Genomic DNA, 57,312 nt, shown 5'->3' on the forward strand with positions numbered 1-57,312 from the left:
TGATCGGCAACTGCGTCGCGACCGTGGCCATTGCCCGCTGGGAAAAAGACATCGACCTGGAACGCGCCAACAACGTGCTCGCCGGCAAGCCAGGCTTTGCCATGAGTGCGCGCAAACCAGGCACCGCCCATCAATAGCAGTAGCCAATCGCCCGCCGGCCAACGTCGCCAGCGGGCAAGGAGCCAAGATGCATCCACTCCTCTGGAGTCAACCGTGATCAGCTCATCGACCGTGGTCAACTCTGTCGTGGACAAGCTGCGCCAGGCGCTGGCCCGAGGCCAGTGGCGCAGTGGTGAAATGCTGCCCGGCCAGCGCGAGCTGGCCGAGCAACTGGGCATCAGCCGGCCCAGCCTGCGCGAAGCCGTGACCGTGCTGGAAACCCTTGGCCTGCTGCGCTCGCTGCCAGGCAAAGGGGTGCTGGTGCTGGATGTCGACAGCGCCACGCTGGCGCAGGCAGGTGAAAGTGTTGCTGCCGCCAGCCTGGCCGACGTACTGCAACTGCGCTATACCCTCGAACCGTTCATCGTCGGCCTGGTGGCACAATCGGCCAACAGCCAGGACATCGGCCAACTGCGCCTGACCCTCATGGACATGCGTGAAGCGCTCGAGGCGAACGACGGCGAAGCCGGCGTCTCGGCCTACATCGCCTTCCACGAAGAACTGTTCGCCCTGACCACCAACCCGATCTTTCAGAGCGTGGTGCAACAGACCGGCAACGCGCTCAAGCAAAGCGCCGACATGCTGCGCAAATCGCCCGAACACCTGGCCGCACGTCTTGCGGAAAATGAAGCGGTGGTGCGCGCGATTCGCGAGAAGAACAGCGCCCAGGCCAGCGCCCAGATGCGTCGCCACATCCTTCAGGAGGGGCTGCGCATGGGCATCGAGATGAACATTCCGGACGACACCCCGGCCCCTTCCCCAGGAGAGCGACCATGACCGCCTGCGCCCACGCCGCCCCCCGCCTGCCGAAACTGCTGCTCGGAGGCGAGACCCGCCTGTCTGCCGAGCAAATCTATCCGCGCCTGTTCGATGCCATCCTCGAACAGCGCCTGCCCCCGGGCAGCCTGTTGCCCGAGCAGGCCCTGAGCAATGCCTTCGGCGTCAGCCGCACGGTGATTCGCCGGGTGCTGGGGCGTCTTAGCGACCAGCAAGTGGTGGTGCAGCGACCTAGCCACACCGCGCACTTGGCCGCCCCCGACCCGCAGCAGGCGCGCCAGGTGCTCAGCGCCCGGCGCCTGGCGGAAACCACCCTGATCGGCCTGGCGACCCAGCGCGCGCGCCCGGCGCAAATCCGCCAGTTGCGCCAGCTGGTGGAACGCGAGCGCCTGCACCATGAACGCGGCGAGCGCTGCACGGCCATTCGCCTGGGTGGCGAATTTCATCTCAAGCTTGCGCAGATGGCCAACAACGCGCCGCTGGCGCGCTTTCTCAACGGCCTGGTGCCGATGACCTCGCTGATCATCGCCCGCTATGAAGCGCCGTGCTGCGAGCACTGCGCGTGGCAGGAACACGCGGCGATCATCGATGCGGTAGAGCACGGTGATGCCGACACGGCGCTGGGGCTGATGCAGCAGCACCTCGATCGCCTCGAAGACAAGCTGGTGCTCGAAGTGCGCCACTGAAACGACTCGGCCCGCGTCAGCAGCAGTGCGCTGACGCGGGCCGTCGCAGCTCAGGCAGGTGGGCGCCGGCTCAGCGCGCGGGCGCCAGGCGACCCTTGGCATCGGAGAAGACGATCTCTACCCGGCGGTTCTGCGCCCGGCCACGCTCGGAAGCATTGGCCTCGACCGGGTACTGATCCCCATAGCCTTCGACCTCGATACGTTTTTCGTCCACCCCCAGATCGACCAGCATGTCGCCGACCGCCTGGGCGCGCTCGCGCGACAGGGTCAGGTTGTCTTCAGGGGTGCCGGTGCTGTCGGTGTAGCCCTCGATGCGCACCACCCGCGCCGGATTGAGCTGGAGGAACTGCACCAGCTTGAGCACGGTACGGCTGGCCGAGTTCTTCAGCTCGGCGCGACCGGTGTCGAACAGCACATCGCTCAAGGTCATCACCAGGCCGCGCTCACCCTGCTCGGACGCCAGCGCGGCAATTTGCGTTTCAAGCCACTTGCCTTGCTGCTGAACGCTGTCGAGCTTGGCTTCACGCAGCGCAAGCTGCAGGCGCTGACGCTCCAGATCGAGTTTGGCCAGGCGCTCCTGATTGGCCGCCAGGCGACTGTGCTCGCGGGCGATCTCGCTGTAACGCTGGCTGAGATACGCGTAATGGCGCACGTCCGCCCCGCTGCCGAAGTAGCCGGACAACCGTTCGGCACGGCCCAGCGATTCACCGGCACGAATCACGTCGCGCGGCGCACTGCGCAGCACGTCGGCATCGTCCTTGACCGCCTGAAACGCTGCCGCGGCATCCTCCAGGGCACTTTCACTGCGCTGGCTGGCGCAGCCTTGCACACCCAGCGCAGCGAGCACGGCGATCAGGGCCATCGAGCCCGAGCGCCTCATGGTTGCACCGCCAGCTGCTTGCGCAGGCGGTTGACGCGGGTTTGCAACACGTTCAGTTGCTCCTCGCTCTTGAGCGTCAGCACCCGGGCTTCGGCCAGGCGCGCGTCGAGTTCGGCTTGCTCGGCGCGCATGCGCGCGTCACGAAACTGTTGAGTCAGCAGGTTGCTTCTGGCGCGCTCGAGCTTGTCTTCGGCCAGCTTGAATTCGCCGACCTGATCGGTAGCACCGACGGCCTTGGCCTGTTCCAGCGCCTGCTCAGAGACGCGCAGTTGTTCGGTGGGGGCCGGGTCATTGGCGCAACCGGCAAGGCCCAGCACGGCAAGGGCGAGGGTCAGGGTGGGAATCTTCAAACGACGGTTCCTAGGGTTTTGGGGCATCCGGCAACGGCTGCACTTGCGCTTTCCAGCGCTCGACATTGCGCTGCAGCACCGCCTCGGGGGCAGCGGAAAGGGGCAATTCTGTCAGTTTTTTCGCCAATTGTCCGCGTAACCAGGCATCGTTGCAGGCCGAATTGTGCGACAGCGCCAGGTATAACCCAGGCCGATCGACCGCAGGCCCGCGGGTTTGCAGGTCGGCACTCAGCCCCAGACTCTGCGCCATGGCAAGCCCGGAATAACGTCCGGCCAGCACATAGTCGACCTGGCCGAGCACCAGCTTCTGCAAGGCCTGGGTGAGGTTCTGCGAAGGCACCAGCTTGAGGCTGCGCTTGGCGAATTCTTCGAAAGCCGGCGTCAGGCGCGCCTTGGCCGAAACGCTGCCCTGATAAGCGGCAAGGTCCGCCGGGCCTTCGAATGCCAGGGTCGAGTCGGGGCGAGTCCACACCACGTACTCGTTGAGCTGCAAGGCCGGGTGGATGTAGTCGAGGGCGGTCAACTGGGCGACCTGCATGGGCGTATCGAGCAGCAGGTCGAAGCGCCCGCTGCGCACCTCATCCAGCGCCTGCTCGCGCTTGCCGGCGTACAGCACCTGCACGCTGATGCCCAGCTCGCCGGCCACCTGGCGTAGCAAATCGACGCTGGCGCCGATCAACTGCTTCGGATTGCCTGGGTCCTGCCAGGAGTACGGCGGCGCATCGGGGCTACCGGTAACCACCAGGCGCTCGCACTTGCCCGCCGCCGATGCCAGCAGCGGCGCACACAGCGCCAGTGCCAATGCGCATCCCTTATGCCTTGCCCGAACCGCCATGCACCGCTCCTAGCCACGAAAAAAAACCCGACCCCCTGAACGGGGGTCGGGCTTCTTTATAAGTGAAGCGGCAGGATCAGACCAGCTTTTCCAGCTCGGGAATCGCTTCGAACAGATCAGCCACCAGGCCGTAGTCGGCGACCTGGAAGATCGGCGCTTCTTCGTCCTTGTTGATCGCGACGATCACCTTGGAGTCCTTCATGCCGGCCAAGTGCTGGATCGCACCGGAGATACCCACGGCGATGTACAGCTGCGGGGCGACGATCTTGCCGGTCTGGCCGACCTGCATGTCGTTGGGCACGAAGCCTGCGTCGACCGCGGCGCGGGAAGCGCCCACCGCTGCACCGAGCTTGTCGGCCAGGGTGTAGAGGTGCTTGAAGTTGTCGCCATTCTGCAGGCCGCGACCACCGGAGATGACGATCTTGGCAGCGGTCAGCTCAGGGCGGTCGGACTTGGCCAGCTCTTCACCGACGAACGAGGACTTGCCGGCGTCGTGGGCGGCAGAGACGCTCTCGACACTGGCCGAGCCGCCTTCGCTGGCCACGGCGTCGAAACCGGTGGCACGCACGGTGATGACCTTGACCGCAGCGCTCGACTGCACGGTGGCGATGGCGTTGCCGGCATAGATCGGGCGTTTGAAGGTGTCGGCGGACTCGACGGCGATGATCTCGGAGATCTGATCGACGTCCAGCAGCGCAGCGACACGCGGCAGGATGTTCTTGCCATTGGTGGAGGCCGGCGCCAGCACGTGGCTGTAGTTGCCGGCCAGCTCGACGATCAGCGGCGCGACGTTTTCCGGCAGCGCGTGCTCGTAGGCGGCGTTGTCGGCGACCAGCACCTTGGCGACCCCAGCGATCTTCGCTGCAGCTTCGGCGATGGCGCCGACGCCTGCGCCGGCGACCAGCAGGTGCACGTCACCGCCGATCTTGGCGGCAGCTGCGACGGTGTTGAGGGTGGCCGGGGCGACGGCACCGGCTTCATGTTCAGCGATAACCAGGATAGTCATTAGATTACCTTCGCCTCGTTCTTCAGTTTCTCGACCAGTTCAGCCACCGACTTGACCTTGATGCCCGCGCTGCGAGCGGCAGGCGCTTCGACCTTGAGGGTCTTGGTGGTGGAAGTCAGGGCGACACCCAGCGCTTCGGCGGTGAGGGTTTCCAGCGGCTTTTTCTTGGCCTTCATGATGTTGGGCAGCGAAGCGTAGCGCGGCTCGTTCAGGCGCAGGTCGGTGGTGACCACGGCCGGCAGCTTGAGCGCGACGGTTTGCAGGCCGCCGTCGATTTCGCGGGTGACGTTCAGCGTGTCGCCGGCCACTTCGACCTTGGAGGCGAAGGTGCCCTGGGCGAAGCCGGTGAGCGCGGCAAGCATCTGGCCGGTCTGGTTGTTGTCGCTGTCGATGGCCTGCTTGCCGAGAATGACCAGCTGTGGCTGCTCCTTGTCGACGATGGCCTTGAGCGCCTTGGCCACGGCCAGGGAGTTAAGCTCGTCGGCATGCTCGACCAGGATGGCGCGGTCGGCGCCCAGGGCCAGGGCGGTACGCAGTTGCTCCTGGGCGGCGGTCGGGCCGACGGCAACGGCGATGATTTCGCTGGCCACGCCCTTCTCTTTCAGGCGCACGGCTTCTTCCACGGCGATTTCGCAGAAGGGGTTCATGGACATCTTGACGTTTGCAAGGTCGACGCCGGAGTTGTCCGCCTTGACGCGAACCTTGACGTTGTAGTCGACCACTCGTTTGACAGCTACAAGAACCTTCATGGATTCCTCGTTACTCTCCGGTGAAAAGAATGTCGCTCGGGGTCGGCCCGGCGAATGCGCGTGGGTACAAGGGCACCTCTGAAAAACGTGGCGACGAGCAGGAAATTAACGGCGGATCGGCCAGCACTGCGGCGCCGACGAAAGAAAACCCGCGGGTCATTTTCTGTGGTGCCGTGTAGACTTCGCTACACAACCGGAAATGGCCGTGAAACCCTGCCTGGCACCGGGTTTTTAGAGGTGCACCTGCGCCCGTCGGACAGCCCGCGGCGAGCGTGAAAGCGCTCGTATCTTGACTGCAACACCCCCTTCGGTCAATACGCCAAATCGGCCAGTTTCCGGCCGCACCCCCGTGAATCTACAGGGTTTGAAGGAATTCAAACAAACGTTTGTATTGGACCCTGTGGGTGGTGTAGATATAATGCCGAGCACCCTAAAGCGGTGTAGTCGCTCGCGCACGAAGCTACAGCTCGACGCTAAAGCACAAGAAGCTGCGCACAAGCGCATGCCACCCGATACGCACCCGCGAAATGCCTTGATGAGTAGGAGAGAACCAGTGGAACGCGAGTACATGGAATTCGACGTCGTCATCGTCGGCGCTGGCCCGGCGGGGCTGTCAGCCGCCTGCCGCCTGAAGCAGAAGGCCGCCGAAGCCGGTAACGAAATCAGCGTCTGCGTGGTCGAGAAAGGCTCCGAGGTCGGCGCGCACATTCTCTCCGGCGCGGTCTTCGAGCCCCGCGCACTCAATGAACTGTTCCCCGACTGGCAAGCCTTGGGCGCGCCTTTGAACACCGCGGTAAAGCGCGATGACATCTATGTGCTCAAGGATGCCCAGACCTCGGCCAAGGTGCCTGACCTGTTCGTGCCCAAGACCATGCACAACGAAGGCAACTACATCATCTCGCTGGGCAACCTATGCCGCTGGCTGGCGCAGCAGGCCGAGAACCTCGGCGTCGAGGTGTACCCGGGCTTCGCCGCCCAGCAAGCGCTGATCGACGACGATGGCGTGGTGCGCGGGATCATCACCGGTGACCTGGGCGTCGACCGCGAAGGTCAGCCCAAGGACGGCCTGTACACCCCCGGCATGGAACTGCGCGCCAAGTACACGCTGTTCGCCGAAGGCTGCCGCGGGCACATCGGCAAGCAACTGATCAAGCGTTTCGACCTGGGCAGTGAAGCCGACGTGCAGCACTACGGCATCGGCCTCAAGGAAATCTGGGAAATCGACCCGAGCAAGCACGAACAGGGCCTGGTGGTGCACACCGCCGGCTGGCCGCTGGACGTGGTGGCACGGGACAACACCGGTGGCTCGTTCCTCTATCACCTGGAAAACAACCAGGTGGTGGTCGGTCTGATCGTCGATCTGTCCTACGCCAACCCGTACCTGTCGCCGTTCGACGAATTCCAGCGGCTCAAGCACCACCCGGTGATCAGCCAGTACCTCCAAGGCGGCAAGCGCATCAGCTATGGCGCCCGCGCCCTGGCCAAGGGGGGCCTGAACTCGCTGCCGAAAATGGTCTTCCCAGGTGGCGCGCTGATCGGCTGCGACTTGGGCACCATGAACGTGGCCAAGATCAAGGGCAGCCACACGGCGATGAAGTCCGGCATGCTCGCCGCCGACGCGGTGGCCGCGGCCCTGCTCGCCGGCAGCGAAGGTGGCGATGCGCTGAACAGCTACGTCGACGGGTTCAAGGCCAGCTGGCTCTACGAAGAGCTGTATGCCAGCCGCAACTTCGGCCCGGCCATGCACAAGTTCGGCCCGCTGTTCGGTGCGGCCTTCAACTATGTCGACCAGAACTGGTTCGCCGGCAAGCTGCCGTTCACCTTGCGCGACACCAAGCCCGACTACGCCTGCCTCAAGCTCGCCGCCGAGTCGAAGAAAATCGACTACCCGAAACCCGATGGCGTGCTCAGCTTCGACAAGCTCAGCTCGGTGTTCATCTCGGGCACCAACCACGAGGAAGAGCAGCCCTGCCACCTCAAGCTGACCGACCCGAACATTCCCATCGACAGCAACCTGCCGCTGTACGATGAGCCGGCGCAGCGTTATTGCCCGGCGGGGGTGTACGAAGTGGTCACCCAGGACGACGGCAGCAAGCGCTTCCAGATCAACGCGCAGAACTGCGTGCACTGCAAGACGTGCGACATCAAGGACCCGGCGCAGAACATCACCTGGGTCACCCCGGAAGGCGCTGGCGGCCCGACCTACCCGAACATGTAGGCCCGCCCTGCCCCACGAAAAAGCCCCCGCACCGCAAGGTCCGGGGGCTTTTCATTGCCTATGCCTCAGGCCGAGGCGCAGTCGTGGACGAAGCCGAGCGATTCGCGGCTGGCGTAGTACCAGGCGGTACACACACCGACTGCGCCCATGATCAGGCAGAAGCCCACGCATACCCACGGGCTCCATGGCATCAGCGCGATCAGCGCCAGCGGCGTGGTGCTGGCCCACAAGGCATAGGCCACGTTGTAGGTGAAGGAAATGCCGGACACGCGAATCTGCGCCGGGAACAGCCCGACCATCACCGACGGCACCACCCCAACCACACCGCAGCACAGTCCGGCCAGCGCATAGGCCGGCCAGATCGTGCCCCACTGCCCGACCAGGCTGGCGTACAGCACGCCGATGCCCAGTGGCAGCAGCAGGCTGTAGAAGGCCAGGGCGCGCCAGGCGCCGATACGGTCGACCAGCAGCCCCGCCAGCACGCAGCCGACATTGAGAAAGACGATACCGACACTGCTCAGGGCGAAGGTGTGCCCGGCACTGAGGGCGAAGCGCTGCTGCATTACGGTTGGGGTGATCACCACCAGCACCACCACCGCCGAGGTCAGCACGCAGGTCAGCAGCGCCGCGGGAATCAGCGCCTGACGGTGGTTACCCAGTACCTGGCGCAGTGGGAAAGCCACAGGTTCGGCGTTGCGCTCGCGCAGGGCGAGGAACACCGGGGTTTCACTCAGCCAGCGGCGCAGCCAGACGCCGACCACACCGAACACGCCGCCGAGCAGGAACGGGTAACGCCAGGCGTAATCGAGAATTTGCTCAGGGGTGAACACCTGCGCCAGCAGCGTCGCCGTCAGCGCCCCGAGCAGGTAGCCGAAGGTCAGCCCGGCCTGCAAGAAGCCCAGGGCATAACCACGGCGACCGGCCGGGGCGTGCTCGGCGACGAAGGTCCAGGCGCTGGGCACCTCTCCGCCCACCGCCGCGCCTTGCAGGATACGCAGCCCCAGCAGCAACAGCGGCGCGGCATAGCCGATGTCGGCGTAGGTCGGCATCACGCCGATCAGCAGGCACGGCAGGGCCATCATCAGGATGCTCAGGCTGAACACCCGCTTGCGCCCCAGGTGATCGGCGAAATGCGCCATCAGGATGCCGCCCAGCGGGCGCGCCAGGTAGCCGGTGACGAAAATGCCGAAGCTTTGCAGCAGGCGCAGCCACTCGGGCATGTCCGGCGGGAAGAACAGCTGGCTCAGGGTCAGGGCGAAGAACACGAAGATGATGAAGTCGTAGATTTCCAGCGCGCCACCCAGCGCCGCCAGGGCCAGGGTGCGGTGATCGCTGCGACTGAAAGCGCGCGCACGGGGTGTAGCGGTGGCAGGCATGGCACAGGTTCCGAGGGTCGACGAAGCGCAGGAGGATAGCAAAAGCCTCGCCGCAGGTGTCTGCCAACGCCCCGGCGCGCCTGCGCCCGGCCCTGCCGGACTCGACACCGATCACGCTAAATCCCCCGCTGGCTGCTTCGTTCAAAGGGGGACTTGCCTGCGCCTCGGCGCTGCGCGCCCTTCATTCCACGGCCGGACGCCTGCATGAAACGCTCACCGAACACCCGCCGCCTGCTGCTGGGCGCCGCCGGCCTGCTGGTCCTGGGCAGCCTGGCCGCCTGGGCCAGATTGCCCTTCTCAGGCGCTGCACCGAGCACCGTGGCAGTCACCCGCGGCGACATCGAAAGCAGCGTCACCGCCTTGGGCACCTTGCAGCCACGCCGCTACGTCGACGTCGGCGCGCAGGCCTCGGGGCAGATTCGCAACCTGCGGGTGGAAGTGGGCGATGTGGTCAGGCAAGGCCAGTTGCTGGTCGAACTCGACCCCTCGACCCAGCAGGCGCGGGTCGATGCCGGGCGCTTTTCCATCGACAACCTCAAGGCGCAGTTGGCCGAGCAGCAGGCCCAGGCGCAACTGGCCGAGCAGCAGTACCAGCGCCAGCGCGCCCTGGCCAAGACCGGCGCCACCCGCGAGGAAGACGTACAGAGCGCCGACGCCCAACTCAAGACCACCCGCGCGCGCATCGCCATGTTCCAGGCGCAGATTCGCCAGGCCCAGGCCAGCCTGCGCAGCGATGAAGCCGAGCTTGGCTACACACGCATCTACGCGCCGATGGACGGCACCGTGGTGGCGCTCGACGCCCGCCAGGGCCAGACCCTCAACGCCCAGCAGCAGACGCCGCTGATTCTGCGCATCGCCAGGCTGTCGCCGATGACCGTGTGGGCGCAGGTCTCGGAAGCCGACATCGGCCAGGTCAAGCCGGGCATGAGCGCCTACTTCACCACCCTGGCCGGCGGCAAGCGCCGCTGGAACAGCACGGTGCGGCAGATTCTGCCGATTCCCCCACGCCCGCTCGAGCAGACCAGCCAGGGCGGCGGCAGCCCGGCCAGCATCGGCAATGGCGCCGGCGGCAGCCAGGTGGTGCAGTACACCGTGCTGCTGGATGTCGACAACCCCGACGGCGCGCTGATGGCCGAGATGACCACCCAGGTGTTCTTCGTCGCCGGCCAGGCGCAACAGGTGCTGACCGCCCCGCTGGCAGCGCTGGAGGACGGCCCCGAGCCGGACCTGCGCGTGGCCCAGGTGCTCACCGATCAAGGCAAGGTCGAACAGCGCCAGGTGCGCACCGGCCTCAGCGATCGCCTGCGCACCCAGGTGCTCGACGGCCTGCGCGAAGGCGAGCGGGTGCTGATCGGCAGCGCCAGTGGAGGCTGAATGTCGCAACCGTTGATCGAGCTGCGCGACATCCGCAAGGTCTATGGCGGCGTCGATTCGCCGACTGTGGAAGTGCTGCGCGGCATCAGCCTGAGCATCCATCCGGGCGAGTTCGTCGCCATCGTCGGCAGCTCAGGTTCGGGCAAGTCGACCTTGATGAACCTGCTCGGCTGCCTGGACCGGCCAACCTCCGGCACCTACCACTTCGCCGGCAAGAATGTCGCCGAGCTGGATGTCGACGAACTGGCCTGGCTGCGCCGCGAAGCGTTCGGCTTCGTGTTCCAGGGCTATCACCTGATCCCCTCAGGCTCGGCCCAGGAAAACGTCGAGATGCCGGCCATCTACGCCGGCATCGCCGCCGAACAGCGCCACGCCCGCGCCGCCAGCCTGCTGCAGCGCCTGGGCCTGGCCGAGCGCACCGGCAACCGCCCGCATCAACTTTCCGGCGGCCAGCAGCAGCGGGTGTCGATCGCCCGCGCGCTGATGAACGGCGGGCATATCATCCTGGCCGACGAACCCACCGGCGCCCTCGACAGCCACAGCGGCGCCGAAGTCATGGCGCTGCTCGATGAGCTGGCCAGCCAGGGGCATGTGATCATCCTCATCACCCACGACCGCGAAGTGGCGGCGCGGGCGCAGCGGGTGATCGAGATTCGCGACGGGCAGATCGTCAGCGATTCGGGCGCCGAGCAGCCGCCCGCGGCCAGCGCCGAGCACCTGCAGGCCAACGAGCTGCGCCAGCGCCTGGACCGCGGCGCGACCCTGCGCGGGGCCTGGAAGGGCGAGTTGCTGGAATCGCTGCGCGCGGCCTGGCGGGTGATGTGGATCAACCGCTTCCGCACCGCGCTGACCTTGCTCGGCATCGTCATCGGCGTGGCTTCGGTGGTGGTCATGCTGGCGGTCGGCGAAGGCAGCAAGCGCCAGGTGATGGCGCAGATGGCAGCGTTCGGCTCGAACATTCTCTACCTCAACGGCAAGCATGCGACCCTGCGCGACACCGCCGGCATCGTCACCCTCGACGATGTCGAGGCGATCGGCCAACTGCCGCAGGTCAGGCGCATCATGCCGGTGATCGGCGGCGAGCTGAGCGTACGTCACGGCAACAATCACCAGCAGTTCTACGTCGGCGGCAACAACACCCAGTTCGCGCAGATCCTCAACTGGCCGGTGGTCGAAGGCAGCTTCTTCAGCGAGGCCGACGAGCGCCGCGGCGCCGCGGTGGCAGTGATCGGGCAGAAGGTCCGGGAAAAACTGCTGGCCCCAGGCAGCAGCGGCATCGGTGAGTACCTGCTGATCGGCAACGTGCCGTTCCAGGTGGTCGGCGTTCTCGCCGGCAAGGGCGCCAGCTCCGGCGACCAGGACAGCGACGAGCGTATCGTGGTGCCCTACTCCGCCGCAGCGATCCGTCTGTTCGCCAAGCACGACCCGGAATACGTGATCATCGCCGCCGCCGATTCCAGCCGGGTGGCCGAGACCGAAGCGGCCATCGATCACCTGATGCGCCAGCGCCACCAGGGCAAGAAAGATTTCGACCTGACCAACGACGCCGCGCTGATCCAGGCCGAGGCGCGCACCCAGAACAGCCTGTCGCTGATGCTTGGCGCGATTGCGGCAATTTCGCTGCTGGTGGGCGGCATCGGGGTGATGAACATCATGCTCATGACCGTGCGCGAACGCACCCGCGAGATTGGCATCCGCATGGCCACCGGCGCCCGTCAGCGCGACATCCTGCGCCAGTTCCTCAGCGAGGCGGTGATGCTTTCGATGGTCGGCGGCGTCACCGGCATCGTTCTGGCCCTGACCATCGGTGCCGGCCTGCTGCTCGCCGACATTGCCGTCGCCTTCGCCCTGCCGGCGATCCTCGGCGCCTTCGCCTGCGCGGTCGTCACCGGAGTGGTGTTCGGCTTCATGCCGGCACGCAAGGCCGCCCGCCTCGATCCGGTCAAAGCCCTTACCAGCGAATAATCCATGACCCTGCCCAGCCGTATCAGCCTGTTGACCCTGAGCCTGTGCCTGGCGGCCTGCAGCACGCCGCCCGCCCCCGATGCCGGCATCCAGGCGCCTGCCCAGTGGCAGAGCGGCGAACCCCAGGCCAGCCAGGCCTGGCCCGACGCACAGTGGTGGCAGGCCTTCGCCAGTCCGACCCTGGATGCGTTGATCGAACGCGCGCGGCGCAACAGCCACGACCTCGCCGCCGCCACCGCGCGGGTGCGCCAGGCCCAGGCGCAGGCGGTAATCGCAGGCGCCGCGCAGTTGCCCGACCTGCAAGGCCGGCTCGATGCCGGCCGCCAGCACCTGTTGCACGGGCGTGGTTACGATGGCCTGGATGTCGGCGAAAGCTACCGCACCAGCACGCGCTTCGACGCGGTGCTGAGCACCCGTTACGAAGTGGACTTCTGGGGTGGCGTACGGGCGGCGCGCGACAGCGCCCAGCGCAGCCTGCAAGCCAGCCGCTTCGAGCGCCAGACCGTCGAACTGACCTTGCTCGGCGCCGTGGCCGACAGCTATCTGCGCGACCTGAGCCTGGCTGAACAGCTACGCATCGCCAGGCTCAACCTGGACAACGCCGGCGACGTGCTGCGGGTGGTGCGCAGCCGCCAGGACTCAGGCGCCGCCAGCCGCCTCGAACTGGCTCAGCAGCAAGGCCTGCGCGCCGCCCAGCAGCGTCAGCTCGAGCTGCTCGAACAGCAGCGCCAGGACAACCGCGTGACCCTCGCCACCCTGCTCGGCGAACCGGTGCAGAGCCTGCCCGCCACGCAGGAAACCTTCGCTGCGCTGCGCTGGCCGAGCATCGCCCGCGGCGTGCCCAGTGAGCTGCTCAGCCGCCGTCCGGACATCGCTGCCGCCGAAGCGCGGCTGGCCGCAGCCCAGGCCGATGTGCAGGTGGCGCGGGCTGCGATGCTGCCCAAACTACTGCTCGGCGCCGACCTGGGCAGCGGCGCACGCACCTTGCCAGCGGTACTGAAGAGCCCGTTCTATACCCTCACTGCCGGCCTGGCGGCGCCGATCTTCGACCATGGCCGGCTGCGCGGCGAACGCGACAAGGCCCGCGCGCGTCAGCAGGAACTGCTGGAGGACTACCGCAAAGGCATCATCGATGGCTTCGGCGACGTCGAGAAAGCACTCAACGCGATTGCCGGGATCGACCGTCAACGGCAGTGGCAAGACCAGGAGGTGGCGCAGGCGCAACTGGCCTTCGACCTCGCCCAGCAACGCTACACGGCAGGCGCTGAAACCTTGCTGGTGGTGCTGGAGGCGCAGCGCACGCTGTTCGCCGCCCAGGACCAACAAGCGCGCCTGCGCCTCGAACGCCTGCAAGGCAGCGTGGCGTTGTACAAGGCCCTCGGCGGTGGTTGGCAGGTGGCGCAAGTTGGCGGCGAAACGCCCGAGGGCTGAGCGCCGTTAAAAGTCCATCCCCGCCACCGACAGATGCCGCGCATACCACGGCCGCTTGGGCACGCGCCGCACCAGCCCGGCGATGCCGTCATCTTCATTGGCGAAGATGATGCGCAGCGCAAGCTTCATGGTCTCGACGTCCATTTCCACCGACTTGCCCGGCCGCACCCCCGGCACGCTGCTGCAGCCGTGGGTGTCCGGGCCCAGCCATGGGTCAGCCACTTCGACCCAGCGGCCCGGGGCGAACCATGCCACGTCGTTGACCACCAGCCGCCGCACCTGACCGGGATGGAAGCGCTCGTGAGCGGCGAACCAGTCGTCGATCCGGTCGTCGATCCAGCCGTGGAAGCGCCAGAACACCGGGTGTACGTGGGAGGAAAACGGGTCGCCGAGAAAGTCGTTCTCGGCGCTGAACCAGCGCGGTGCGAAGTCATCCTGGCTGCGCCCATAGGGCACCGGCACGCCATTGGACGGATCGCGCGGCACGGCCGCCCAGCGCATGTGCAGCCAGTCGTGCAGCCCCAACTCCATCTCCGAGCCAAGCTGGCCCAGGGTCAGCCCGGCCAGATAGCGCGGGTCGCGGTATTGCGATTCCCACAGGGCGAAGTTGGCGTGGAAGGTTTCTTCGCGCTTGATGCCGCTGACCCACTCCGTGTAAGTCTCGTCCTCGTCGGCCAGCCAGGTCGGCGGCAGCGCGTTGCCATCCTGGTTGTCGAAGTAGCGGGCAAAGCCCAGGCGGTCGCGCTCGAGCGGCGGCTGCGGCAGGGGGAAATGCTGCCAGGCAGGCAACGGCTGCAAGGCGCGGGCGCTGGCCAGCATGTGCCGGTGCATGAAGAAGAAGTCCACGCCCGAGCCATTGCGGTCCTTGTGCCGGCCACGGGCGTCGCGTTCGCGGCTGCGCGGCCCTGGCTGCCAGCCCAGGCCGCGCAGGGCCTCGCGTTTGTCTTCAGGCAGCTTGTGCCACTGGTCGCGGCTGGCGTGCCAGAGCTGGTGGAACAGCCTGTGTTCAGGCGAAATCAGCCAGTCGAGCAACACTGGCTCCAGTCCGGTGCGCAGGCGTGCCTCGGGAAACAGCTGCTTGATGGCGACGAAGCGGTTGTCCTGCTCGGCCAGGGCCAGCGGGCGTTGCAGGTCGAGCAACTGGCCGCTGAAGGTGTCGCTGCCGGCGTTGCCGAACTGATCCCAGACCTCGTCGATCTTGATCGCCAGCTCCCAGCGCGGCGCGCTGGTGTTGGCCGGCACCAGGCGCCAGTACAGCAGGCCGGCATCGTCGCGGCGCAGGTCTCCGATCAGTTGGTAGGCCGGCGCCGGCTCGTCGCGCAGGCGCTCTGGGGTGTCGAGGCAGCCGCGGATGCCGCGGCCGCGGGCGGCGATGTCGATGAACAGTTGCAGCGGCTGCTCGGGCACGCCGGGCAAGCCGGCGTCCTGACCGAACAGGCGCAGGTCCCAGATACCGCGCAAACGGTTGGCCAGGTGTTGTTCGGCAACGTCAGTCAGATCCACGGTGGCTTCGCCGGGGGTCTCCGGTTCCTCGTCGTCCGGCCTGGTCAGTTCGCGGTGGCCGTAGTAGCTCGCCGGCACGGCAGCGCCCAGCAGCGCCGCAGCGGCCATGAAGCCGCGTCGAGAAATCGTCATTACCCCACCTGTGTTCGCCATGAAGCAGGCGCCATCCCAGCAAGAACGTACGCTGGGCCGGCAAATTTAGCGGGCCGGCCACCCGCCGCCCGGTAAATTTGCCCGCGCCATGCTCGTCCTCCCCTGATAGCCCAGGCCCCGCATCCGTGACCCGTATCGAGATGGCAATGACAAGATCGCGCAGCAACAAGACCCTGTATTTCGGCCTGCCCCTGGCGCTGTTGCTTGGGGTAGGTGGTTATGTCGCCTGGCGTTTGCTCGACCCGGCCCCGGCCTACCCGGCCAAAGTGGTGCGCCAGGCCAATGAACTGCAGGAGCGGCTGATTTCGTTCGACAGCCATATCACCTTGCCGCTGAGCTTCGGCACCGAGGAGCGTGAGGCGGATAAATCCGGACCCGGTCAGTTCGACCTGGCCAAGGCCGCGCAGGGCCGCTTGTCGGGCGCGGCGCTGACCATTTTCGGCTGGCCGGAAATCTGGAACGGCGCCGACGCACCGCATCGCCCCACCCCAGGCTTCGTCGAGGAAGCACGCAATCAGCAGGAAGTGCGCTACAAGGCCATCACCGGCATGGTCCGCGACTTCCCGCAGCAGGTCGGCATCGCCTATAGCCCCGACGACATGCGGCGCCTGCACGGTGAGGGCAAGTTCGCGATTTTCATCAGCATGCTCAACGCCTATCCCCTGGGCCACGACCTCGACCGCCTCGACCAGTGGGCGGCGCGCGGCATGCGCATGTTCGGCTTCAACTACATCGGCAACAACGACTGGTCCGATTCCTCACGCCCGCTGCCGTTTCTCAACGACTCGCCTGACGCCCTGGGCGGGCTCTCGGACCTGGGCAAGCACGCGGTAGCACGGCTCAACGATCTGGGGGTGATCATCGATGTGTCGCACATGTCGACGCCTGCGCTGGAGCAGGTTGCGGCCTTGAGCCGGGCGCCGATCGTCGCCTCGCACTCGGTGCCGCGGGCCTTCGTCGACATTCCGCGCAACCTCAGCGACAAGGAAATGCGCCTGATCCGCGACAGTGGCGGTGTGGTGCAGATCGTGGCGTTTTCCGCCTACCTCAAGCCGATGACGCAGAAGACCCAGGACAAACTCAATGCCCTGCGCAGCCAGTTCGACCTGCCGCCACTGCCCAACCAAGCCATGGCGCTGATGCCGGGCGACCCGGTGATCGCCGCCTGGAGCGAACAGAAATTCGGCAGCTACGCCAGCCAGTTCTACGCCCTGCTCGAAGAAGAACCCAAGGCCAGCCTCAAGGAGTTCGGCGACGCCATCGACTACGCCGTGCGCAAGATCGGTATCGACCACGTCGGCATCGCCTCGGACTTCAACGAAGGCGGCGGCATCGATGGCTGGAACGATGTCAGCGAGTCGCGCAACGTCACCGCCGAACTGCTGCAGCGCGGCTACTCCGAAGCCGATATCGGCAAGCTCTGGGGCGGCAATTTCCTGCGCACCTGGGCCCAGGTACAACACGCTGGTAAATCCCCCTCGCCCTCCGTGCAGTGACCCAACCATGAGCGACCGTCGTACCTTCCTCAAACAGGCGGGCCTGCTCGCCGTGGCGCTGCCGCTTGGCGCGAGCCTCGAAGGCTGCGCGCATGCAGCTCCCCTGGCCAGCAGCAGCGCGAGCAAATGGACGCAGTTGCAAGGGCTGTTCGACCTCGACCCGGACTACCTGCACTTCGCCAATTTCCTCATCACCTCGCACCCGCGCCCGGTGCGTGAGGCCATCGCCCGCCACCGCGCCTGGCTCGACCGCAACCCGGCGCTGGCGATGGACTGGGACCGCCAGGAAACCTGGCGGCACGAGGCGCAGGTGCGCGAGTGGGCCGGGCGCTACCTCAACGCCCGGCCGGGGCAGATCGCCCTGACCGGCAGCACCACCGAGGGTCTGGCGATGATCTACGGCGGCGTTCAGGTGCGGCCGGATCAGGAAATCCTCACCACCCGCCATGAGCACTACTCGACTTACTACAGCCTGGCCTTTCGCAGCGAGCGCCAAGGCACCCAGGTGCGCAAGATCAGCCTGTTCGACGACCCTGCCCAGGTGTCGGTGGAGCAGATTCTCGACACCATCGACCGCGCCATCGCCCCAAATACCCGCGTACTGGGCATGACCTGGGTGCATTCGAGCAGTGGCGTGAAACTGCCGGTGGAGCAGATCGGCGCGCTGGTGGCGCGGCACAACCAAAACCGCAGCGAGGCCGAGCGCATTCTCTACGTGATCGACGGCGTGCATGGCTTTGGCGTCGAAGACCTGGATTTTGCGCGCATGAACTGCGACTTCTTCATCGCCGGCACCCACAAATGGCTGTTCGGCCCACGCGGCACCGGGCTGATCTGCGCGCGCAGCGAAACCGTGGAACATCTCACGCCGATGATTCCGACGTTCTCTGAAGACGAGAATTTCGCCACCCGTTTCACCCCCGGCGGCTACCACGCCTTCGAGCACCGCTGGGCGCTGGATGAGGCCTTCAAACTGCACCTGCAACTGGGCAAGGCCCAGGTGCAGGCGCGCATCCACCAGCTCAACGGCTATCTGCGCGAGCAATTGCTCAGCCGACGCGATATCGAACTAGTGACGCCGCGCAGCCCGGCGTTGTCGTCGGGCTTCACCTTCTTCCGGGCCAAGGGCCGTGACTGCGATCAAGTGGCCGCAGCGCTGCTCGCGCGCAAGGTCAACGTCGATGCCGTGGCGCGCGACGTTGGCCCGGTGATTCGCACCGCCCCTGGCCTGCTCAATGATGAGGCGCAGATCGATCGACTGATGGCGCAGCTGTCGGCCGTGCTGGCCTGAACCCGTTCTCGCTGCGCACGGCTTGCCTGCGTGCAGCGTTTGCCAAGAGGAACCCGCTATGCCGCTGGACCCTGACCTGGAAGGTTTTCTGGAACTGGCCGAACTCGGCCGCATGACCGGCAAGAGCCAGCCGATGCACCACCTGAGCGTGAGCCAGGCGCGTGAGGAGTTCGAGCGCAGCTCGCAGATTCTCGACCCCTCGCCCCCCGCTGCGCTGGAGGTGGTGGTGCACAGCCTCGACACGCGCGACGGCGCTTGCATCGAGGCGCGGCTGTACCGCGCTGCGGGCACAGGGGAACGTGCGCTGCCGTGCATCCTGTATTTGCATGGCGGCGGCTATGTGGTCGGCAGTCTCGATTCGCACGACTCGATCTGCCGGCGTCTGGCCGCAGACGGTGAATTCGCCGTGCTGGCCCCGGCCTACCGGCTGGCCCCCGAGCAACGCTTCCCGGTGGCCGTGAACGACGCCCAGGACAGCGCCGAGTGGCTGCATGCGCATGCCGAATCGCTCGGCCTCGACCCGCAGCGGCTGATCGTCGCCGGCGACAGCGCCGGGGCGACCCTGGCTACAGTACTGGCGATCAGCGCAGCGTGCGCACCCCAGGCGCAGGGTTTCGCACCCTGCGCACAATTGCTGTTCTACCCGGTCGCCGACGTGGCGCAGACCCGCCCCTCGCACCAGCGCTTCGATGAGGGGTATCTGCTGGAAAGCGACACCCTCGAGTGGTTCTACCAGCACTACCTGGGCGAGCCGGCGCAGCGCCATGACTGGCGGGTCTCGCCGCTGCGCGCCGAAAGCCTACCCGTGCTGGCGCCGGCCTACCTGAGCCTGGCCGAGTACGACCCGCTGCATGACGAGGGTCTGGCCTACGCTGAGCACCTGCGCGCCAGCGGCACGCCGCTCACCCTGGTTACCCAGCACGGGCTGACCCATGACTTCCTGCGCATGTCCGGCATCACTGGGCAGGTCGAGGGCATCTATCGTACGGTTGGCGAGTGGTTGCGTGCGCAGCTCAATTCCTAGCCGATAAATCGACCTGTGCGGCGCTCGTTCCTTCAGGGAACCCGCCGTACAGGAACCCTGCCATGTCCTCCGCTTCCGCCAGCGCCCAGGCCGACCGCGCCGAGCCCTCCCCCGCAGCGCAACCGCCCAGCGGCTATCGCCTGTTCGACCTCAGGGTCAAGCGCCGCCTGCACATCACCCCATCGCTGCTGCGCCTGGTGTTCACCGGCGCCGACGTGGCGCAGATGAACACCCTGGCCCCCGATCAGCGGGTGAAGTTGCTGTTCCCTGCCGCCGATGGCTCGCTACCGGCCTTCGACAACCGCGTGCACTGGAACGACGCGCGACGCCAGCTACCGCTCGCCCAGCGCCCACCGATGCGCACCTACACCATTCGCGCCCTGCGCCGCGACGCAGCGGAAGTGGATGTCGATTTCGTGCTGCACGGCATCAACGGCCCGGCCTCGGCCTGGGCGACCCATGCCGCAGAGGGCGACCGGGTGCAGATGGTCGCGCCCAACCTGGCCTTTGCCGGCGACCCCGGTGGCTACGAATGGAAGCCACCGCAGGGCCTGCAACGGCTGCTGCTGGTAGGCGATGAAACCGCCTTGCCGGCCATCGCCGGGATTCTCCAACAACTGGCCGAACAGGCCAGCCAGGCCCATGTGCAAGCGTTCATCGAGGTGCCATTGCTGGCCGACTGCCTGGACCTGCCGCAGCCGATCCACACCGAACTGCACTGGCTGGCCCGCGAGCGAACAGCCAGCGCACATGGCCAGGCCATGCTCGATGCCGTGCGCGAACAGGCCTGGCTACCGCGCGCAGCGGCTGCGGCGTCTGGCGAACTGGATGAGCTGAATATCGACGAAGAGATTCTCTGGGAGCAGGCCAGCGGCGAGGGCGAGGAGTTTCACGCCTGGATCGCCGGCGAGTCGTCGACGGTGATGACCCTGCGCCGCTGGCTGATTCAGGAACGCGGCCTCGACCGCCAGAACCTCAGCCTGATGGGCTACTGGCGCGCCGGGCGCAGCCTCGATTAAGCACATCTCCGAGCCGTACACGCAAAAGCCGCGAACAGCCGTAAAGCTGCTCGCGGCTTTTGCCTCGCGCTCAGGCGGCCAGCGCGGCGCGCACGGCCTGGGCGAAACGCTCGGCCACTTCGTCGATCTGCTCGGCGCTGATGATCAGCGGTGGCAAGAAGCGCACCACCGCACCATGCCGGCCGCCCAACTCGACGATCAGCCCGCGACGCAGGCATTCACGCTGCACCTTGGGCGCCAGCTGGCGGCAGGCCGGCGGGTGACCTTGGGCATCCGCCACACCTGCCGGATCGACTAGCTCGACACCCAGCATCAGGCCGCGCCCACGGATATCGCCCAGTTGCGGGTAGTCGCGCTGCAACTGGCGCAGATGCCCGCAGAGGCGCTCGCCCATGGCTGCGGCGTGGCTGGCCAGGTCGTGCTCGAGCAGGTAATCGATGACCGCAGAGCCGGCGGCCATGGCCATCTGGTTGCCGCGGAAAGTGCCGGCATGGGCGCCCGGCCCCCACTGGTCGAGCCATTCGCGGTAGACCACCACCGCCAGCGGGAGGCTGCCGCCGATGGCCTTGGACAGCGTCACCACGTCGGGAACGATGCCGGCATGCTCGAAGGCGAACAGCTTGCCGGTGCGGGCGAAGCCGCTCTGGATTTCGTCGACGATCAGCGCCACGCCATGCTGCTCGGTGATACGCCGCAGACCGCGCAGCCACTCGACATCGGCCGGAATCATGCCGCCCTCGCCCTGCACCGCCTCGACGATCACTGCTGCAGGCAACTGCACGCCCGATTCAGGATCGTTGAACAGGTTCTCCAGGTAATGCAGGTTGGCCCGCACTCCGGCAGCGCCGCCCAGGCCGAACGGGCAGCGGTAGTCGTAGGGAAAGGGCAGGAACTGCACGTTGTTGTTGAGCAGCGCGCCCAGCGCTTTCTTCGGCCCCAGGCTGCCCATCAGGCTCAGCGCGCCCTGGGACATGCCGTGATAGGCGCCGTGGAAGGCCAGCACGTTACTGCGCCCGGTAGCGATACGTGCAAGCTTCAAGGCCGCCTCCACGGCATCGGTGCCGGTCGGGCCGCAGAACTGCACCTTGGCTTCGCGGCGTAGTGCTTCGGGCAGCACGCCGAACAGGTCCTGGACGAAACGGTCCTTGACCGGAGTGGTGAGGTCGAGGGTGTGCAGCGGCAGCTCGTCGGCCAGCACGCGCTGAATCGCCTCGATCACCACCGGATGGTTGTGCCCCAGGGCGAGGGTGCCGGCACCGGCCAGGCAGTCGATGAACTGCCGCCCCTCGACGTCTTCCACGTAGATGCCGCGGGCGCGCTTGAGCGCCAGGGGAATACGCCGTGGATAGCTGCGGGCGTTGGATTCCTGTTGCTGCTGACGCAGCAGCAACGGGGAGTCGCTGAATTCGTACAAGGGCAGCGGCGCAGAAGCCGGCAGCACCTGGGCAAGGCTGGAAGCGCTAGACATCGAAGAATCCTCGCAAGCATGCGTCAGTGGTCCGCCCAGCTCTGTTACCGGATATGTGCGGGGCAATGCTTGGAGAACGCTTCGCCCAAGGGCGGATTTAGCGCTACGCAACAGATTTTTACCGGGCGCCGCTCACGCTTCGATGCGCGCGGGCACTTGCAGGCACACGCGCAGGCCGTCGGCCTGGTTGTCGAAGCGCAGTTGCCCGGCGCAGCGCTGGGCGATGGCCTCGACGATGGCAAGACCCAGGCCGCAGCCGGCACTTTGGCTATGCCGCCAGAAGCGCTCGGTGAGGTGCTGCAGGTCGGCATTGGCGATGCCAGGGCCGTGATCGCGCACCACGAAGCCTACCTCGCCCTCGCTCATCTGCACCTCCAGCTCCACCGGCGCCTGTTGCCCGCCGTGGCGCAGGGCGTTGTCCAGCAGGTTGCGCAAGGCGGTGACGGCGAGCGGGCCGGGCATGCTCAGGTAGGTTCGCGTGGCGGCCTCGGGCAGGTGCAAGACGATGCGCCGGTTGTCGCCGCCGCCGGCGTCATGAATGGCCTGGCGCGCCACCTGCTCGGCGCTGCACTGCACGCCGTCGTCGAACGACAGGCTGCCCTCGACACGGGCCAGCATCAGCAGTTGTTCGAGGGTGCGGTGCAGCCGGTCGGCGCCCTGCTCGGCATGTTCCAGAGCTTGCTCGCGCACCGCGCCGTCGGTCATGCGCGCCACTTGCAGGTGGGTCTTGATCACCGTCAGCGGGCTGCGCAGTTCATGGGCGGCATCGTCGGTGAGGCGGCGTTCGCGCTCCAGGGTCTGGGCGATGCGCAGGAACAGCTGGTTCTGGGTATCGAGCAGCGGCTGCAATTCGCTGGGCAAGCCGGCCACCTGCAACGGCTCGACGCTGTCGGCGCGGCGCCGACGCAGGGCATCGCGCATGCGGTTGAGCGGCTCAAGGCCCTTGCCCAGACCGATCCACAGCAGCCCCAGACTACCGAGCAGGGCCATCAGGACCGGCGCCGAGGCCACCAGCAGGATCGAGCGATTGAGCGCTTCGCGCTCCTGATGGCGATCGGCGGTGGTGATGCGTACATCGCCGTGGCTGAAGGTGAACGTGCGCCAGGACGCGCCGTCGATAAGTTGGTCGTTGAAGCCGTTGCCCTGATCATCGAGGCTGGCGTCGTGCTGGTGGTTGCTGGCAAGGATTTCCCCGCGCAGCGAGGTGACCTGGCAGGCCATGCCATCCGGCACGCTGAGCTGGTCGGCGGAGATGCGCGCGTCCTGGCCTTTGGCGCTCAGCGGCTGCGGCAGTTGGTCGATCAGCCCGGCGACCATGCGCGCCGAGGCCACCAGGCGCTGATCTAGGGAGAACATCATCTGCTGGCGCAGGTCGCAGAGCATCCACGCCGCCGCCAGCGCCCAGATGAATACGAAGGCGCTGCCCAGAATCAGCGACAGGCGAACGCGCAGGCTCATGACGCTGGCCCCAGGCGATAGCCCAGCCCGCGCACGGTCTCGACGATGCCTGCGCCGAGTTTGCGCCGCAGGTGGTGGATGTGCACGTTGAGCGCGTTGCTCTCGACTTCATCGGTGAAACCGTACACGCAATCCTTGAGCTGCTCGCTCGACAGCACCCGGCCGGGGTTCTGCAACAGCGCCTGCAACAGCGCCTGTTCGCGCCGGGACAGGTCGACGGTCTGGCCGTGCAACCAGGCTTCGCAGCTGCTCGGGTCGTACCGCAGGGCGCCGTGCTCGATGGTGTTGACCGCGCGCCCAGCGGCGCGGCGCAGCAGGCTGTGCAGGCGCGCGGCCAGCTCGCGCAGATCGAAAGGTTTGAGCAGGTAGTCGTCGGCACCGGCCTGCAGGCCATCGACTCGGTCGCTGACGGCATCGCGCGCGGTCAGCACCAGCACCGGCAGCGCCTCGCCCTGCTGGCGCAGGCGCTGCAACAGCTTCAGGCCATCTTCATCGGGCAGGCCGAGGTCGAGGATCATCACATCGAACTGCGCGGTGTGCAGCAACTGCCGGGCCGCCGAGGCGGTGGCCACGCGGTCGACGGTCAGGCCCTGGGCGGTAAGCCCGGCACAGATGCCACTGGCGATAAGGTCGTCGTCCTCGCAGAGCAGTACGTGCATGGCGGCGGTTCCTGGAGAAAGTGCGGCATTGCAGCGGATGGGGATTAAGCCAGGATTATGCGCCCTCGCGCCGGCATTTGCCCCCGCCTGCGCGTGCCTCAGCGCTATCGAGGCGAAAAAAAGCCCGCCAGTGTGAGAGCGGGCAAGAACCTTCGATGCGCATTGCGGCGGCGATCAGCTGCCGCGATAGGTGGAATAGCTGTACGGGGAAATCAGCAGCGGCACGTGGTAGTGATCCTGCGCGGCATCGATGCCAAAGCGCAGCACCACCACGTCGAGAAAGGCCGGCTCGGGCAGCGCCACACCGCGTGCGCGGTAGTAGTCGCCGGCGGCGAACTGCAACTGGTAGACCCCGGAGCGATACTCATCACCTTGCAACAGCGGCGTGTCGAGACGCCCATCGGCGTTGGTCAGGGCACTGCCGAGCAGCTCCAGACGCTGGCCGTCGACGCGGTATAGCTCGACGCGAATGGCGCTGCCGGGGCAGCCGTGGGCGGCATCCAGTACGTGGGTAGTCAAACGTCCCATAGGGCGGGTGGCCTCTTGATCGGAGTGGACAGGGGAAGCGCAATGGCGCTCATTAAGGCAGCACGACGCAGGATTGTACACAACTTTCTAGCCTCTCAAGCCAGCGTGTCTCGAGCCTTACACGCCAACTGCAAAGCCACGACATGCGCACTGCCTATAGACAATAGCTGACCGATCAGGCAAGTTTGTCGGCACGCTCCTGCGGACGACCGAAGGGCGCCTTTAGCGAAAATCGGGCTTACAAGGAAACCATGATCTTGTATACAATCAGCGCCACACACGGTGCGACATCCCGACGCGGGTCCGCCTATTCTCTGCACTAACGCACAAGAAGGAAGATTGCAGTGAGCGCCAACTACCCTCGCGACCTGATCGGCTACGGCAACACCCCTCCTCACCCGCAGTGGCCGGGCAACGCCCGCATCGCCCTGTCGTTCGTGCTCAATTACGAGGAAGGCGGTGAGCGCAACATTCTTCACGGCGACAAGGAATCGGAAGCGTTCCTGTCGGAAATGGTCGCTGCCCAGCCGTTGCAGGGCCAGCGCAACCAGAGCATGGAATCGCTGTACGAGTACGGCAGCCGGGCCGGGGTCTGGCGCCTGCTCAAGCTGTTCAAGGACACCGGTGTGCCGCTGACCATCTTCGCCGTGGCCATGGCCGCCCAGCGCCATCCCGACGTGATCCGCGCCATGGTCGAAGCCGGTCACGAGATCTGCAGCCACGGCTACCGCTGGATCGACTACCAGAACATGGACGAGGCCCAGGAACGCGAGCACATGCTCGAAGCCATCCGCATCCTCACCGAGCTGAGCGGCGAGCGCCCGCTGGGCTGGTACACCGGCCGCACCAGCCCCAACACCCGGCGCCTGGTGATGGAAGAAGGCGGCTTTCTCTACGACAGCGACACCTACGACGATGACCTGCCCTACTGGGAACGCAACAACCCCACCGACAAGCCGCACCTGGTGATTCCCTACACCCTCGACACCAACGACATGCGCTTCACCCAGGTGCAAGGCTTCAACTGTGGCGAGCAGTTCTTCCAGTACCTCAAGGACGCCTTCGATGTGCTCTACGAAGAAGGCGCCGAAGCACCGAAGATGCTCTCCATCGGCCTGCACTGTCGCCTGGTCGGCCGTCCGGCGCGCCTGGCCGCCCTCAAGCGCTTCGTCGAATACGCGAAAAGCCACGAGCAGGTGTGGTTCGCCCGCCGCGTCGACATCGCCCGCCACTGGCACGCCACGCACCCCTACAAATGAACCCTGACGACGAGACCTGCCGATGACCGCCTTCCGCACCCTGACCCCGTCCTCCCTCGACCGCGACGCCTTCATCGCCGCCTTCGCCGACATCTACGAGCATTCGCCGTGGGTCGCCGAGCGCGCCTTCGATCAAGGGCAGTCGAGTGAACTGGATCAGGTCGAGGGTCTGCACCAGCGCATGAGCGCGGTGCTGCAGGCGGCCAGCCATGCCGAGCAACTGGCGTTGATCAACGCCCACCCGGATCTGGCGGGCAAGGCCGCGGTACGCGGCGAGCTGACCGAGTCGAGCACTGCCGAACAGGCCGGTGCCGGCATCCACCAGTGCACCCCGGAAGAGTTCGCCCGCTTCACTGCGCTCAACCACGCCTACAAGGCACGCTTCGCGTTTCCGTTCATCATGGCGGTGCGCGGCAGTGACCGGCAGCAGATTCTCGCCGCCTTCGAAACGCGCCTGCATAACGACGCAGACAGCGAGTTTCGCGAAGCCCTGAAACAGATCGACCGTATCGCCCTGCTGCGGCTTTCGCAGCTGTAACCCGTGCAACATCGGCCGCCAGGTGCGTGAAGCGTCCGCGCTGGCTGCCGCCCTTTCGACTCCCCTTTCGATAAAGAGAACAAGACCATGCGCACCCTGATGATCGAGCCCCTGAGCAAAGAAGCCTTCGCCCCTTTCGGTGACGTGATCGAAACCGACGGCAGCGACCACTTCATGATCAACAACGGCTCGACCATGCGCTTCCACAAGCTCGCCACGGTCGACACCGCCGAGCCTGAAGACAGGGCGATCATCAGCATCTTCCGCGCCGAGGCGCTGGACATGCCGCTGACCATTCGCATGCTCGAACGTCATCCGCTGGGCAGCCAGGCGTTCATTCCGCTGCTCGGCAACCCCTTTCTGATCGTGGTCGCGCCACTTGGCGATGCACCTGTATCGGGTCTGGTCCGTGCCTTCCTCAGCAATGGCAGGCAGGGCGTCAATTACCATCGCGGCGTCTGGCACCACCCGGTGCTGACGATCGAAAAGCGGGATGACTTCCTGGTGGTTGATCGCAGTGGTGCTGGCAACAACTGCGATGAGCATTACTTCACCGAGGAGCAATTGATGATCCTCAGTCCCCACTAATAAGAAAGGGCCGGTCATCGGCACGGTGGCCGGCGAAAGGTACGAACTGTGGAAGCACACCTTCACGAGTGGCTGAACCTGAGCATCCGCTGGGTGCACATGATCACCGGCGTCGCCTGGATCGGCGCGTCGTTCTATTTCGTCTGGCTGGAAAACAACCTTGACCGCAGGCAACCCCGTGAAGGGCTGTCGGGCGATTTATGGGCGATCCACGGTGGCGGCATCTACCACCTGGAAAAGTACAAGCTGGCGCCGCCGCAGATGCCCGAGAACCTGCACTGGTTCAAATGGGAAGCCTATTTCACCTGGATGTCGGGCATCGCCCTGCTGTGCGTGGTGTTCTACTGGAACCCGACGCTGTACCTGCTGGCACCGGGCAGCACGCTGTCGGGCGCTGAAGGCGTGGCCATCGGCATCGGTTCGCTGATCGCCGGCTGGTTCATCTACGACCTGCTCTGCGACTCGCCGCTGGGTAAACGGCCGATGCTGCTCGGTGCGGTGCTATTCGTGCTGATCATCGCTGCCTGCTGGGGTTTCAGCCTGGTGTTCAGTGGCCGCGGCGCTTACCTGCACACCGGGGCGATCATCGGCACCATCATGGTCGGCAACGTGTTCCGCATCATCATGCCGGCGCAGCGCCAGCTGGTCGCCGCCATCGCCGAAAACAAGACCCCCGACCCGCTGCTGCCGGCCAAGGGCCTGCTGCGTTCGCGGCACAACAACTACTTCACCCTGCCGGTGCTGTTCATCATGATCAGCAACCACTTCCCCAGCACCTACGGCAGCCAGTACAACTGGCTGATCCTGGCCGGCATCGCCGTCGCCGCCGTGCTGATTCGCCACTACTTCAACACCCGCCACGCCAGCAACAAATACGCCTGGACCCTGCCTGCCGGCGCCCTGGCGATGATCTGCCTGGCCTACGTCACCGGCCCGAAACCGCTGCCCACTGCACCCGAACAGGCTGCTGGCGAGATTCGCTACCAGCCACTGCCCGCCACCGCCGTGGGCGGCAAGAGCGCCGCCGAGCATCGCGCCGAGCAGGCTGCACAAGCAGCGGCTGCACCGGCCCAGGCCCCGGCCGACGCCAGCGCACCGGCAAGTGCCGAGGCCTTCACCCAGGTGCATGAGATCATCCAGCAACGCTGCACCGTATGCCATTCGGCCACCCCCACCAGCCCGCTGTTCAGCACCGCCCCGGGCGGTGTGCTGTTCGACACCCCAGAGCAGATGCACGCCCAGGCCGCGCGTATCCAGGCCCAGGCCGTGGCCAGCCAGATCATGCCGCTGGGCAACATCACCCAGATGACCAGCGACGAACGCAAGCTGGTCGGCGACTGGATCGCCAAAGGCGCGCCCCTCGACTAGCGGGGCAGCGGCAAGCTCCAGGACGGGCGCGCACGCCGCTTTTTCTTGCAGCTTGCCGCTCGTAGCTTGTCGCTGCTCGCCGCTGCGCGCTGCCGCGCTTGAGACCCACCCCACAACCCAGTAACCTGCGCGCCTTTTTGCCTACGCAACAGGTCGCGCAGAGGGTTTTTGCTGACTTTAAAGTCAATGAACTCGGGGGTTTAGCGTCGTTTCAACGACGTTTCAGGGCGTGCGCTGCCGACCACAGCGCGGCCCGTTCCAGTCCCTCGGCACGACCTTGCACAACGATAACGGCGCCACCCACGAGCGCCGACACTGAACCGACAGGAGCGACTTTCACCATGCGTACTTTCAACAGCCTGATTCTTGCCACCGGCCTGCTGGCCTGCGGCACCGCCCATGCCGGCGACCTGCTGCAATGGCAGAGCAACAGCCTGACCTATCTGTGGGGCAAGAACTTCAAGGTCAACCCGCCGACCCAGCAGACCTTCACCTTCGAGCACGCCGACGGCTGGAAGTACGGCGACAACTTCCTGTTCATCGACCGCATCGGTTACCAGGGCAAGAAAGACGCGCGCAACGGCGGCGACACCTACTACGGCGAGTTCACCCCGCGTCTGTCGTTCGGCAAGATCTTCGACCAGAACCTGTCGTTCGGTCCGATCAAGGACGTGCTGCTGGCGCTGACCTACGAGTTCGGCGAAGGCGATGCCGACAGCTACCTGATCGGCCCAGGTTTCGACCTCGACGTGCCGGGCTTCGACTACTTCCAGCTCAACTTCTACCAGCGCACCACCGACGGCAGCCGCCCGGGCGACAACGTCTGGCAGATCACCCCGGTCTGGGCCTATACCCTGCCGCTGGGCGACTCCGATGTGCTGATCGACGGCTACATGGACTGGGTGGTCGACAACGATGAGAACCGCCGCGGCACCTACCACGCCAACCTGCATTTCAACCCACAGGTCAAGTACGACCTGGGCAAAGCGCTGAAACTGGGCGAGAAGCAGCTGTACGTCGGCTTCGAATACGACTACTGGAAAAACAAGTACGGCATCGAGAGTTCTTCGGGCTTCAACACCAACCAGAACACCGCAAGTTTCCTGGTCAAGGTGCACTTCTAAGGGTTCGTCGCGCCATGGCCTGGGCTTGACCAGGCCATGCCACCCGCGCCCGCTACTCGGCGCTGCCCAGACGGCCTCGCACCCAGCCAAAGCCGCCGACCAACAGCGCGGTGACGAAGCCTGCGACGGCACCGATCACGCCGAACAGGCCCAGTTTGACCACCGGGCCCCAGCCTGCGGTATCGGCCACCAGCGCTTCGACGGCGTGTTCCAGCGGCGCGATGCCTTCGGCGACGAAGGTGCCGCCGACCAGGAACATCGCCAGCGTGCCGATCCACGACAGCGCCTTCATCAGGATCGGCGCCGCCGCGACCAGTCCCTTGCCGAACGAGCGAGTGATGCGCCCCCACATTCCTTGCGCCTGGGTCTTGGCCAGGGCGAAGCCTGCGTCGTCGAGTCGCACGATACCGGCCACCAGGCCATACACACCCACCGTCATCAGCACCGCAATCAGCGCCAGGGTGATGATCTGCTGATACAGCGGCGCCTCGGCCACCACGTTGAGGGTGATGACGATGATCTCGGCACTGAGGATGAAGTCGGTCTTGATCGCGCCTTTGATCTTGCGCTTTTCATAGGCGGCCAGCGCTTCGGGGGTCTTGGGCGCGGCTTTTTTTTCCGTGCTCCGCTCGCCATCCTTGTTGCGCGAGAACTTGTCCTTGATCGCCTCGAAGCCTTCGTAGCAGAGGTAGATGCCGCCTGCCATCAGCAGCCATTTGACCGCCGCCGGCAGCACGGCGCTGAGGATCAGCGCACAGGGCACCAGAATCGCCTTGTTCTTCAGCGACCCCTTGAACACCGCCCACACTACCGGCAACTCACGGTCGGCCTTCATGCCGGTGACCTGCTCGGCGTTCACCGCCAGGTCGTCGCTCAACACGCTGGCGGATTTCTTCGCCGCCACCTTGCTCATCAACGAGATGTCGTCCAGCAACGCGGCGATATCATCCAACAATGCAAAAAAACTGCTGCCCGCCATGTTCGTTCACCCTGGGTCGATGCTGGTCATTCACCCGGGTTGGCGCAGGGTTGCGCCGAGGGTGAAACAGTGACTTACAGACCCATCGTCGACACAGGAGTTCTGTCGTGGATTGCCGCGCAAAGGCCCTGCCTTGAGCGCCGTTCGGGCACGGTGCTACCATCGCGGGCCTTCCGCAGCCGCGGCCAGACACAGGACGATTCCCGACCATGAGCACCATTCGCGAGCGCAACAAGGAGCTGATCCTGCGCGCAGCCAGCGAGGAATTTGCCGACAAGGGCTTCGCGGCGACTAAAACCAGTGACATCGCGGCCAAGGCCGGGCTGCCCAAGCCCAACGTCTACTACTACTTCAAGTCGAAGGAAAACCTCTACCGCGAGGTGCTCGAAAGCATCATCGTGCCGATCATGCAGGCCTCGACGCCGTTCAATGCCGAGGGTGATCCACGGGAAGTACTGAGCGGCTACATCCGTTCGAAGATCCGCATTTCCCGCGACCTGCCCCACGCCTCCAAGGTGTTCGCCAGCGAAATCATGCACGGCGCGCCACATCTTTCCGCAGCCCAGGTGGAGCAACTCAACGCCCAGGCGCAGCACAACATCGCCTGTATCGGCCAATGGATCGAGCGTGGCCTGATCGCCCCGATCGACCCCCACCACCTGATGTTCAGCATCTGGGCGGCGACCCAGACCTACGCCGACTTCGACTGGCAGATTTCCGCCATCACCGGCAAGGCCAAGCTCGCCGACAGCGACTACGACGCCGCCGCCCAGACCATCATTCGCCTGGTGCTCAAGGGCTGCGAGCCGGAGCCGGCCTGAAGCAAGCTACACCGCCACGCCTGCATCCGCCCGCAGTCCGGCCGCTTCGATCGCGCTGATGGCGCACTGTTCATCGATGTCCGAGGTGTCGCCACTGATGCCCACCGCGCCCAGCACATGACCCTCGCCATCGCGAATCAGCACCCCACCCGGCACCGGCACCACCGGCCGCTCACCAAGGCCGTTGAGGGCGGCGAAGAAGGTTGGGCGTTGTTGCGCATCCAGCGCCAGCAGGCGCGAACCCTTGCCCAAGGCGATGGCGCCCCAGGCCTTGCCAATGGCAATTTCCGGACGAATCAGGCTGGCGCCGTCTTCGCGCTGCAAGGCCAGCAGATGGCCGCCCGCATCGAGCACCGCAACCGTCAGCGGCGCCGCCTCGATGGTGCGGCCTGCGCTCAACGCGGCGTCGACCAGACTGACGGCAGACTTGAGAGTCAAAGGGGTCATGGCTGTGTCCTCTTATTGTTCTATGAGAGCCGATGAATAGAAAAATGCCTCACAAATAGAGCACACTAAATCAATTTATTGTATACAACATTTTCAAACGATCGTCTTAAAACCTGCCAAAAAGCCCGTTAGCTGCCCTCACGACCCTTCATCCAGCCATCTTGCAAAAGGGATTGACCTCAACGAGAAAGGGTGAATAAACTCGACCACAGGCAAAGTTGTATACAATTACAATATCAATGAGGCACAAGCCATGAGCAAAATGAGAGCAATCGATGCGGCCGTGCTGGTCATGCGCCGTGAAGGGGTGACCACCGCATTCGGCATTCCTGGGGCGGCCATCAACCCGCTGTACTCGGCCCTGAAAAAGGCTGGCGGCATCGATCACGTCCTCGCGCGCCATGTCGAAGGTGCCTCGCACATGGCAGAAGGCTATACTCGCGCCAACCCCGGCAATATCGGTGTGTGCATCGGCACCTCCGGCCCGGCCGGCACCGACATGGTCACCGGGCTGTACAGCGCCTCGGCCGACTCCATTCCGATTCTGTGCATCACCGGCCAGGCGCCACGGGCCCGTTTGCACAAGGAAGACTTCCAGGCGGTCGACATCACCAGCATCGTCAAGCCGGTGACCAAGTGGGCCACCACCGTGCTGGAGCCCGGCCAGGTGCCGTACGCCTTCCAGAAAGCCTTTTATGAAATGCGCAGCGGCCGCCCTGGGCCGGTGCTGATCGACCTGCCGTTCGACGTGCAGATGGCCGAGATCGAGTTCGACATCGAGGCCTACGAGCCGCTGCCGGTGCACAAACCGGCCGCCACCCGCGTGCAGGCAGAAAAGGCCCTGGCCCTGCTCAATCAGGCCGAACGGCCGCTGCTGGTCGCCGGCGGCGGCATCATCAACGCCGATGCCAGCGCGCAGTTGCAGGCCTTTGCAGAACTGGTCGGGGTGCCGGTGATTCCCACCTTGATGGGCTGGGGCACGCTGCCTGATGACCACCCGCTGATGGCCGGGATGGTCGGCCTGCAAACGTCCCACCGTTACGGCAACGCCAACCTGCTGGCCTCCGACCTGGTGTTCGGCATCGGCAACCGCTGGGCCAACCGCCACACCGGCTCGGTGGATGTCTACACCCAGGGCCGGCGCTTCATTCACGTCGACATCGAACCGACGCAGATCGGCCGCGTGTTCACCCCCGACCTGGGCATCGTCTCCGATGCCGGCAGCGCCCTGGCGGCGTTCATCGAAGTGGCTGAGGAATGGCACGCCGCTGGCAAGCTCAAGGACCACAGCGCCTGGCTCAAGCAGTGCCAACAGCGCAAGGCCACCTTGCAGCGCAAGACCCATTTCGACCAGGTGCCGGTCAAGCCGCAGCGGGTCTACCAGGAAATGAACAAGGTGTTCGGCAAGGACACCTGCTACATCAGCACCATCGGCCTGTCGCAGATCGCCGGCGCGCAGTTCCTGCATGTGTACAAGCCGCGGCACTGGATCAACTGCGGCCAGGCCGGCCCGCTCGGCTGGACCATCCCCGCCGCCCTGGGCGTGGTCAAGGCCGATCCCAGTCGCCAGGTGGTGGCGCTGTCCGGCGATTACGACTTCCAGTTCATGATCGAGGAACTGGCGGTGGGCGCGCAGTTCAACCTGCCCTACGTGCATGTGCTGGTGAACAACGCCTACCTCGGCCTGATCCGCCAGGCCCAGCGCGGCTTCGACATGGACTACTGTGTGCAACTGGCGTTCGAGAACATCAACGCCAGCGATACCGCCAGCTATGGCGTCGATCATGTGGCCGTGGTCGAGGGCCTGGGCTGCAAGGCGCTGCGCGTGTTCGAGCCGAGCGAGATCGGCCCGGCGCTGCTCAAGGCGCAGAAAATGGCCGCGGAGTTGCGCGTGCCGGTGGTCGTGGAGGTGATACTCGAGCGTGTGACCAACATTTCCATGGGCACCGAGATCGACGCGGTGAATGAATTCGAAGACCTGGCCCTGGTGGGCAACGACGCCCCCACCGCCATCTCGCTGCTCGACTGAACCCTCCCCCCGGCGCCTTCGCAGAGCGCGCCGGGTGTGCCATCCATCAGGAGACCGACCATGCCGCGCCTTGCCGCCAACCTGTCCATGCTGTTCACCGAGCAGGATTTTCTCGCCCGCTTCAAAGCCGCCGCTGACGCCGGCTTCAGCGGTGTCGAATACCTCTTCCCCTACGACTTCGAGGCGGCCGAGATTCGCCAGCAGCTCGATACCCACGGCCTGACCCAGGTGCTGTTCAACCTGCCGGCCGGCAACTGGGCCCAGGGCGAGCGCGGCATCGCCTGCCACCCCGAGCGGGTCAAGGAATTTCGCGCCGGCGTCGAACGCGCCATCGACTACGCCCAGGTGCTGGGCAACACCCAGGTCAACTGCCTGGCCGGCATCCGCCCGCAAGGGCTGAGCGATGAGCAGGTGCGACGCACCTTCGTCGACAACCTGCGCTTTGCCGCCGAGCGGCTCAAGGCGGCCGGCATTCGCCTGGTGATGGAAATGATCAACACCCGCGACATTCCAGGGTTCTACCTCAACACCACGGCCCAGGCGCTGGATATCCACGCCGAAGTCGGCAGTGACAACCTGTTCCTGCAGTACGACATCTACCACATGCAAATCATGGAAGGTGACCTCGCCCGCAGCCTGCAAGCGCACCTGGCGCTGATCCACCACGTGCAGCTGGCCGACAACCCCGGGCGCAACGAGCCCGGCACCGGTGAGATCAACTACCACTTCCTGTTCCAGCACCTCGACCGCATCGGCTACCAGGGCTGGGTCGGCGCCGAATACAAGCCGCTGACCAGCACCGAAGCAGGCCTGGGCTGGCTGAAGACCTACAACGTGCTCTGAATCGGCCGTCGTCCCCCTTCGCCGTCAACTTTCATAACTACAAGAGGCAATTTCTCATGGCCAAGATCGGCTTCATCGGCACCGGCATCATGGGCAAGCCCATGGCCCACAACCTGCTCAAGGCAGGCCACGACCTGTTCGTCTCCGAACACCACAGCAAAGCGCCCGCCGACCTGATCGAGGCGGGCGCAGTGGCCTTGGGCAACCCACGCGAAGTGGCCCAGGAAGCCGAATTCATCATCGTCATCGTGCCCGACACGCCTCAGGTCGAAAGCGTGCTGTTCGAGGCCAATGGCGTGGCCGAAGGTCTGGCGGCGAACAAGGTGGTGATCGACATGAGCTCGATCTCACCCACGGCTACCAAGGCGTTTGCCGAGCGCATCGCCAGTACCGGCGCCAGCTACCTCGATGCGCCGGTTTCGGGGGGTGAGGTCGGCGCCAGGGCCGCGACCCTGAGCATCATGGTCGGCGGCAGCGCCGAGGCCTACGAACGCGCCCTGCCGTTGTTGCAGAGCATGGGCAAGAACATCACTCGGGTCGGCGACAGCGGCGCCGGGCAGACCGCCAAGGTCGCCAACCAGATCATCGTCGCGCTGAACATCCAGGCGGTCGCCGAGGCCCTGCTGTTCGCCGCCAAGAACGGCGCCGACCCGGCCAAGGTGCGCGAAGCGCTGATGGGCGGCTTTGCTTCGTCGAAGATTCTCGAAGTGCATGCCGAGCGCATGATCAACGGCACCTTCGACCCCGGCTTCAAGATCAATCTGCACCAGAAAGACCTCAACCTGGCCCTGCAAGGCGCCAAGGAACTGGGCATCAACCTGCCCAACACCTCGAATGCCCAGCAAGTGTTCAGCACCTGCGTAGCCCTGGGCGGCGGCAACTGGGACCACTCGGCGCTGATCAAAGGCCTGGAGCACATGGCCAATTTCTCGATTCGAGAACGCGACTAGCGGCGTTGCCGCTGGTCGCCAGCGGCAAGCTCTGAGCTGCAAGCTGCAAGCTGCAAGCGAAACCCAACGCAATACTGCTTGCAGCTTGCCGCTAGAAACTTGTGGCTCCCTGTCCCATCCGCTTTTACTTGCAGCTTGTAGCTTTCAGCTAATCGCTGGCAGCTTCCAGCTGCCCCCCGAGGAGGCCCCATGTCGGTCGATCCGCAATCCCTGCTCCGCTCGCTGTTCGACACCGCCATCGCCGCGGCGCATCCGCGTCAGGTGCTCGAGCCCTACCTGCCCGCCGACCGTAGTGGTCGGGTCATCGTCATCGGTGCCGGCAAGGCCGCCGCGGCCATGGCCGAAGTGGTGGAAAAACACTGGCAAGGCGAAGTCAGTGGGCTAGTGGTGACGCGCTACGGGCACGGCGCCAGTTGCCAGAAAATCGAAGTGGTCGAGGCCGCACATCCTGTGCCCGATGCCGCCGGCCTGGAAGTCGCCGGCCGGGTACTGAAGATGGTCAGCGACCTCAGCGAAGACGACCGGGTGATCTTTCTGCTCTCAGGTGGTGGCTCGGCGCTGCTGGCGTTGCCGGCCGCCGGGCTGACCCTGGCCGACAAGCAGCAGGTGAACAAGGCCTTGCTCAAGTCCGGCGCGACCATCGGCGAGATGAACTGCGTGCGCAAGCACCTCTCGGCGATCAAGGGCGGGCGTCTAGCCAAGGCCTGCTGGCCGGCCACGGTGTACACCTACGCCATTTCCGATGTGCCGGGGGACCTCGCCACGGTGATCGCCTCAGGGCCGACCGTGGCCGACCCCAGCACCCGCGCCGATGCCCTGGCGGTGCTCAAGCGCTATGCCATCGATGCGCCACAGGCGGTGCTCGACTGGCTCAACGACCCGGCCTCGGAAACCCTCAAGGCCGACGACCCGATGCTCAGCCGCAGTCATTTCCAGTTGATCGCCAAGCCCCAGCAGTCGCTGGAGGCCGCTGCGGTCAAGGCGCGCCAGGCCGGCTTCAGTGCACTGATTCTGGGCGATCTGGAAGGCGAGTCGCGTGAGGTGGCCAAGGTCCATGCCGGCATCGCCCGGCAGATCGTCAAGCACAGCCAGCCGCTCAAGCCGCCGTGCGTGATCCTCTCCGGCGGCGAGACCACCGTCACCGTGCGCGGCAATGGCCGTGGCGGGCGCAATGCCGAGTTCCTCCTGAGCCTGACCGACAGCCTCAAGGGCCTGCCGGGGGTGTATGCGCTGGCCGGTGACACCGACGGCATCGACGGCTCGGAAGACAACGCCGGTGCGCTGATGACCCCAGACAGCTATGCCCGCGCCAGCGCCCTGGGCCTGAGCGCCAGCGCCGAGCTGGACGACAACAACGGCTACGGCTATTTCCAGGCCCTCGACGGGCTGATCGTAACCGAACCGACGCGCACCAACGTCAACGACTTCCGCGCCATTCTCATCCTCGAGCAGACCTATCCATGAACCACGATAAAAAGGTCAAGATCCTCGCCACCCTCGGCCCGGCCACCGCCAGCCTCGATGACGTGCGGCAACTGGCCGAGGCTGGGGTCAACTTGTTCCGCCTCAACTTCAGCCATGGCGAGCACGCCGACCATGCGCTGCGCTACGGCTGGATTCGTCAGGTCGAGCAGCAGTTGAACTGCCCGCTGGGCATTCTCATGGACTTGCAAGGGCCGAAACTGCGGGTCGGTCGCTTCGAAGCGGGCAAGGTCGAACTGCGCCGCGGCCAGGCCCTGCGCCTGGACCTCGACCCGACGCCGGGCGATGCCCAGCGGGTCAACCTGCCGCACCCGGAAATCATCGCCGCCCTGCGCCCTGGCATGCACCTGTTGCTGGACGACGGCAAACTACGCCTGCGGGTCACGGCCACCCATGCCGAGGCCATCGACACCGAGGTCGTGGACGGCGGCGAGCTGTCCGATCGCAAAGGGGTCAACGTGCCCGAGGCGGTGCTGGCGCTGTCGCCGCTGACCGAAAAAGATCGCCGCGACCTGGCATTTGGCCTTGAGCTGGGGGTGGACTGGGTGGCGTTGTCGTTCGTGCAGCGCCCGCAAGACATTCTCGAAGCCCGCGAGCTGATCGGCGAACGCGCCTACCTGATGGCGAAAATCGAAAAGCCTTCGGCGGTCGAGCACCTGCCGGCCATCGCCGAGCAGGCCGACGCGATCATGGTCGCCCGCGGCGACCTGGGCGTCGAAGTGCCGGCCGAAAGCGTGCCACAGATTCAGAAGCGCATCATCGCCACCTGCCGCCAGCTCGGCAAACCGGTGGTGGTGGCCACGCAGATGCTCGAATCCATGCGCTTTGCCTCGACCCCGACCCGCGCCGAGGTCACCGACGTGGCCAACGCCGTGGCCGAGGGCGCCGACACGTTGATGCTGTCGGCCGAGACCGCCTCGGGCGATTACCCGCTCGAAGCCGTGCAGATGATGAGCAAGATCATCCGCCAGGTGGAAAACGGCCCGGACTACCAGGCCCAGCTCGACGTCGGCAGGCCCAAGGCCGAGGCAACGGTCAGCGACGCCATCAGCTGTGCGATTCGGCGCATCAGCGGCATTCTGCCGGTGGCGGTGCTGGTCAACTACAGCGAGTCTGGCGCCTCGACCCTGCGCGCTGCCCGCGAGCGACCGCGCGCGCCGATTCTCAACCTGACCCCGAACCTCATCACCGCGCGGCGCCTGAGCGTGGTCTGGGGGGTGCGCTCGGTGGTCAACGACCGCCTGCATCAGGTCGACGAAATCTGCTCGACCGCCCTGGAGATCGCCCAGGCGCAAGGCATGGCGCAGCGCGGTGACACTGTGCTGATCACTGCCGGTGTGCCTTTTGGCAAGCCAGGCACGACTAACACGCTGCGGGTGGAAACCTTGCTGTAAACACTGCGGGTCGCCCGGCGACCCGTGGCTTGAACCTGACACGTGCGGACAACCGTGGCTCACAGAGGCCGACCGCTTCCCTGCTCACCTGACAGACAGCCCCATGCCCCGCGAACCTTCTGCCATTCCCTGCCCCGACTGGGCCACGGCCCTGCTCAACGGCTTCAGCCAGGTACTGCTGTTGCGCAGCCCGCTGTGCGGCCTGTGCTGCCTGCTGGCCATCGTGCTGAGCGCTCCGAACCTGGTCGGCGGCGCCCTGCTCGGCGCCCTCGCCGGCCTGCTCACCGCCCAGCGCCGCGGCTACGACCGCGCCGATCGTCAGGCTGGGCTGTACAGCTACAACGGCGTGCTGATCGGCATCCTGATCAGCGCGGTGCTGCCATGGTCGGCCATCGTACCGCCGCTGATCATCGCCGCCGGCGGCCTGTCGAGCATCATCACGCACCAATGGCGCAAACGCGGCGGCAAGCTGCTGGTGGCTTACACGGCGCCGTTCGTGCTATTGGGTTGGGGCGTGCTGGCGCTGGCAACGCCTGGAATAACGAGCCCTGTGGCTGCCAACCCGGTCAGCGGAGTCTTGCGAGGGGTTGGGCAAATCTTTTTGCTCGACAAACCCATGGCCGGACTGTGCATTGCCGTTGGGATGTACCTGGCACATCCTTACGCCGCGACTTGGGCGCTGATCGGCTCAGTGCTTGGCGGCGGTGTTGCGCTGCTGCTCGGGGAAGCGCAAACGGCGTGGATGGGGCTGTATGGATTCAATGCGGCGTTGGCAGCGCTGGCCTTCAGTCGTCACAACGAGCGGCCATGGTTGACACTGGTGGCCATCAGCATCTGCCTGCTGATGCAGTTCCTGTTTGGGTTGCTACAACATCCGGCTCTGACCGCCCCTTTCGTGAGCGCGTGCTGGGTGCTGCACATAGGCGGTCAGCTATTGCCGCGCCTACCCAACCGAATGTCGCGGGCATAGTCCTCGGGATGCAGGCCCCCCCGATGTGAGATAGCCCGTCGATCAGTCGACGCCGTGCCTGCGTCATCATCAGTCGGAGCAATAAACGCGTGCGTTTCTGAACTGAGGGATCTTCTTTCATAGCCGTTGCTTATCAGTATTGTTCCCCGCGTCCGTTTGCTGTCCGCCTTTATATAGATGTTCCCTTTCACGAAGAACTCACCTGCAATCGTGTCACGATGTTCCTGCCAAACGAGCTGCTCGCCCATTATTCTTGGATGATCGCCAGTGAACTTATAAGTCGTGAGTGTTTCGCCGTGTAGTTTACTCACTAACAAGACCTCACCTTTCCAACCTTTCCGGGACAACGGCTTCAAAAGAAACTTGAGGTCGTTTTTAGGCAACCCGAATTTTTTAAGTAACGCGGTCAGACCTGTCGGTGCCTTACCTGAAGGGTCGACTTGATTCACAGGATCATTCGCGCAGTAAACATAAGTGTTCAACCCGCCATCGCCAAATGGGCTGAGAACGTCAGCGCTGACAAAGCGCATCAGCGACGGCTTGTACAAACGATGTCCATTACCCAGCAGATACCCCGACGCTACACCATTCAACGGCTGACCTGCATAGGCCACCACACTGCTCGCCAGGTCGCTCGATAAAAACCCAAATGGCGTGTAACCGCGACGCACGAATGCATTCAGGCCGAGGCGGCGACCTGCCTGTTCGGATTGCAAAAATGATTGTTTCATTCAACACCTGAGAAGTAATTGTCGTAGTCCGTTCAATCGGGGGCATGCTAACTGAAGTCCCATTAAAGTCTGCGCCCCCGTGCAGTTGCGCGAAACTGATAGTTTTATCAGTCTCAGCAGCTACCCAGGCCAGTTGCATATCAGGGAAAGCAGCTCTAGCCTTGGCCGTCCTCACAAGAATCCAATACCCATGCCAAGCCCGACCACCCTGCGCCAACGCCTCTACGTCATCGTCTTCCAGAACGATACCCCTGCCGGCCGGCGCTTCGACAAGCTGTTGCTGCTGGCTATTCTCGCCAGCCTGGTGACGGTGATTCTCGACAGCATCGGTGAGGTTCATCGCGATTACGCCCACCTGCTGGCCGCCATCGAGTGGGGTTTCACCACGGTGTTCCTGCTCGAATACCTCACCCGCCTGTACTGCTCGCCCAGGCCGCTGCGCTATGCCTTCAGCTTCTATGGCCTGGTCGACCTGCTGGCGATCGTGCAGGGGATCATCGCGCTGTATTACAGCGACGCGCAGTACCTGTTGATCATCCGCGTCATCCGCATGCTGCGCATCTTCCGCGTACTCAAGCTCGGCCCTTACCTGAGCCAGGCCGATTACCTGCTCAAGGCCCTGCGTGGCAGCAAGCAGAAGATCATCGTGTTTCTGCTCAGCGTCTCGACCCTGGTGACGGTGTTCGGCACGCTGATGTACGTCATCGAAGGGCCGGAACATGGCTTCACCAGCATTCCCAAGGGCATCTACTGGGCCATCGTCACCCTGACCACGGTGGGCTTTGGCGGCATCGTGCCGCAGACCGCGCTGGGTCAGGTGCTGTCTTCGCTGGTGATGATCACCGGTTATTCGATCATCGCCGTACCCACCGGCATCTTTACCGCAGAACTGGCCAATGCCATGCGCGGCGAGCAGGTGCAGCACGCCTGCCCGCGCTGCGCCAAATCACGGCACGAGCAGGCGGCGGCGTTCTGTTCAAGGTGTGGCAGCGCGCTGTACCAAGCCCCTGGGGCGAGCAGGCGCGCGCCAAAGACATGACCGGTCTCGCGTAACCAGAAGTATTGATGTCAGGTTCTGGCCCGCATCGCTGGCTCAGGATCGAGCACCGGCTCTGATGTATTCGACAGCCCTTGCCGGTGCAGAAATCAGCCCAGGAACCTGGAGTGCAGCTGCCAGCCTTGCCGCATATTGATTTACTGAGTTTCTCATGTGGATTGCCTCCTGTTTAACGATCTGGCCTGAAATGCTGGCGACTTGGCGCACCGGTAGGTGGACAGACCCCAGCACAAGGGCTCTGGCTGCCTGACCCAGACTCACCGACACGTCCACCACCAAGTGTGCGGGCGCGTCAGAGCGGCCAAACGGCCTGGTGATACTGGCCCACAGGATCGAAAGACGATCCCTCAACCCTATGTTCAGCGAAACGCCGTCAAGGCCCACTCGCATGCTGCTGTGCCGAAGACCCAACGCCTCAAGGGATACCGTCATGGCCGAATTTGCCCAGTCCAAGCGATGTGAAGAAGCGATTCGACCAAGAGCGCCCTCTGGCAGGTGAATTTCAGCTCTTCCTAAACCCGTCACCACTACTCCTCGCTGCTGGCGGACTTCTGGCGACCGCTGGAACCACCACCCCACATGTCCGCTGGGATCGGCCATGTTGATCGGATCACCCGCACAATAACCGTAAGCATTGATTCCCCCCGCATCGAAAGGACTTCTGCTGTCGGGCCGACAAAAGCGCATCAATTGAGGCCGGTACAGCCGCTGACCATTGCCCAGCAGATACCCCTGCGTACAAGGATCGGCAGGCTGTCCTGTGTAGGCGACCCGTTGCTCCCTCGTGCCGGCATGATGCCCATACGGTGTATACGCTGGCGACCCAGCCTCGCGCGTGGGTGCAGAACTGAAGTTGTCTGTACAGGGTCTTCGCTTTCGCATGGGTGCCCCGTGATTCTGATGGAAGCAGGCTTCAGCATCCACCAAGCCCCAGAGCCCGACAACTGACAAAAAAATCAGGTCCAGACCACCCGGCGCGCTCGCCACGGATCGATTCACCTTGTCGCTGCATCACCAGAATCGGCAAGCATAATCACACCACTATTTGTTCTTTAGCCCCGCACGAAGGAACCGCTATAGTCGCTGGCACATTGCCCTCTACTCGACCCAACAAGGAATGCGTCGTGAAAAAACTGTTTACCGCCTCGCTGCTGGCCGCGGGCCTGGCTCTGAGCACCCTGGCCCAGGCCGCGCCGACCCTGCTGAACGTTTCCTACGACGTGATGCGCGACTTCTACAAGGACTACAACCCGGCGTTCCAGAAGCACTGGGAGGCCGAGCACAACGAGAAGGTCAACCTGCAGATGTCGTTCGGCGGTTCGAGCAAGCAGGCGCGTGCGGTCATCGACGGGCTGCGCGCCGACGTCATCACCATGAACATGGCCACCGACATCAACGCCCTGGTCGACAACGGCGCGCTGGTGCCGGACAACTGGGTCACGCGCCTGCCCAACAACAGCGCGCCATTCACCTCGGCAACGGTGTTCATCGTGCGCAAGGGCAACCCCAAGGCGCTCAAAGACTGGCCCGACCTGCTCAAGGAGGGTGTGCAGGTGATCGTGCCCAACCCCAAGACCTCGGGTAATGGCCGCTACACCTACCTGTCGGCCTGGGGCTACGTGCTCAAGCAAGGCGGCGATGAAGCCAAGGCACGTGATTTCGTCGGCAAGCTGTTCAAGCAGGCGCCTGTGCTCGACACCGGCGGTCGCGCCGCCACCACCACCTTCATGACTAACCAGATCGGCGACGTGCTGGTGACCTTCGAGAACGAGGCCGAGATGATCGCCCGGGAATTTGGCCGCGATCAGTTCGAGGTGGTCTACCCCAGCGTGTCTGCCGAAGCCGAACCACCGGTGAGCGTGGTCGACAAGGTGGTCGACAAGAAAGGCACCCGCGCCGTGGCCGAGGAATACCTCAAGTACCTGTGGTCGCCGGCGGCCCAGGAAATCGCCGCGCAGAACTACCTGCGTCCGCGTGACGCCACGGTGCTGGCCAAGTACACCGACCGTTTCCCCAAGGTCGACTTCCTCTCGGTGGAGAAAACCTTCGGTGACTGGCGCACCTTGCAGAAGACCCACTTCAACGATGGCGGCGTGTTCGATCAGATCTACAACGGCCAGTGAAAACCTGCGGCTGGCCGGCCGGGCGAACCTGCAATCGGTGCAGGAGCGACCGGCCGGCGCCGCCGCTTAGCCGCTACTGCCTCACCACCCCAGCCGAACTTTCCAGCCTTCTGCCTATCAGTTCCCTGAGTAAACCTGCCCCGCTCATCCCGGTCCGAGGATTATTCAGTGCTGCGATTCATCACCCCGTTTCTGCTCGGCTGCCTGCTGAGCACGCGACTGCTGGCTGCCGATCCGGCACCTGCCGAGGAACCCGCCGCCGAGCCTGAACCGGTGCTGCAAGGCGGCCTGCTCGGCGCCCTGGCCGACGGCCTGGACGGCGCCGCCAAGGAGCTCGACCTCGACGCTCATCTGGTCGATGCCTGGCGCCTGCGCACCGACCGCGCCAGCAAGGAAGTCGAGCGCCTGGTAGATCGTCATTCGGTCAGCGACACCCTGCAACTGATGGTCGACTTCACCACCCTGACCGTGGCCTGGGCGGGCAGTTTTGCCGTGCTCAACCTGCTCGGCCGCTGGGTCTTCGCACGTAGCCAGCGCAGTCGCTGGCTGCAAGGGCGCAACCGGGTCAAGAGTCTGCTCGGCTATTTGCTGCCCTACACCCTGCCGGCGCTGGCGGCCTTGCCACTGACGCTGTACGCCAGTCGCTTCCTCGCCCCCTCGATCGCCCGCGCCATGGGCCTGAGCCTGTCGTACGCCACCAGCAGCGGGTTGTTTTCCACCTCGATCATCCTCTGCCTGATCACCTTGTTCGATGCCGGTCACAAGCGCCGCGCAGTGGCAGCGATTCGTCGCCTGGCCCCACGGCCGCTGTTTCTCATCGGCTTTCTGGCCGCCTGGAGCGACGCCCTGACCAGCCCGCAGATCGCCCGCCAGCTGGGCGGCAACATCACCAGCAGCATTGCCGTGCTCACGGGCCTGACCGCCACCTTCATCTTCGCCAGCCTGGTGCTGCGCCTGCGCCGCCCGGTGGCGCACCTGATCCGCAACCGCAGCCTCAAGGACCGTCTCGGCCACCGCGCCGTGCAGGAAACCCTGCGCATCTTCTCCAACCTTTGGTACCTGCCGATCCTGCTGATGATCCTGGTCTCGGCGATTCACCTGATCGGTGCTGGGGAGGAGAGCCAGAAGGCCTTGCAGAACGCCTTGCTGACCACGGTGCTGCTGGTGGCCGGGGTGTTTCTGAGTACCACGTTGCAGCATTTTCTGGCGCCACAGGGCAACGACAACAGCGCCCGCGCGCGCCCCTACATGGAGCTGCTGCGCAGCCTCGCGCATGCGCTGCTGCGGGTGGTGATGGCGGTGGTGTTCATCGAGGTGCTCGGGCGCATCTGGGGCTTCTCGGTGCTCGACTTCGCCATGAGCAACAGCCTGGGCAAGGCCATCAGCAACTCGGTGTCGACCATCGGCCTGATCCTGATGGTCACCTGGCTGCTCTGGGTGGTGCTCGACACGGCCATTCAGGAGGCGCTGAAACCGGCCGTGGGCCGCCGCGCAGCACGCCAGCCGAGCACCCGGGTGCGCACCATCCTGCCGATGCTGCGCAATGCGGTGAAGGTGATTCTGATCGTCATCTGCACCATCACCACCATGGCCAATCTGGGCATCAACGTCGCGCCGCTGCTGGCCGGCGCCGGGGTCATCGGCCTGGCCATCGGTTTCGGTTCGCAGCAGTTGGTGCAGGATGTCATCACCGGGCTGTTCATCCTCATCGAGGACACCATTTCCATCGGTGACTGGGTGGTGCTCGATTCCGGTCACGCCGGTACCGTCGAAAGCCTGACCATCCGCACCCTGCGCCTGCGCGACGGCAAAGGCTTCGTGCACTCGGTGCCATTCGGCCAGATCAAGGCCGTCACCAACCAGTCGCGGCAGTTCGCCTATGCGTTCTTCTCAGTGCAGTTCACCTACGACAGTGATGTCGACGCGGCACTGAAGCTGATTCATGACGTGGGCGAATCGATCAGCGGCGATCCACTGCTGAGCATCAACCTGCAAGGCCCGCTGCAGGTGTTCGGTGTCGAGCGCATGGACCTCAACGGCTTCGTCCTCACCGCGCAGTTCCGCACCATCTCGGGCGGGCAATACGCGGTGAGCCGAGCGTTCAACGAGCGGCTGAAGAAGAAGGTCGACCAGACCGACAACGTCAGCTTCGCCCAGCTCTACCCGATGCGCCTGCCAGGCACTGAAACGCCAGCATGAGCCAGCATCATCAGCGGCGGGTGAACACCAAGGCCTTGAGACCGCCGTCCGGGTCGGCGTCGGGAAACTCAGGTGGGTTGGCCAGGCGCTCGACGAACTGCAGCTCAGGCGCCGCCTCGGCCATGCCATCGAGCAGAAACTGCGGGCCGACCCCCGGATCGTTGACGCAGGCCAGCACCGTACCGCCGTCCGCCAACAGCTCGGGCAAGCGCCGGAGAATCTTCGCGTAGTCCTGGGTCAGCACGAAGCTGCCGCGCTGGAAGGTCGGCGGGTCGATGATGATCAGATCGTACGGGCCGTACTTGCGCACCTTGCCCCACGACTTGAACAGTTCGTGCCCCAGATACGCCACCCTCGACGCGTCATGGCCGTTGAGCCGGTGGTTGTCGCGACCACGCGCCAGGGCTGACTTGGCCATGTCGAGGTTGACCACCTGCTCGGCGCCGCCGGCAATCGCCGCGACGGAAAACCCGCAGGTGTAGGCGAACAGGTTGAGCACGCGCTTGCCGGCGGCCTGCTCACGCACCCAGCGCCGGCCGTAGCGCATGTCGAGGAACAGGCCGTTGTTCTGCCGCACGCCAAGGTCGAGCAAATAGCGCAGGCCATCTTCGACCACTTCGCGCTGCGCGCAGGGCTCACCGAGCAGCCACTGGGCGGGGCTGTCGGGCAAATAGCGATGCTGAATCAATACCGCTTGCGCCGGCCACTGCGGGCGTAGTGCCAAGCCTTGCAACATGGCCTCCAGTTCGCCCAGCTGGCCGGCGGGTGGCTCACGAAACAGCGCCACCGACAGCACCCCGTCGAGCCAGTCGACGGTGATCTGCTCGAGCCCCGGCCAGCAGCGGCCGCGGCCATGGAACAGCCGTCGGGTTTCGCTCGGGGCGGGGTCGAGGGCGGTGAGCAGGAGCTGTTCGAGGGTCTGGATAGGCGCGGTCATGGCAAGGTCGCAAGGCAAAAGCGCGCATTCTAGCGTCTTTGGCGAGTGCGAGCAGGCCACCGGCAAGATCTGCGTCATCGCCCGATTACCGGTGCGGTCGATCAAGCAGCTCGGCGTCTACCCACCTACGGTATTTACCAGGCGAATGACCGTCATTAAATATGTACACACTAATGTCACCTTAAGTGCCATTTTTGTGTGCACTTTATCGAGGTAACGCCCCGTGAAGTTACACTTATGTGGCGTTTCAAGTTGACCTCATGATCAGGAAATCATCCATGGAAAAAATATCAGGGCGCAGATATACACATTTAAATTCAATAAAATCAAAAACTTAAAAAATTAAATCGCGACTATATCGTTAGTAGGATGCGCGCATGGAAAGCGCGTGGCATGGAACTCGCTTCTTTGCGCTTGTGTTTTGTATACAACTTCTGCAAAACATACATACACAAGAACCCGCAGCGCCGACTCAGCATCGGCAGTTGCGCCCAGAACCCAGTGATGCCCACGCTGCACTGACGAGAAGCCCGGCCCTGCGCCGCGCCGCTCATCGCAGTACACGCGCATCAGGAGCCTGCCGGAATGAGCACCAGCCTCAACCTTGCCCCTGAACACCCCATCGCCCAAGACGCTCCCCTCACCCACCCTGCCCAAGGCATGCCCGCCGACCTGGAACTGAGCCCACGCCTGCACAACCGTGACCTGGCGCCCACGCGCCTGGCCGGGCGTCGCTGGGGCGGCTACAGCATCTTCGCGCTGTGGACCAACGATGTGCACAACATCGCCAACTACTCTTTCGCCATGGGCCTGTTCGCCCTGGGCCTGGGCGGCTGGCAGATCCTCTTGTCGTTGGCCATCGGCGCTGCGCTGGTGTACTTCTTCATGAACCTGTCGGGCTACATGGGGCAGAAGACCGGGGTGCCGTTTCCGGTCATCAGCCGCATCGCCTTCGGCATTCATGGCGCGCAGATCCCGGCGCTGATTCGTGCCGTCATCGCCATCGCCTGGTTCGGCATCCAGACCTACCTGGCCTCGGTGGTGCTGCGGGTGCTGCTGACCGCCGTGTGGCCGCAGGTCGCGGCGTACGACCACGACAGCGTGCTTGGCCTTTCCAGCCTTGGCTGGGCCTGCTTCCTGACGGTCTGGCTGGTGCAACTGGTGATTCTGGCCTACGGCATGGAAATGGTCCGCCGCTATGAAGGCTTCGCCGGCCCGGTGATTCTGCTGACCGTGGCCAGTCTGGCGATCTACATGTATTTCAAGGCCGATGCGCGCATCGCCTGGTCGGTGGCCGAACCGCTGACCGGCTACGAGATGTGGCGCAACATCTTCGCCGGGGGCGCGCTGTGGCTGGCGATCTACGGCACCCTGGTGCTCAACTTCTGCGATTTCGCGCGCTCATCGCCCTGCCGCAAGACCATCCGCGTCGGCAACTTCTGGGGCCTGCCGGTGAACATTCTGGTGTTCGCGGTGATCACCGTGGTGCTGTGCGGCGCGCAGTTCCAGATCAACGGGCAGATCATCGACAGCCCGACGCAGATCGTCGCGGCGATTCCCAACACGCTGTTCCTGGTACTCGGCTGCCTGGCTTTCCTGATCGTCACCGTGGCGGTGAACATCATGGCCAACTTCGTCGCCCCGGCGTTCGTGCTGAGCAACCTCGCGCCGCGCCACCTCAACTTCCGCCGTGCCGGCCTGATCAGCGCCACCGTGGCGGTGTTGATCCTGCCGTGGAACCTGTACAACAGCCCGGTGGTGATCGTCTACTTCCTGTCCGGCCTGGGCGCCCTGCTCGGCCCGCTGTACGGGGTGATCATGTCCGACTACTGGCTGCTGCGTAAGGGCTGCATCAACGTGCCTGAGCTGTACAGCGAAAACCCTGCCTGCGCCTACCACTACAGCCGCGGCGTCAACCTGCGCGCGGTGGCAGCGTTCGTGCCGGCGGCCTTGCTGTCGATCGTGCTGGCCCTGGTGCCGAACTTCCACAGCGTGGCGCCGTTCTCCTGGCTGATCGGCGCAGGCATCGCTGCGGCGATCTACCTGCTGATCGCCCCGCGTCGCTGCCACTACCAAGACGTCAGCGGCGAGTGCATCGCCGTCGACCACAGCAGTCACTGAAGCAAGGATCTTTCGATGCGTATTCTGATCGTCAACGTCAACACCACCGAGGCCATCACCGAGGCCATCGCCGAACAGGCGCGCAGCGTGGCGGCACCGGGCACCGAGATCGTCGGCCTGACGCCCTATTTCGGCGCCGAGTCGGTGGAAGGCAATTTCGAGAGCTACCTGGCCGCCATCGCCGTGATGGACCGCGTGCTGAGCTACGACCAGCCGTACGATGCAGTGATCCAGGCCGGTTACGGCGAACACGGTCGTGAAGGCCTGCAGGAGCTGCTCGACGTACCGGTGGTGGACATCACCGACGCGGCGGCGAGCACCGCCATGTACCTGGGCCACGCCTATTCGGTGGTCACCAGCCTGGACCGCACCGTGCCGTTGATCGAAGACCGTCTCAAGCTGTCCGGTCTATACGAGCGCTGCGCCTCGGTGCGCGCCAGTGGCCTGGCGGTACTGGAACTGGAGGCCGACCCACAGCGAGCGGTCGCGGCCATCGTCGAGCAGGCCGAGCGCGCGGTGCGCGACGACAAGGCCGAGGTGATCTGCCTGGGGTGCGGCGGCATGGCCGGGCTCGATGAACAGATTCGCCAGCGCACCGGGGTGCCGGTGGTCGATGGCGTCAGCGCTGCGGTGACCATCGCCGAGTCACTGGTGCGCCTGGGCCTGAGCACCTCGAAGGTGCGCACCTACGCCACGCCGCGGGCGAAGAGGGTCATCGGCTGGCCGCCGCGGTTCGGGCGCTGAAAGCATCGGCGCCTAGGTGATCGAGTAAAGGAGTGACGCGGGCATGGCGGCCCATCGGTGTGACACCCGATGGGCCGCCATGCTTTTGTGCTCAGGTCGGACAGTCGTGCTCGCCGTCATCCAGCCCTTGGCGCACATTTTCGGTCAGCAGGCTGGCCTTGCCGTCGTGCCAGGTCAGGGTCAGCACGTACAGGCTGTCGAAATCTTCGTTATGCCAGTCATCGGTGATGGTCTGCTTCTCGCCCAGTGCCTTGCCTGCCACGGCGTTGATCAGGTCGGGCAGATACCCGTGTGACCAGGCGGTGTAGACCGTGGCATTACGGTACTTGTCACGCATCAGCTCATCGGCCAGATCGTCGACGTCATTGGCATCGAAATCGATGTTCACCGGCAGGCCCAGGCGGATGGCGCTGGGGCTGATGGTCATCAGCGGACGCAGGTAGCTGTAGCTGTTGTCCTGGCTGCCTTCCTCGACATGCCGCGACGGGTTGGCGGCAAACACATAGTCGGCGTTGCCGAAGCGCTCGGGCAGCACCGTAGCGAGATCGATGGCGCGGTTCAGCCCCTGACAATTGAGCTGCCCCAGCCCTTCGCCGGGTTTTTCGGCATGGCGCATGAACACCAGGGTCTGGGTACCATCGACCGGTTCGGCGCGGCTGTCGAGCACTTGCAGCGCCAGCGGCACACTGACCACTGCCAGGGTCAGACCCAGCAGCAGGTGGCGACGGCGGCGGAAAAAGGCGGGCAACGTCATAATTGGGCTCTTGCGGCAAAAGGAGAAACCCGCGCGCAAACCGCATTGGGCCTCAGGAATTTGACGGTCCTGGGGCGCGTGAGGTCGGGCGTGCGGCGCAATGTCTGAGTGCCATGATCGGATTTGGTTCCCCGCCACGGCCCCAGACGCACCGAGCCTGACACTGTCGTGTTGCCACAATGTGTCGCGTCAATCGTCGCGGGTGAGCACTTCCAGCACCTCGATTTCGAAGGTCAGCTCGGCATTCGGCGGAATGCGCCCGACGCTGCGCTCGCCGTAGCCCAGGGCCGCCGGCACCACCAGCCGACGCTTGCCGCCCGCGCGCATGCCCATCAGTCCCTGGTCCCAACCTTTCAGCAAGGTACATCACCATGTATCCTGAAAGACCATCAGGAAATGGCGTGACAAGACAAATACTGCACAGGCTGCCTAAACACCTATTCCCGAAAGGGGGGGAGTAATACGGCCGCATTTATGAACCTGGGCCGCATGAGGCACCGCCCAATGCCACCGAGCCTATCAAAAGACATGACCCCGAGACGATTAATAAGACGCTCTTCTTTATGGCGGAGCCTTAAATTTCTTCTTGTGGGCGGAGGCCACTGCGTTGGGTTGAGCAAGGATAAGGGAAGAGAGGGGAATAATCCCCTCAACGTTGAAGAAGAAGTATATTGTAAGCTACGCTTACGAAGCATTAGATTGTATGCCAAGCATACCGATAAGTAAATTTATACAATAAGATAAAGAGCAGACAGGTGATTTCTCACCTTTCCCTCTAAAAGCATTCGCTATCGCTCACCATTCGACTCCGTCTCATATGCCATTACCACTATAGATGTATCGGCATCTTGAGGACATTGCATTCTTATCGAAGCGAGAGCGTAGATCAACTGTCCTCAAATACTATCTATCTTCTGCAACAGACCGCGATGATGTACAAGAAATCTATCTTCTACAACAGACAATGATATGTAGGAGATCTATCAGAAGTCAGTACAGGAAATGTACAGGGTGACAAACAGGAATGCATTCCATGACAATCTGTTGAAGATAACCCATTAAATCCTCTGCAACCTTGATTCTGTAAGGGCTGAATAGGTATTCGTCTAAGCAGATCCGTCGCAATCTCTCTACAATTCCTTTCTGCTTATGCAGGAATTCACACATTGAAATAGAAACAGCAGAAGATCCCTCATAACACAGGCATGAGAGGCTCCATAAGAGCGATATCAGAGGATTCCTTTACTGGGCAGTGGAAATATAGGCATTAGCCGCAGAACGCGGCATACGCGAGCCATAGGGACTTTAGAGCATGCAGTGCCCCTTCCAACTATATGCAGGAAGAAGCACACAAATTAGACGAAATGTTGCCAGTCACCGAGTCAACATAACTCTCGCTTCTACCTTTTCGTCAACCGCTACGGGTTTGGCCACAGAGCCACCTTGCGCTTCAAGACCGAGTTGCGTAGGCACGTGCCAAATGACCATTGAACTGACGTAGTAATCGCCGGGAGCGACATTTGTGAATTTGAAATTACCGTTCCCGTCAGCCTGTGTGACCTTCATATACGTCTTCTGCCGCTCATCCGAAGGTACGATTGGCTTGGATTGCAGGTAAGCATTCTGATACCAGAAATTCGAATAGCTCGTTACAGGAAATAGAGCGACTTCGCTGCCAGCCCCGTACTTAACATCCCCACCGACAGTTTTCATAAACACCTGCCCGGAAACCGTGCCCGCCCCCTCTAGCACGAGCTTTTGGTATTCCTCAACAGGGAATGGTGGGCGTTGTAGCGGAGGCTGGCCAGCACACCCGCTTAAGACTCCTGAAAGTGCGGCCATTGCCACCATTGAACCCAGCTTCATAAAATTTGCTCCTTGCCCATTGAAGGCAGAAAGCTATCATGCGCTTGAGGAGGTAACCAAGAGGGATGCGCTATCAATTGACTCTACTCAAAAGGTAGTATCGACCCCCATCTGATAGGAACTATCACAGTTCATCTTGTTTATAGCTATTTGATCGATTATCATAGCCCCATCGAATTGATAGCTAAAGAATAGTGACCATGAAAGCCCACCTGTATCTGAGAGCCAGTACCGCCGATCAGGATGCAAATAGAGCCAAAGCCATGCTTGAGGCATTCGCCGCTGAGAAGGGTCTGACAGTGATCGGCACCTACAGCGAAAACATCAGCGGTACTAAGCTCCACCGTCCCGAGCTTTCCCGCCTGCTTGACAACGCCGAGTCCGGTGATTGCATCGTCTGTGAGTCCGTAGACCGCCTGTCTCGTTTATCCAATGCTGAATGGAAATCGTTGAAGGGTACAATCCAAGCAAAGGGCTTGCGTCTGGTAGTGGTTGACCTTCCCACCAGTCACCAACTGGTCAGCGATACAGGTATCACTGGTGCCGTCATGGAAGTGATTAACAACATGCTCCTTGACCTTATGGCAACTATGGCACGACTCGATCAAGAGAAACGTGTGGAGCGGATCAAACAAGGTATCGAGAACAAAAAGGCAGCTAATCCTGACTGGAAACCAGCGGGCAAAGGTAAAAACGCTGCTATGAGGGAGAAGGTTACGGGCATCATGGCCAAGCACCCCACCATGACCGCCGATGATGTAGCCAAGCTGGCAGGGTGTGGGGTTGCCACGGTCTACAGAATCAAGAAGGAACTGAAAGCAGCCTCTTAAAACCAGCCTCATACGGCCGTTTACCGGCTACACAGTAGGGTTGTACATACCACACCTCAAACGCCTCTCTATGCTCCTGTTTGGAGCTGTGGCGGGGCTTTTTTGTTCTGCCACGAGATTCCACGATTTAAAAGCACCCAGCACTTTTACTAAAGCAGGGTGCTAAGCCGAATAGCTGTCACTCCCGGATTATTAGGCTATTGATCTCAAGGAGCCAAGTAAAATCCCGGTTCCAAAACGGGGGGGATGAAAACCTTGGGATTCACTCCCCAGAGCTGCACATGATAGCGATTGGGTTAGCTGAGTAAGCTATGCTAGGAGTTTGAGCACAGAGCATACACATGGAAGACAAAGGGGCGACAGCAGCGGATGCAATTGAACTCATCTTACTCAATCAACACGCTATCAGAGCTGCGATCGAAGAATTGAGCCTGTGGGTAGGTCAGTGAGGATCAACCATCACACATGATAATGTGCTGACAGCTCTACAAGCACTGGACGTAAACATCGAGAGCATTAACGCAATCATAACATCGCTTCGCTCTTGAGAAGAATCCAACACAGACATAACACCTTGCATGGGGCATCTATGGCGATTGACTTAGACAAAGTAAGTTCGTCAATTATCAAAACTGGATTTCACTTAGAGTACAAAGTAGGAGTCATGCTACGTGAGCATGGAACAATGCTCATAAGGTGTATTCAGCGAAAATCTTGCTCCCAGCCCTTGATCACCCGGCCGGTGCCGATCACACATTGAAACGGTTTTCCCCGCGACCAGGACGAGTCGAACTCGCTGCCATCGGCCAGCCAGCCGGTGTACTGGGTGGTCAGCAGCGCGCCCTTGACCACGGCTTTGCCATCGCCTTCGACCAGGTCGGTGATGTGTACGCTATCGCTCATCGAAAACTCTCACGCTCAAGGCAGGCCCTGGCGCACGGTAGCGTCAGGGCCTGATGTGGACGACTCAGCGCAGGGTGATGCGCCAGGCGCGGTGGATGCGGTTGTTGCGGGCAAAGTCCGGGTCGAGGGTCTGGGCGGTGATCTCTTCGACCACATAGCGCTGGCTCAGGTGCTCGTCGAGCTGGAACTTGCGGAAGTTGTTGGAGAAATACAGCACGCCGCCTGGCGCCAGACGCGCCATGGCCAGGTCGAGCAATTCCACGTGATCGCGCTGCACATCGAACACCCCTTCCATACGCTTGGAGTTGGAAAAGGTCGGCGGGTCGATGAAGATCAGGTCGTAGCTGTCGCTGGCTGCCTGCAACCAGGCCATGACATCGCCTTGCTCCAGGCGGTTGCGCTCCGAGAAGCCGTTGAGCGCCAGGTTGCGCCGGGCCCAGTCCAGGTAGGTCTTGGAGAGGTCGACACTGGTGGTACTGCGCGCGCCACCTTTGGCCGCATGCACCGAGGCGGTGGCGGTGTAGCAGAAAAGGTTGAGGAAGCGCTTGCCGGCGGCCTCGCGCTGGATGCGCATGCGCATCGGCCGGTGGTCGAGGAACAGGCCGGTGTCGAGGTAGTCGGTGAGGTTGACCAACAGCTTGACGCCGCCTTCGCTGACCTCCTGGAACCGCCCTTCGGTGGCCTGACGCTCGTACTGACGCGTGCCGCTCTGGCGCTCGCGGCGCTTGAGCACCACTTGCTGCTGGGCAACACCGAGCACCTGAGGAATCGCCGCCAGCGCATCGATCAGGCGGCTCTGCGCCTTTTCCGGGTCGATGGAGCGCGGCGCAGCGTACTCCTGCACATGCACCCATTCCTGGTAGACGTCGACCGCCAGGGCGTATTCGGGCATGTCGGCATCGTACACGCGGTAGCAGCCGATCTGCTCTCGGCGCGCCCACTTACCGAGCTGCTTGAGGTTCTTCTGCAAGCGGTTGGCGAACATCTGCGCGCCTTCGGACAGGCGTGCCGCCTCAGCGGGCTTGGCCTGCGGCTGCTGAAGCTGTTCGGCATCAGCGTCGACATTACTGCCGGCGGCACGCCGCTCGCCGGTGACGAAGTGATCGGGGGTCAACTTGAACAGCAACAGCTTGCACGGCAGTGCGCCGTTCCAGAACGCGTACTGCTTGTGGCTGCGAATGCCCATGCGCTTGCCCAGCTCCGGGGCGCCGGTGAACACCGCCGCCTCCCAGCCCATGCAGGCCTGGCGCAGGCGCTCGCCAAGGTTCTGGTAGAGGTACAACAGGCTGGCCTCATCGCCCAGGCGCTCGCCGTAAGGCGGGTTGCTGATCACCAGGCCTTTCTGGTTCTGGTCGGGGCGCGGCTCGAAGGTGCCCACCTCGCCCTGGTAGATCTTCACCCAGTCGCTCAGGCCAGCGCGCTCGACGTTGTTGCGCCCCGGCTGGATCAGCCGCGGGTCGGCCTCGTAGCCGCGAATCCACAGCGGCGGCCGCGCCAGGCCAGCTTCGGCGCGGGCCAGCGCTTCATCGTGCAGTTTGCGCCACAGCGCCGGCACGTGGCCCAGCCAGGCGCTGAAGCCCCAGCGCTCGCGCTTGAGGTTGGGGGCGATGTCGGCGGCGATCATCGCCGCTTCGACGAGGAAGGTGCCGACCCCGCACATCGGGTCAGCCAGCGCCCCGCCTTCAGCGGCGATGCGCGGCCAGCCGGCACGAATCAGCACTGCCGCCGCGAGGTTTTCCTTGAGCGGCGCGGCGCCTTGCTGCAGGCGGTAGCCCCGCTGGTGCAAGCTGTGTCCTGACAGGTCGAGCGAGACGATGGCCTCGCCCCGGTCCAGGCGCAGGTGCACGCGCAGATCGGGGTTGAGCTTGTCGATGGAGGGGCGCAGGCCCTCGCGGTTGCGCAGCCGGTCGACGATTGCGTCCTTGACCTTCAGCGCACCGAAGTGGGTGTTGTCGATGCCCGAACCATGCCCACTGAATTCCACCGCCAGGGTGCCATCGGCCGCCAGATGGTCCTGCCAGTCGATGTCGTGCACGCCGTGGTAGAGGTCTTCGGCGTTGCTCATCGAGAAGCGCGCCAGCACCAGCAGCACACGGTTGGCCAGGCGCGACCACAGGCACAGGCGGTAGGCGGTTTCCATATCGGCCGCGCCGCGAATCGCCGAGGTGTGTTCGCGCACCTCGGTCAATCCCAGTTGGCGGGCTTCCTCGGCCAGCAGGCCTTCGAGGCCCTTGGGGCAGGTGAGGTAGAGTTCGATACGGTCCGACATGAGTAATCCAGTGCCTGATGGCTAAGTTGATGGCGTTCGACCTTAAGTCCGCGCCGCGGTTATCGAGCACGCTTTCCAGGGAGCGTGCAATGCGCCTGCCGGTTACCAGGCGGGCGCCAGGGCCACCTGAGCGAACCGCTTCGCCCAAGGCAAAGAGTATTCGATCGTCAGGCAGCATGAAAAATTCGTTCTACAGCGGTCGTGCATGACCCTTCGTCGAATCGAGGCGCATTAGAGCACGGACGCGCAACGCAATGGCCTAGTGATTCCAAATGCCTATAAGCCACTGATGATGCCGGGCTTTATCGCAGATGAGGCTGAGTCGCATTTATTTACTTATCCCCTCACCTTCGGAAAGGTTACCTCCTTATGACAAATCGATCATTCACACACCCGGCGCGTTTGGTTAGAACTGACCACAGGCCGCTTCGCAACGAAGTGGCACTTTCAGCTCGCCACGCCGGCAGCGAGCGCAAACCGGCAGAAAGATTCTGCCCGACCTCTGTGAGGTCGACGGGACATTACAGTCAACAAGTGAGGGCAACACCCTATGAGAAGACTAAAGCGTGATCCGTTGGAAAGAGCATTTTCACGTGGCTATCAGTATGGCGTGACCGGCAAATCGCGCGAACTCTGCCCCTTTAGCCTGCCCTCGGTGCGTCAGGCCTGGATCAATGGTTGGCGGGAGGGTCGTGGCGACAACTGGGACGGCATGACCGGTACCGCGGGTATTCATAGACTCAACGAAAATCACGCCGTTGGCTGAACGAGGACTTTGAATTCGAGTCACCCTATGCGCCCTTTACGGGCGTCGGGCCAAGGCCCAAGGCCCCCATCAGGGGGCCTTTTTTTTGCCTGCGACTCAGCCGCGCTTGAGCGCAGCGATAGCGTCGACCGCCTCGCGAATCAACGCAGGGCCCTTGTAGATGAACCCGGAATAGATCTGCACCAGGCTCGCCCCCGCTTCGATCTTCTGCGCAGCATGACGGCCCTCGGTGACACCCCCGGCTGCGATGATCGGCATCTTGCCGCCCAGCTCGCCTGCCAGCACCTTTACGGTGTGCGTGCTCTTCTCCAGTACCGGCGCGCCGGACAGCCCACCCGCCTCCCCTGCATACGGCAAGCCTTCGACGCCCTCACGGCTCAAGGTAGTGTTGGTGGCGATCACCGCATCCATCCCCGAGGCCAACAGCGCAGAGGCCACCAGTGCGGTTTCCTCGTCGGTCATGTCAGGGGCGATCTTGATCGCCAGTGGCACTCGCTTGCCGTGCTCGAGAGCCAGTTGCTCACGTCGCACGGCCAAGGCATCGAGCAGCTGCTTGAGCGAGTCACCGAACTGCAGAGTGCGCAGCCCAGGGGTGTTCGGCGAGCTGACGTTGACGGTGATATAGCTGGCGTGGGCGTAGACCTTTTCCAGGCAGATCAGGTAGTCGTCCTGGGCACGCTCCACCGGCGTGTCGAAGTTCTTGCCGATGTTGATACCGAGGATGCCGCGATAGTTGGCCGCCTGCACACGCCCCAGCAAGTGATCGACGCCGAGGTTGTTGAAGCCCATGCGGTTGATGATGGCGTTGGCCTCCG

The 57,312-nt window shown here is 64.0% G+C and carries 50 protein-coding genes and 2 pseudogenes (2 of these 52 only partly in view); 30 read left to right on the forward strand and 22 right to left on the reverse strand.

Annotation, left to right across the window (positions count from 1 at the left end; translation table 11 throughout):
* From H618_RS0107200 to H618_RS0107210, 3 genes are all read left to right on the forward strand, one after another.
* Positions 1–137, forward strand: partial view of a C4-dicarboxylate transporter DctA gene (locus H618_RS0107200; protein WP_028694428.1) — the 3' end only. 1,165 nt of this gene lie to the left of the window's left edge; 137 of the gene's 1,302 nt are visible here — the last part of the coding sequence; its start codon lies off the left edge, out of view; the stop codon is at positions 135–137.
* A gap of 76 nt (positions 138–213) precedes the next feature.
* Positions 214–936 carry a FadR/GntR family transcriptional regulator gene (locus H618_RS0107205; protein WP_028694429.1) on the forward strand — a complete coding sequence of 241 codons (723 nt, stop codon included), beginning with the start codon at positions 214–216 and terminating at the stop codon, positions 934–936.
* Entirely contained in the window at positions 933–1,622 is a 690-nt protein-coding gene (locus tag H618_RS0107210; RefSeq protein WP_028694430.1) for a GntR family transcriptional regulator, read from the forward strand. Before H618_RS0107205 ends, H618_RS0107210 begins: the two co-directional genes overlap by 4 nt.
* 70 nt (positions 1,623–1,692) lie before the next feature.
* On the opposite strand, the gene H618_RS0107215 is transcribed toward H618_RS0107210, so the two are convergent.
* The 5 genes from H618_RS0107215 to H618_RS0107235 form a co-directional block, all read right to left on the reverse strand.
* Positions 1,693–2,484: an OmpA family protein gene (locus H618_RS0107215; RefSeq protein ID WP_211232354.1), complete on the reverse strand. Its 792-nt coding sequence runs from the start codon at positions 2,482–2,484 to the stop codon at positions 1,693–1,695.
* 14 nt (positions 2,485–2,498) lie between these two features.
* A complete protein-coding gene (locus H618_RS0107220; protein ID WP_028694432.1) occupies positions 2,499–2,852 on the reverse strand; it encodes a DUF4398 domain-containing protein in 354 nt (117 codons plus the stop codon).
* Positions 2,853–2,862: 10 nt separating this feature from the next.
* Positions 2,863–3,687 carry a substrate-binding periplasmic protein gene (locus H618_RS0107225; protein ID WP_028694433.1) on the reverse strand — a complete coding sequence of 275 codons (825 nt, stop codon included), beginning with the start codon at positions 3,685–3,687 and terminating at the stop codon, positions 2,863–2,865.
* A gap of 76 nt (positions 3,688–3,763) precedes the next feature.
* On the reverse strand, positions 3,764–4,693 hold the full coding sequence (locus H618_RS0107230) for an electron transfer flavoprotein subunit alpha/FixB family protein (protein WP_028694434.1): 930 nt from the start codon (positions 4,691–4,693) through the stop codon (positions 3,764–3,766).
* A complete protein-coding gene (locus H618_RS0107235; protein ID WP_028694435.1) occupies positions 4,693–5,442 on the reverse strand; it encodes an electron transfer flavoprotein subunit beta/FixA family protein in 750 nt (249 codons plus the stop codon). Before H618_RS0107235 ends, H618_RS0107230 begins: the two co-directional genes overlap by 1 nt.
* Before the next feature lie 553 nt (positions 5,443–5,995).
* On the opposite strand from H618_RS0107235, the gene H618_RS0107240 reads away from it, so the two are divergent.
* On the forward strand, positions 5,996–7,660 hold the full coding sequence (locus tag H618_RS0107240) for an electron transfer flavoprotein-ubiquinone oxidoreductase (RefSeq protein ID WP_028694436.1): 1,665 nt from the start codon (positions 5,996–5,998) through the stop codon (positions 7,658–7,660).
* 65 nt (positions 7,661–7,725) lie between these two features.
* Here the strand turns inward: H618_RS0107240 and H618_RS0107245 are convergent, their stop codons facing one another.
* Complete coding sequence (locus tag H618_RS0107245; RefSeq protein ID WP_028694437.1) at positions 7,726–9,036, reverse strand: MFS transporter; 1,311 nt, start codon at positions 9,034–9,036, stop codon at positions 7,726–7,728.
* Between the two features lie 204 nt (positions 9,037–9,240).
* On the opposite strand from H618_RS0107245, the gene H618_RS0107250 reads away from it, so the two are divergent.
* From H618_RS0107250 to H618_RS0107260, 3 genes are read left to right on the forward strand one after another with little or no spacing between them, the layout of a single operon-like run.
* Complete coding sequence (locus H618_RS0107250; protein WP_028694438.1) at positions 9,241–10,410, forward strand: efflux RND transporter periplasmic adaptor subunit; 1,170 nt, start codon at positions 9,241–9,243, stop codon at positions 10,408–10,410.
* A complete protein-coding gene (locus H618_RS0107255) occupies positions 10,411–12,375 on the forward strand; it encodes a MacB family efflux pump subunit (RefSeq protein WP_028694439.1) in 1,965 nt (654 codons plus the stop codon).
* Positions 12,376–12,378: 3 nt separating this feature from the next.
* The gene (locus H618_RS0107260; protein ID WP_028694440.1) at positions 12,379–13,806 is read left to right on the forward strand and encodes an efflux transporter outer membrane subunit; all 1,428 of its coding nucleotides are present in this window, start codon (positions 12,379–12,381) and stop codon (positions 13,804–13,806) included.
* 6 nt (positions 13,807–13,812) lie between these two features.
* Here H618_RS0107260 and pvdP read toward each other — a convergent pair whose 3' ends face one another.
* Entirely contained in the window at positions 13,813–15,441 is a 1,629-nt protein-coding gene (gene pvdP / locus H618_RS0107265; RefSeq protein ID WP_028694441.1) for a pyoverdine maturation tyrosinase PvdP, read from the reverse strand.
* A gap of 167 nt (positions 15,442–15,608) precedes the next feature.
* Between pvdP and pvdM the strand changes: the two genes are divergently transcribed.
* The 4 genes from pvdM (at position 15,609) to H618_RS0107285 (ending at position 20,292) form a co-directional block, all read left to right on the forward strand.
* On the forward strand, positions 15,609–16,958 hold the full coding sequence (gene pvdM / locus H618_RS0107270) for a pyoverdine-tailoring dipeptidase-like protein PvdM (protein ID WP_028694442.1): 1,350 nt from the start codon (positions 15,609–15,611) through the stop codon (positions 16,956–16,958).
* A 7-nt stretch (positions 16,959–16,965) separates the two neighbouring features.
* Entirely contained in the window at positions 16,966–18,249 is a 1,284-nt protein-coding gene (gene pvdN, locus H618_RS0107275; protein WP_028694443.1) for a pyoverdine-tailoring periplasmic protein PvdN, read from the forward strand.
* A 58-nt stretch (positions 18,250–18,307) separates the two neighbouring features.
* Positions 18,308–19,273 (forward strand): alpha/beta hydrolase, encoded by a 966-nt coding sequence (locus H618_RS0107280; RefSeq protein ID WP_028694444.1) that lies wholly within the window; start codon positions 18,308–18,310, stop codon positions 19,271–19,273.
* A 62-nt stretch (positions 19,274–19,335) separates the two neighbouring features.
* Positions 19,336–20,292: a siderophore-interacting protein gene (locus H618_RS0107285; protein ID WP_028694445.1), complete on the forward strand. Its 957-nt coding sequence runs from the start codon at positions 19,336–19,338 to the stop codon at positions 20,290–20,292.
* Positions 20,293–20,362: 70 nt separating this feature from the next.
* Here the strand turns inward: H618_RS0107285 and H618_RS0107290 are convergent, their stop codons facing one another.
* From H618_RS0107290 to uraH, 4 genes are all read right to left on the reverse strand, one after another.
* The gene (locus tag H618_RS0107290; protein ID WP_028694446.1) at positions 20,363–21,760 is read right to left on the reverse strand and encodes an aspartate aminotransferase family protein; all 1,398 of its coding nucleotides are present in this window, start codon (positions 21,758–21,760) and stop codon (positions 20,363–20,365) included.
* A 132-nt stretch (positions 21,761–21,892) separates the two neighbouring features.
* Positions 21,893–23,218: an ATP-binding protein gene (locus tag H618_RS0107295; protein ID WP_028694447.1), complete on the reverse strand. Its 1,326-nt coding sequence runs from the start codon at positions 23,216–23,218 to the stop codon at positions 21,893–21,895.
* Positions 23,215–23,877: a response regulator gene (locus H618_RS0107300; RefSeq protein WP_028694448.1), complete on the reverse strand. Its 663-nt coding sequence runs from the start codon at positions 23,875–23,877 to the stop codon at positions 23,215–23,217. Before H618_RS0107300 ends, H618_RS0107295 begins: the two co-directional genes overlap by 4 nt.
* Positions 23,878–24,051: 174 nt before the next feature.
* Positions 24,052–24,405 (reverse strand): hydroxyisourate hydrolase, encoded by a 354-nt coding sequence (gene uraH, locus H618_RS0107305; protein WP_028694449.1) that lies wholly within the window; start codon positions 24,403–24,405, stop codon positions 24,052–24,054.
* Positions 24,406–24,749: 344 nt separating this feature from the next.
* Between uraH and puuE the strand changes: the two genes are divergently transcribed.
* From puuE to H618_RS0107330, 5 genes are all read left to right on the forward strand, one after another.
* Positions 24,750–25,664, forward strand: a complete 915-nt coding sequence (puuE, locus tag H618_RS0107310) for an allantoinase PuuE (RefSeq protein ID WP_028694450.1) — start codon at positions 24,750–24,752, stop codon at positions 25,662–25,664.
* 22 nt (positions 25,665–25,686) lie between these two features.
* Positions 25,687–26,202, forward strand: a complete 516-nt coding sequence (uraD, locus tag H618_RS0107315; protein WP_028694451.1) for a 2-oxo-4-hydroxy-4-carboxy-5-ureidoimidazoline decarboxylase — start codon at positions 25,687–25,689, stop codon at positions 26,200–26,202.
* Positions 26,203–26,289: 87 nt separating this feature from the next.
* Positions 26,290–26,790: an ureidoglycolate lyase gene (locus H618_RS0107320; RefSeq protein WP_028694452.1), complete on the forward strand. Its 501-nt coding sequence runs from the start codon at positions 26,290–26,292 to the stop codon at positions 26,788–26,790.
* A 48-nt stretch (positions 26,791–26,838) separates the two neighbouring features.
* Positions 26,839–28,158 (forward strand): urate hydroxylase PuuD, encoded by a 1,320-nt coding sequence (locus H618_RS0107325; RefSeq protein WP_028694453.1) that lies wholly within the window; start codon positions 26,839–26,841, stop codon positions 28,156–28,158.
* A 341-nt stretch (positions 28,159–28,499) separates the two neighbouring features.
* Complete coding sequence (locus tag H618_RS0107330; protein WP_028694454.1) at positions 28,500–29,282, forward strand: outer membrane protein OmpK; 783 nt, start codon at positions 28,500–28,502, stop codon at positions 29,280–29,282.
* A 52-nt stretch (positions 29,283–29,334) separates the two neighbouring features.
* On the opposite strand, the gene H618_RS0107335 is transcribed toward H618_RS0107330, so the two are convergent.
* Complete coding sequence (locus H618_RS0107335; protein ID WP_028694455.1) at positions 29,335–30,261, reverse strand: DUF808 domain-containing protein; 927 nt, start codon at positions 30,259–30,261, stop codon at positions 29,335–29,337.
* Positions 30,262–30,470: 209 nt separating this feature from the next.
* Between H618_RS0107335 and H618_RS0107340 the strand changes: the two genes are divergently transcribed.
* A complete protein-coding gene (locus H618_RS0107340; protein ID WP_028694456.1) occupies positions 30,471–31,082 on the forward strand; it encodes a TetR/AcrR family transcriptional regulator in 612 nt (203 codons plus the stop codon).
* Between the two features lie 6 nt (positions 31,083–31,088).
* Here H618_RS0107340 and H618_RS0107345 read toward each other — a convergent pair whose 3' ends face one another.
* Positions 31,089–31,529 carry a GlcG/HbpS family heme-binding protein gene (locus H618_RS0107345; RefSeq protein WP_028694457.1) on the reverse strand — a complete coding sequence of 147 codons (441 nt, stop codon included), beginning with the start codon at positions 31,527–31,529 and terminating at the stop codon, positions 31,089–31,091.
* A 253-nt stretch (positions 31,530–31,782) separates the two neighbouring features.
* On the opposite strand from H618_RS0107345, the gene gcl reads away from it, so the two are divergent.
* The 6 genes from gcl (at position 31,783) to H618_RS0107375 (ending at position 39,197) form a co-directional block, all read left to right on the forward strand.
* Positions 31,783–33,558 (forward strand): glyoxylate carboligase, encoded by a 1,776-nt coding sequence (gene gcl, locus H618_RS0107350; protein WP_028694458.1) that lies wholly within the window; start codon positions 31,783–31,785, stop codon positions 33,556–33,558.
* 60 nt (positions 33,559–33,618) lie between these two features.
* A complete protein-coding gene (hyi, locus tag H618_RS0107355) occupies positions 33,619–34,401 on the forward strand; it encodes a hydroxypyruvate isomerase (RefSeq protein ID WP_028694459.1) in 783 nt (260 codons plus the stop codon).
* A gap of 56 nt (positions 34,402–34,457) precedes the next feature.
* Entirely contained in the window at positions 34,458–35,351 is an 894-nt protein-coding gene (locus H618_RS0107360) for a 2-hydroxy-3-oxopropionate reductase (protein ID WP_028694460.1), read from the forward strand.
* Between the two features lie 189 nt (positions 35,352–35,540).
* Positions 35,541–36,815 carry a glycerate kinase type-2 family protein gene (locus H618_RS0107365; protein WP_028694461.1) on the forward strand — a complete coding sequence of 425 codons (1,275 nt, stop codon included), beginning with the start codon at positions 35,541–35,543 and terminating at the stop codon, positions 36,813–36,815.
* The gene (pyk, locus tag H618_RS0107370) at positions 36,812–38,227 is read left to right on the forward strand and encodes a pyruvate kinase (RefSeq protein WP_028694462.1); all 1,416 of its coding nucleotides are present in this window, start codon (positions 36,812–36,814) and stop codon (positions 38,225–38,227) included. The genes H618_RS0107365 and pyk overlap by 4 nt, the downstream gene beginning before the upstream one ends.
* Positions 38,228–38,330: 103 nt before the next feature.
* On the forward strand, positions 38,331–39,197 hold the full coding sequence (locus tag H618_RS0107375) for an urea transporter (RefSeq protein WP_028694463.1): 867 nt from the start codon (positions 38,331–38,333) through the stop codon (positions 39,195–39,197).
* Here the strand turns inward: H618_RS0107375 and H618_RS22345 are convergent.
* Positions 39,155–39,928: an RHS repeat-associated core domain-containing protein gene (locus H618_RS22345; RefSeq protein WP_081673727.1), complete on the reverse strand. Its 774-nt coding sequence runs from the start codon at positions 39,926–39,928 to the stop codon at positions 39,155–39,157. The two genes, H618_RS0107375 and H618_RS22345, sit on opposite strands and share 43 nt — an antisense overlap.
* A gap of 190 nt (positions 39,929–40,118) precedes the next feature.
* Here H618_RS22345 and H618_RS0107380 point away from each other — a divergent pair, with 190 nt between their 5' ends.
* Complete coding sequence (locus H618_RS0107380; RefSeq protein WP_028694464.1) at positions 40,119–40,967, forward strand: ion transporter; 849 nt, start codon at positions 40,119–40,121, stop codon at positions 40,965–40,967.
* 54 nt (positions 40,968–41,021) lie between these two features.
* Here H618_RS0107380 and H618_RS23440 read toward each other — a convergent pair whose 3' ends face one another.
* A complete protein-coding gene (locus H618_RS23440) occupies positions 41,022–41,867 on the reverse strand; it encodes an RHS repeat-associated core domain-containing protein (RefSeq protein ID WP_081673738.1) in 846 nt (281 codons plus the stop codon).
* Positions 41,868–42,109: 242 nt separating this feature from the next.
* Here H618_RS23440 and H618_RS0107385 point away from each other — a divergent pair, with 242 nt between their 5' ends.
* Entirely contained in the window at positions 42,110–43,108 is a 999-nt protein-coding gene (locus tag H618_RS0107385; RefSeq protein ID WP_028694465.1) for a sulfate ABC transporter substrate-binding protein, read from the forward strand.
* A 168-nt stretch (positions 43,109–43,276) separates the two neighbouring features.
* A complete protein-coding gene (locus H618_RS0107390; RefSeq protein ID WP_028694466.1) occupies positions 43,277–45,307 on the forward strand; it encodes a mechanosensitive ion channel family protein in 2,031 nt (676 codons plus the stop codon).
* Positions 45,308–45,317: 10 nt separating this feature from the next.
* Here H618_RS0107390 and H618_RS0107395 read toward each other — a convergent pair whose 3' ends face one another.
* Positions 45,318–46,244 carry a class I SAM-dependent methyltransferase gene (locus H618_RS0107395; protein ID WP_028694467.1) on the reverse strand — a complete coding sequence of 309 codons (927 nt, stop codon included), beginning with the start codon at positions 46,242–46,244 and terminating at the stop codon, positions 45,318–45,320.
* A gap of 585 nt (positions 46,245–46,829) precedes the next feature.
* On the opposite strand from H618_RS0107395, the gene H618_RS0107405 reads away from it, so the two are divergent.
* The gene (locus tag H618_RS0107405) at positions 46,830–48,365 is read left to right on the forward strand and encodes an NCS1 family nucleobase:cation symporter-1 (protein WP_028694469.1); all 1,536 of its coding nucleotides are present in this window, start codon (positions 46,830–46,832) and stop codon (positions 48,363–48,365) included.
* Positions 48,366–48,380: 15 nt separating this feature from the next.
* The gene (locus H618_RS0107410; protein ID WP_028694470.1) at positions 48,381–49,109 is read left to right on the forward strand and encodes an aspartate/glutamate racemase family protein; all 729 of its coding nucleotides are present in this window, start codon (positions 48,381–48,383) and stop codon (positions 49,107–49,109) included.
* Between the two features lie 91 nt (positions 49,110–49,200).
* On the opposite strand, the gene H618_RS0107415 is transcribed toward H618_RS0107410, so the two are convergent.
* The 3 genes and pseudogenes from H618_RS0107415 to H618_RS0107425 all read right to left on the reverse strand — a co-directional run bounded on the left by H618_RS0107415 (position 49,201) and on the right by H618_RS0107425 (position 51,729).
* Complete coding sequence (locus H618_RS0107415; RefSeq protein ID WP_028694471.1) at positions 49,201–49,863, reverse strand: histidine phosphatase family protein; 663 nt, start codon at positions 49,861–49,863, stop codon at positions 49,201–49,203.
* Between the two features lie 189 nt (positions 49,864–50,052).
* Positions 50,053–50,223 (reverse strand): annotated as a pseudogene (locus tag H618_RS21395) (FKBP-type peptidyl-prolyl cis-trans isomerase); the annotation flags it as partial.
* Between the two features lie 1,014 nt (positions 50,224–51,237).
* Positions 51,238–51,729 (reverse strand): hypothetical protein, encoded by a 492-nt coding sequence (locus tag H618_RS0107425; protein WP_028694472.1) that lies wholly within the window; start codon positions 51,727–51,729, stop codon positions 51,238–51,240.
* 200 nt (positions 51,730–51,929) lie between these two features.
* Here H618_RS0107425 and H618_RS0107430 point away from each other — a divergent pair, with 200 nt between their 5' ends.
* Positions 51,930–52,559, forward strand: coding sequence for a recombinase family protein (locus tag H618_RS0107430; protein ID WP_028694473.1), 630 nt, complete (start codon positions 51,930–51,932; stop codon positions 52,557–52,559).
* A gap of 714 nt (positions 52,560–53,273) precedes the next feature.
* Here the strand turns inward: H618_RS0107430 and H618_RS21400 are convergent.
* Together H618_RS21400 and rlmKL are read right to left on the reverse strand one after the other, a co-directional pair.
* Positions 53,274–53,462: pseudogene (locus H618_RS21400) on the reverse strand (FKBP-type peptidyl-prolyl cis-trans isomerase); the annotation flags it as partial.
* 64 nt (positions 53,463–53,526) lie between these two features.
* Positions 53,527–55,731 carry a bifunctional 23S rRNA (guanine(2069)-N(7))-methyltransferase RlmK/23S rRNA (guanine(2445)-N(2))-methyltransferase RlmL gene (gene rlmKL / locus H618_RS0107440; RefSeq protein WP_028694474.1) on the reverse strand — a complete coding sequence of 735 codons (2,205 nt, stop codon included), beginning with the start codon at positions 55,729–55,731 and terminating at the stop codon, positions 53,527–53,529.
* A 550-nt stretch (positions 55,732–56,281) separates the two neighbouring features.
* Here rlmKL and rmf point away from each other — a divergent pair.
* Positions 56,282–56,497: a ribosome modulation factor gene (gene rmf, locus H618_RS22360; protein ID WP_038412755.1), complete on the forward strand. Its 216-nt coding sequence runs from the start codon at positions 56,282–56,284 to the stop codon at positions 56,495–56,497.
* A gap of 96 nt (positions 56,498–56,593) precedes the next feature.
* On the opposite strand, the gene H618_RS0107445 is transcribed toward rmf, so the two are convergent.
* Positions 56,594–57,312, reverse strand: the 3' portion of a protein-coding gene (locus H618_RS0107445) for a quinone-dependent dihydroorotate dehydrogenase (protein WP_028694475.1). Its footprint extends 307 nt past the window's final position; the window shows 719 of its 1,026 coding nt (coding positions 308–1,026); its start codon lies beyond the right edge, outside the window; the stop codon is at positions 56,594–56,596.

The organism is Pseudomonas cremoricolorata DSM 17059 = NBRC 16634 (genome assembly GCF_000425745.1).
Taxonomy (GTDB): Bacteria; Pseudomonadota; Gammaproteobacteria; order Pseudomonadales; family Pseudomonadaceae; genus Aquipseudomonas; species Aquipseudomonas cremoricolorata.

Bases quoted from the DNA above. Each gene is read 5' to 3' on its own strand.
- pvdM (WP_028694442.1), top strand. From the start codon at position 15,609: ATGACAAGATCGCGCAGCAACAAGACCCTGTATTTCGGCCTGCCCCTG.
- pvdP (WP_028694441.1), bottom strand. From the start codon at position 15,441: ATGACGATTTCTCGACGCGGCTTCATGGCCGCTGCGGCGCTGCTGGGC.
- H618_RS0107365 (WP_028694461.1), top strand. From the start codon at position 35,541: ATGTCGGTCGATCCGCAATCCCTGCTCCGCTCGCTGTTCGACACCGCC.
- rlmKL (WP_028694474.1), bottom strand. From the start codon at position 55,731: ATGTCGGACCGTATCGAACTCTACCTCACCTGCCCCAAGGGCCTCGAA.
- hyi (WP_028694459.1), top strand. From the start codon at position 33,619: ATGCCGCGCCTTGCCGCCAACCTGTCCATGCTGTTCACCGAGCAGGAT.
- H618_RS0107285 (WP_028694445.1), top strand. From the start codon at position 19,336: ATGTCCTCCGCTTCCGCCAGCGCCCAGGCCGACCGCGCCGAGCCCTCC.
- H618_RS0107360 (WP_028694460.1), top strand. From the start codon at position 34,458: ATGGCCAAGATCGGCTTCATCGGCACCGGCATCATGGGCAAGCCCATG.
- H618_RS0107225 (WP_028694433.1), bottom strand. From the start codon at position 3,687: ATGGCGGTTCGGGCAAGGCATAAGGGATGCGCATTGGCACTGGCGCTG.
- H618_RS23440 (WP_081673738.1), bottom strand. From the start codon at position 41,867: ATGCGAAAGCGAAGACCCTGTACAGACAACTTCAGTTCTGCACCCACG.
- H618_RS0107245 (WP_028694437.1), bottom strand. From the start codon at position 9,036: ATGCCTGCCACCGCTACACCCCGTGCGCGCGCTTTCAGTCGCAGCGAT.
- H618_RS0107230 (WP_028694434.1), bottom strand. From the start codon at position 4,693: ATGACTATCCTGGTTATCGCTGAACATGAAGCCGGTGCCGTCGCCCCG.
- H618_RS0107215 (WP_211232354.1), bottom strand. From the start codon at position 2,484: ATGGCCCTGATCGCCGTGCTCGCTGCGCTGGGTGTGCAAGGCTGCGCC.
- uraH (WP_028694449.1), bottom strand. From the start codon at position 24,405: ATGGGACGTTTGACTACCCACGTACTGGATGCCGCCCACGGCTGCCCC.
- uraD (WP_028694451.1), top strand. From the start codon at position 25,687: ATGACCGCCTTCCGCACCCTGACCCCGTCCTCCCTCGACCGCGACGCC.
- H618_RS0107330 (WP_028694454.1), top strand. From the start codon at position 28,500: ATGCGTACTTTCAACAGCCTGATTCTTGCCACCGGCCTGCTGGCCTGC.
- H618_RS0107260 (WP_028694440.1), top strand. From the start codon at position 12,379: ATGACCCTGCCCAGCCGTATCAGCCTGTTGACCCTGAGCCTGTGCCTG.
- H618_RS0107250 (WP_028694438.1), top strand. From the start codon at position 9,241: ATGAAACGCTCACCGAACACCCGCCGCCTGCTGCTGGGCGCCGCCGGC.
- H618_RS0107300 (WP_028694448.1), bottom strand. From the start codon at position 23,877: ATGCACGTACTGCTCTGCGAGGACGACGACCTTATCGCCAGTGGCATC.
- H618_RS0107235 (WP_028694435.1), bottom strand. From the start codon at position 5,442: ATGAAGGTTCTTGTAGCTGTCAAACGAGTGGTCGACTACAACGTCAAG.
- H618_RS0107255 (WP_028694439.1), top strand. From the start codon at position 10,411: ATGTCGCAACCGTTGATCGAGCTGCGCGACATCCGCAAGGTCTATGGC.
- H618_RS0107410 (WP_028694470.1), top strand. From the start codon at position 48,381: ATGCGTATTCTGATCGTCAACGTCAACACCACCGAGGCCATCACCGAG.
- rmf (WP_038412755.1), top strand. From the start codon at position 56,282: ATGAGAAGACTAAAGCGTGATCCGTTGGAAAGAGCATTTTCACGTGGC.
- H618_RS0107430 (WP_028694473.1), top strand. From the start codon at position 51,930: ATGAAAGCCCACCTGTATCTGAGAGCCAGTACCGCCGATCAGGATGCA.
- H618_RS0107210 (WP_028694430.1), top strand. From the start codon at position 933: ATGACCGCCTGCGCCCACGCCGCCCCCCGCCTGCCGAAACTGCTGCTC.
- H618_RS0107415 (WP_028694471.1), bottom strand. From the start codon at position 49,863: ATGACGTTGCCCGCCTTTTTCCGCCGCCGTCGCCACCTGCTGCTGGGT.
- H618_RS0107380 (WP_028694464.1), top strand. From the start codon at position 40,119: ATGCCAAGCCCGACCACCCTGCGCCAACGCCTCTACGTCATCGTCTTC.
- H618_RS0107320 (WP_028694452.1), top strand. From the start codon at position 26,290: ATGCGCACCCTGATGATCGAGCCCCTGAGCAAAGAAGCCTTCGCCCCT.
- H618_RS22345 (WP_081673727.1), bottom strand. From the start codon at position 39,928: ATGAAACAATCATTTTTGCAATCCGAACAGGCAGGTCGCCGCCTCGGC.
- H618_RS0107375 (WP_028694463.1), top strand. From the start codon at position 38,331: ATGCCCCGCGAACCTTCTGCCATTCCCTGCCCCGACTGGGCCACGGCC.
- H618_RS0107295 (WP_028694447.1), bottom strand. From the start codon at position 23,218: ATGAGCCTGCGCGTTCGCCTGTCGCTGATTCTGGGCAGCGCCTTCGTA.
- H618_RS0107395 (WP_028694467.1), bottom strand. From the start codon at position 46,244: ATGACCGCGCCTATCCAGACCCTCGAACAGCTCCTGCTCACCGCCCTC.
- gcl (WP_028694458.1), top strand. From the start codon at position 31,783: ATGAGCAAAATGAGAGCAATCGATGCGGCCGTGCTGGTCATGCGCCGT.
- H618_RS0107290 (WP_028694446.1), bottom strand. From the start codon at position 21,760: ATGTCTAGCGCTTCCAGCCTTGCCCAGGTGCTGCCGGCTTCTGCGCCG.
- H618_RS0107280 (WP_028694444.1), top strand. From the start codon at position 18,308: ATGCCGCTGGACCCTGACCTGGAAGGTTTTCTGGAACTGGCCGAACTC.
- H618_RS0107425 (WP_028694472.1), bottom strand. From the start codon at position 51,729: ATGAAGCTGGGTTCAATGGTGGCAATGGCCGCACTTTCAGGAGTCTTA.
- pyk (WP_028694462.1), top strand. From the start codon at position 36,812: ATGAACCACGATAAAAAGGTCAAGATCCTCGCCACCCTCGGCCCGGCC.
- H618_RS0107405 (WP_028694469.1), top strand. From the start codon at position 46,830: ATGAGCACCAGCCTCAACCTTGCCCCTGAACACCCCATCGCCCAAGAC.
- H618_RS0107345 (WP_028694457.1), bottom strand. From the start codon at position 31,529: ATGACCCCTTTGACTCTCAAGTCTGCCGTCAGTCTGGTCGACGCCGCG.
- pvdN (WP_028694443.1), top strand. From the start codon at position 16,966: ATGAGCGACCGTCGTACCTTCCTCAAACAGGCGGGCCTGCTCGCCGTG.
- H618_RS0107340 (WP_028694456.1), top strand. From the start codon at position 30,471: ATGAGCACCATTCGCGAGCGCAACAAGGAGCTGATCCTGCGCGCAGCC.
- H618_RS0107335 (WP_028694455.1), bottom strand. From the start codon at position 30,261: ATGGCGGGCAGCAGTTTTTTTGCATTGTTGGATGATATCGCCGCGTTG.